We start from the raw sequence: 57,671 nt of genomic DNA, 5'->3' as shown, positions 1-57,671 counted from the left end.
TCGGCCCAAGAACTTTAAGTTCGTATTTCACTCTTACGGTCGGCTTGTTTATAGTCATTACTCTTCTTAGGTCAATCGGTGTGCCAATCACGACAACATCGCATGGAGTTTTGTCGATTGTTTCTTTGAGTTCTGCTATTTGCTTTCCACCGTAACCCAACGCTGGAAGGATTGCTCCTAAATGCGTGTATTTCTTGTAGGCTTCTTTTATCGAGCCCACCGCGTATGGTTTCGGGTCGACAATTTCAGCTGCTCCAAGTTTCTGTGCTATGATTGCGGCTGCTCCATAAGGCATGTTGCCATGAGTCAACGTGGGGCCATCTTCCACTGCCAAAGCCTTCTTTCCTTTGATTAGCTCAGGTTTGTCGGCTGTTATCGGCGAAGCCGCATCTAAAATGATAGCTTGCGGGTTAACCATTTTTATGTTTTCCTTAACCTGCCTAACATTTTCCGGATTCGCCGTGTCCACCTTGTTTATTATCACGACATCTGCCATTCGCAAGTTAGCCTCGCCGGGGTGATATGTAAGTTCGTGTCCTGCTCTGTGCGGGTCAGCCACGACTATGTGCAAGTCTGGTTTGTAGAATGGTAGGTCGTTGTTGCCGCCGTCCCAAACTATGACGTCTGCTTCTTGTTCCGCTTCATGCAGTATTTTTTCGTAGTCAACTCCAGCGTAAACGATTATGCCATTGTCTATGTGTGGCTCGTATTCTTCTCTTTCCTCAATTGTGCATTCATGTTTGTCCAAGTCTTCGTAGGAAGCGAAACGTTGGCAAACTTGTTTTCTCAAATCACCATAAGGCATTGGATGTCTGATCGCTACAACTCTTAAACCCATGCTCTTTAGAATTTTTGCAGCTTGCCGCGAAGTTTGGCTTTTTCCAGAGCCTGTTCTCACAGCGCCCACGGAAACCACGGGAACCTTTGACGCGACCATTGTGGTTTTGGGTCCCATCAGTCGGAAGTCTGCGCCGCTCGCCAGAGCAATCGACGCTTTATGCATTACATATTCGTGTGACACATCGCTGTAAGCAAAAACAACTTGGTCAACATCATATTTTCTTACCAGTTCGGGAAGCTTTTCTTCTGGATAAATGGGTATGCCGTTAGGATAGTTTGGTCCGGCAAGTTCTGCAGGGTATATTCTGCCTTCTATGCCTGGAATTTGCGTGGCTGTGAAAGCCACAACTTCGTAGGCGCTGTTGTTTCTGAAGTAGACGTTGAAGTTGTGGAAGTCTCTTCCAGCCGCGCCCATTATAATAACTTTGATTTTTTGCATAGACTATTCCTCGCAAAACCCCAGATGGAGGGGGTTCACTACTATCTTATCATTCCATATAAACCTTAACTTGACAAACTAACCTAACAAATGTAGAACTGTAGTGGCTATGAAGTCAATTTGCTCTTTAGTGACGCTTGGATGAACTGGTAACGAGAACACTTGGCTCGCGGCTTTTTCTGTTTCTGGAAGTCGGTATTTTCCGAGTCTGCGATAGTAGGGCATGAGGTGTATTGGGTTCACGTAACAAACTACTGCACCTATTCCTTTTCGCTTTAGTTCTTCAACAATCTTGTCTCTTTGCGTTCGTTTTGCGTTTTTCATTCTTACAGTGTAAAGATACCAGCTGTGCCTGTAACCTTCTGGTTCTTTCGGCAGCTGCAACTTCTTTGATTTTTTCAGTTTTTCTGTTAGCCGCCGTGCATTCATTCTTCTTTGCGCCACAAACTTCGGCAGTTTCTTGAGTTGCACGCAGCCTATGGCGGCTTCCATTTCAGGCATGTGATAATTGTGTCCAAGCATCAGCGATTGATACTTTTCTTTTTCTCCATGGCTTCGCATATACCGCAGCGTCTCCGCAATCTCGTCATCGTTAGTGGTTACCATGCCGCCTTCTCCAGTTGTCATGTTTTTGCTTGCGTAGAAACTCCAACATGCAGCGTCAGCGAATGCGCCTGGCGGTTTTCCCTTGTAGCTTGCGCCGTGGGCTTGGGCTGCGTCTTCAATAATCTTTAACCCGTGCTTGTCTGCGATTTCTCTTATTGGTTTCATGTCGGCGGGCAGACCGTAGAGGTCCACGGGCATTATTGCCTTTGTCTTTTTTGTTAGGGCTTTTTCAATTTTTTCTGGAGAAATATTGTAGGTTTCTGGGTCAATGTCGACGAAGACTGGTTTTGCTCCAGCGATTACTATGGCTTCTGCGGTGGCGACAAAAGTGAAGCTGGGCAGAATGACTTCGTCTCCACGTTTTATGCCTGTCGCAGCGAGTGTTGAATGTAAAGCGCCTGTGCCGGTGTTCATGGCTATTGCGTGTTTTGCTTTCATGAAATGCGCAAAGTTTTTTTCAAATTGTGTGACCATTGGACCCGCGCCGAGTCCATGTGTTAGTATGCCGCTTTTTAGAACTTTTACAACGGCTTTGATTTCTTCTTCTCCTATTTGTGGGGCATTGATTGGAATCATAAAGTTCGCCTTCTAAAGTAGTAAGTTTTCTATTCTAATAACTTCTGCGTTTTATTCGGAAATTGAACAAAAAGTAAGGGTTTTAAAAAGTTTGAAAATTGCCGTTTAGGTTTTTGACTCTGTTTAGGAATTCAGCCATTTCTTTTTCTACTTCTTCTTTTCTTTTTGTCAGAAACTCTAGCTCTTCCGCTATTTCTTTTAACCACTCTTTAATTGCGAAATTGCATTCTTGCTGGGTCATTTTCGCAAGGTATCCGGAAACATCTTTAGCGGCTTTTTTTCTTAATTGGTGTAGTGGATAGTTAATTTGTTGGAATTTTGAGAAGGGAAAGAAGTGTCTGGTTGACCGTGGTTTCATTAGGCGTCCGCTGAGTCCCGCTGAGATGACTTCTTTAATGGGGATTTCGCCGTCTGAATTGCATATGTAACGGTGGATGCGTCTTTTTCCAACGCGGATTTCTGGATTGTTACAAGCGTCAACAAGTATTACTGGTATAAGCGTGTAGCCTAAACTTTTAAGCGCAAGCCATCGATGCATCCCATCAAGAATAACATGTGTCTTTTCGTCAGCTATTATTGGATATTTTAGTACACCGTCTTTTAGAATTTCTTGTTTAAGCAGTTCAAAGTAAATTGGCGAACCTTCCTCGTGGGGTTTCAATTCATCAATGGGCAATAAAGCAATTTTCAAATTTGATTTTTCTGTTAAGACGGTGTATGTCACTTGCTTTTCCGTCCTTGTGGCAGCTGAATTTGCGGGACTTCAATTTTTTCTGGTTCATAATCCACGAGTTTTCCAGCGAGGAATTGTTCATACGCTGAAAGGTCCAGCAAGCCGTGTCCGCTGTAGTTCATTGCGATGATTTTCTTTTCGCCTGTTTGTTTGCATTTTAAGGCTTCGTCCACTACATATTTTAGGCTGTGAGCGGTTTCCGGAGCTATAATTAAGCCTTCAGTCTGGGCTAGTATTTTGGCGGCTTGGAAAATCTCTGTTTGGCTGTAAGCGTAAGAGCGCATATACCCCTTGTGGATTAAGTATGAGATTGACGGTGCCATTCCATGATACCTTAAACCACCCGCATGAATAGGCGGACAAGCATATCCGTGTCCTAACGTTAACATCTTGAGAAGTGGCGTCATTTCTGCAGTGTCGCCAAAATCATATGTGTACGTGCCTTTGGTTGTGTGTGGAACTGCTTTTGATTCACAAGCAACAAATTCCGTGTTTGTTTTGCCTTTGAGCTTGTCCATCATAAATGGAAAGCAGAAGCCCGCGAAGTTTGAGCCGCCGCCTATGCAGCCGCAAACCACGTCGGGATATACGCCTATTTTTTCGAATTGTTTCTTGGCTTCCAATCCTATTATGGTTTGATGCATGAGGACATGGTTCAGCACCGACCCCAGTGAATAGCGTGTGTCCTCGTGGGTTACCGTGTCTTCTATTGCTTCGCTGATGGCTATGCCAAGTGTTCCGGGATGGTTTGGGTTTTCTTTGAGGAGTTTTTTGCCGAAGTTTGTTTGGTCGCTTGGTGATGGAAACATTTCTGCTCCATAAAGTTGCGCAATTATTCTTCTTCCTGGTTTTTGCTGGTAACTTGCCCGTACCATGTATATGCGGCATTGTAAATCGAAAAGTGTGCAAGACAAAGCCAAGGCGGTTCCCCATTGTCCAGCGCCTGTTTCGGTTACTAATCGTTTGATTCCCTGTTTTTTGTTGTAGTATGCTTGCGCGAGAGCGGTGTTGGTTTTGTGACTGCCTGTGGGGCTGAAGTTTTCGCATTTAAAGTATATTTGTGCTGGCGTTTTCAAGTAGTTTTCAAGTCTTTTGGCTCTGTATAGAGGTGTTGGACGTGGTAGCCTAAGGTATGCTTCGCGCACTTCTTCCGGTATTTTTACGTATCGTTCGGTTGAGACTTCTTGGAGTATTAGTTCTTTTGCGAATATTCTTTCGAGTAGTTGTGGGCTTATGGGTTTCATTGTTGTTGGGTCTAGTGGTGGAGATAATGGTTCTGGGAGGTCGGCTTGTATGTTGTACCATGATGTTGGGATTTCGTCGGGGTTTAGTTGTGTGAAGTGTTCGTTTTTTTGCGTCATTTATTTTTCACCTATGCACATTTTAGTACTTTTATGTACATTAGTAAACATCTGATAATACGAACATATTTATACTTTATTCCGCAAAAATGTACATGAAGGCACAGCAACATGTGGAACAACATCAAAAAATACCTAGAAGACTATCCAGAACGGCTCCGAGTAGCACGCGTACTCGTAGAAAACGGATTAAGCGTAAAAAACAGAAAAATCTACCTAAACGAAATCCAAATTCCACCCGTACGCATAGCACGTGTTGCGGGCGTAGACAGACGCACAGTAGCCGAAACCTTGAATGCCATAAATGCAAACCGCGAACTTCGACTAATATTTGAAGGCTTAAGGTCTGCGGGACATTCGTTGAAGGAGATTGCTAAACACCTGAACCTTGGAGTTGTCGAAATAACACCCGTTGACGCGCGAATACCGGGAATACTTGCAAATTCAGCCATGACTCTAGCAAAAAGCGGATTAAGCATTAGACAAGCAATCGTGGATGACCCAGAACTGTCGCCCGAACCAAAACTAACTCTAATTGCTGAAAGGAAAATTCCCGGAGAGCTAATTCCAGAGCTTTTAAAGATACATGGCATAGCTAAAGTCTCTGTGTATTAGACGCTTAACTTTGCCATGAGTATCTAACAACTTTTATATTTGTTGAAGTTTGTAGTTAGGTTTCAAAGGTGAACGTTTATGGTAGATTTCGCTTTCACTGAGGAGCAAGAGCTCTTCCGCAAAGCCGTTCGTGAATGGTGCGAAAAAGAACTGTCTTTGGAAAAGGTTAGGGAAATGGACAATAAAGGTGAGATTCCAAGAGAACTTGTTAAGGGTTTGGGGGATTTGGGTCTTCTTTTAATGACGATTCCAGAAGAGCATGGTGGTGCTGGTTCTGACTGGCTTACGGCGTGTATTGCTGCGGAGGAGCTTGGCTATGCAGATATTAGCATTGCTTTGCCTGTGTTGTGGCTTGTGGGTTCCTCTTGGGGATATGTTGTTGACAAATACTGCAGTGAACAAGTGCGGGAAGCTGTGATTCGTAAAGCTGTTAAAGGTGACGCTTTTATTGGTATAGCTTCCACAGAGGCTGGCGGCGGTTCGGACGTTGCAGCTTTCAAGTCCTCGGCACGCAAAGAAGGTGACATGTGGGTTCTTAATGGCGAGAAACTGTATATCAGCGGCACAGAAGAAGCGAAAAAATGGGGCGGCGGCTACTTTGTCATTGCCAGAACTTCTCCAGCGCCTCCCGAAGCTTCACACCGCGGAATGACCGCTTTCTATTTACCAATTGACGCGCCAGGCGTAGAAGTTTACAAGCGATTTGAGGACATGGGTAGAATGGCAATCTCAACCGGCGGCTTCGCAATGGATAATGTGAAACTGCCTGATTCTCACCGCATAGGAGAGGTTGACAAAGGTTTCTATTTGACCATGGAAGGCTTTGACAATGCGAGAATATTAATCGCAGCTGTCTGCGTTGGTGCAGCTCAACGAGCACTGGAAATTGGCATGGACTACATTAAAGAGCGAAAAGCGTTCGGCAGACCCATCGGCAAGTTTGAAGGCATCCAATTTGAATTGGCTGATGACTGGGCACAACTTGAGGCTTTACGGTCACTTGTTTATCGCACTGCATGGATGAACGACAAACGATACAAAGAAAAGAAGTTTTCAGCTTTAGAAGTTAGCCGAATGATTGCAGCCTGCAAGCTTATCGCGCCGCATTTCGCTTTTGACGTTTTCAAGCATGTCATGCTTTGGCATGGCGCTTATGGCTACACGAAAGAATGCCCCTTAGAAATGGGGTTGCGGGGAATAATGAGCTACTGTGTAGGCGCAGAAGGAACAAGCAACATACAAAGAATAGTCATAGCAAGAGAACTCCTAGGCAAAGAATATATACCATACAAATAACCACCCTTTTCACCTTTCCAAACTCAAAAGCCAAATCACAATCAACCAAAAGTTCAACGTATTTATAAGGGGGGTATACTCTTTTCACACACCTACTCAAGCTGCTTCTTTAAAGCATCTTTCAACGCAGGCAAAACATCATAAAGATTACCAACCACACCATAATCCGCCACTTCAAAAATCGGCGCATTCTCATCTTTATTAACCGCCACAATAACCTTCGCATCCCTAATCCCAGCAACATGCTGAATCACACCAGAAATCCCACATGCAATATACAATTTCGGCTTAACCTTATGTCCAGACAAACCAACCCACTCCGTAAACCATTTCCTGTCCTCAGCCAAAGGACGCGTGTTCCCCACAACGCCGCCAAGAACACCCGCCAACTCCTCTAACAACACCTTATCCTCCTTCTTCTCTAAACCACGCCCACAACTCACTATCACATCAGCATCCTCAAGCCTAACACTACTCGTTTCCAAAGGCTTAACGTCAACCACCTTAGTCTTTGGTTCTTCAATTTTCACATCCAACCTAACCAATTGACCATTCCGCTCTTTTGGCTCTGGCTTCTCAAACACCCGCGAAGGAATCGTAACAATACATGGCTTAACTTTAAACGCAACTTTTGCAACAGCATTTCCTCCATAAGTTATCCTTTCGCCTACCAATCGTCCTTGCCCGTCAATGTCCAACCAGTTACAATCAGGAATAATTCCAGCATCAAGTCGAGTCGCCAATCTCGCAGCAAGCGATTTCCCATTCCGCGTCGAACCAATCAACACAATCTCCGGCTTATAACTGACAACCAAATCATGCAAAACTTTAAGATAACATTCTAAACGGAAACTCTCTAACATAGAATTCTCTGCAAGATAAACCTTGTCAGCCCCGCATTTTATCAGTTCCTCCACTCTGCCTTGTACATTAAAACCAAGAACAACCGCAATTACTTCTGATTGCCATTTGTCCGCAATTTCCCTTGCTTTACCAAGCATCTCCAACATCAAATCTTGCCTTTCAGAAAAAACCCAAACACCACCAAATTCACTCATACACACTTCACCTTCTTTTCACCACGCCTTCCTGAATCAACGCCTTCGTCAATTTATCTGCAATCTCTTGCACACTTTCACCAGCAATCCTAATCTTCTTACGCTCCGTCTTAGGCGCCAAAACATCAACCACATCAACCTTTGCAGCCAACTTCTCCTTCTGCAAACCCAAATCCTCAACCGACCACAGAACAATCTCCTTCTTAGACGCCTTCATAATCATCATCAACGAAGGAATCCTAGGCTGATTAATCCCACGCGTAACAGAAACAAGCAAAGGCAAACCCACCCTAACAGTTTCAACAACATCCTCAAGCAATCTCTCAGCAACAACCGCTTCACTCTCCACCAACAACTTCCTAACATAACCAACATGCGACAAACCAAGCAACTCCGCCAACCGCGCACCAACCACACCAGAAAAACCATCCAAACTAGTTTCTCCGCAAAGAATCAAATCAAACACGCCAATCTTCTTGATAGCTTCAGCCAAAACATAAGCAGTGCCCCACGTGTCAATATCCCTAAGGCTTGCATCATAAACCATGTACGCCTTATCCGCACCCATTGCAAGCGCTTCACGCAAAACCGCCTTAGCATCTTCTGCAGTTACGGTCACGGTGACAATCTCAACATCACCGCCTAACTTTTCTTTGATTCGTATGGCTTCTTCCAACGCATTCCTGTCAAAATCACTCATCTTCCTCGGCGCACTTTCCACCAGCAACCGCCTCGTTACTGAATCAGTCTTTAACTGAGAAACATCAACCGCTTGCTTCAAACAAACAATTATCCGCCTCAACTTCTCTTATCCCCTTAGCTCACACTTAGGAAAATGCATGCTTAACATTATAAATATTAAAAGTTTTGCCGCCAAACGCGAATCTTAAAGTTAAATACGCAAACTCTTCTCACTACACCAAAGAGAGTTAACCACATGCATTTCGAGATAAAATGCTCCGAATGCAATCACTCATCTCTTAACTTACTTAACTACAAATGTCCAAAATGTAGCCAACCCCTAAACATTCAACTCAAACTAAAATTTGAACCTAAAAAAATACACAAAGAAAACCGAAGCCTATGGCGATACGCGGAATTCTTCCCATACATAAAAAAAGAAGACATCATAACTCTAGGCGAAGGATGGACACCACTAACCAAACTGTCAGGCAACGGCTACGTAAAAACGGAAAGCCTAAACCCAACTGGCTCATTCAAAGACAGAGGTTCCACAATACTAATTTCCGCATTGCATAAACAGATAAAGAAAAAGAAAGGCTACATAGCCGAAGATTCCTCAGGCAACGCAGGCGCATCAATAGCAGCATACGCAGCGCGCGCAAACTTAAAAGCAAAAATCTATGTCCCAGAAAACGTCGCTGGACCAAAATTCAACCAAATCCAATTCTACAATGCAGAAGTCACCAAAGTAAAAGGAAACCGAAGCAAAGTAGCTGAAGAAGCCCAAAAACCCGAGAAAGGAAAATTCTATGTTGGACATATACTGCATCCCTTGTTTAGAGATGGCATAAGAAGTCTCGCCTACGAAATAGCTGAACAGTTAGATTGGCAAGCTCCAGAACGTGTTTACTTGCCAGTTTCCGCTGGAACATTACTTTTAGGCGTCATAAACGGATTCAAACACTTAACAGAATCCAACATAATAAAGAAAATACCAAAAATAATCGCTTGTCAAACCCAGCAAGTTTCACCATTATATCATCGTTTCAAGGATTTACGCTATGCTCCGCCAGAAAAAATAACATCAATCGCAGACGCGCTAGTAAGCACAAACCCTCCACTATTAGAACTCATGGTAAAAAGCTTGAAAGAAACAAACAGCGACGCAATAATAGTTAATGAAAAGGAAATTTTAGAAGCCTTCAAAGAACTAGCCCGATTAGGCTTCTTTGTAGAACCAAGCTCAGCCGTTGCCTACGCATCCTACAAAAAACAACTCAACAATAAAGAAACATCAAAAAATGAAAAAACAGTAATAATCCTAACAGGAACCGGACTAAAAACAACACTCAAACCAAACTAACCAGTTTTCCAAAAATGTGTCACCGCAAAATCCAAATTTCCGCTTAAACCTTAGAAAAACTTATATTGTAATGCTGTTACTCATTTGAGACGCACTAAAGGAGGTTTGAATTGATTTGTCATCACCCGCTCAAGCAGGCGGTGTGCCAGTTTTAGTATTAAGAGAAGGCTCAAGCAGAAGCAGAGGAAAAGAAGCACAGCACACAAACATTATGGCCGCAAAAATAGTGGCTGAAACAGTAAAAAGCGCCCTCGGACCGAAAGGCATGGACAAAATGCTTGTGGACAGTTTTGGCGACGTAACAATAACCAGCGATGGACGCACAATCCTTGACGAAATGGACATCCAACATCCAGCAGCAAAAATGATGGTAGAAGTTGCAAAAACACAAGACAACGAAGCAGGAGATGGCACAACAACCGCCGTAATACTTGCAGGCGAATTGCTTGGCAAGGCAGAAGAACTCATCGGAAAAAATATTCATCCAACAATAATAATTGACGGATACAAGAAAGCCTCAGAAAAAGCATTAGAAATTTTAGAAAAAATCGCCATACCCGCAGAATCCAACACGCAAGAATACTTGAAAAAAGCCGCAATGACATCGATGGCAAGCAAACTCGTAGCTGAACACAGAGAATACCTTGCTGATTTAGCAGTCAAAGCAATACTTGCAGTTGCAGAAAAAGAAAACGGAAAATACAAAGCAGACGTAGACGATGTCAAAGTAGAAAAGAAACCAGGCGAATCACTAAAAGACACCAAACTCATTCAAGGCATCGTCCTAGACAAGGAAGTCGTTCACTCCGGAATGCCTAAACGCGTTGAAAAAGCCAAAATAGCGTTACTTGATACGCCATTAGAAATTGAAAAAACAGAATTTGACGCCAAAATCAACATAGAAAGCCCCGAACAAATGGAAGCTTTCCTAAAACAAGAAGAAGAAATGCTACGTGACATGGTTGAGAAAATAGCCGCGATAGGCGCAAACGTAGTGCTATGCGAAAAAGGCATAGATGACATGGCACAACACTTCCTAGCCAGAAAAGGAATCCTAACAGTAAGACGAATCAAAAAATCAGACATGGAAAAACTCGCAAAAGCCACAGGCGGGAAAATAATCACCAACATGGACGACATGAGCGCAGAAGACCTAGGCTACGCAAACCTCGTCGAAGAACGCAAAATAGGCGACGACAAAATGACCTTTGTAGAAGGATGCAAACATCCACGTGCTGTCACCATACTCATAAGAGGCGGAACCGAACGCATAGTAGACGAAGCAGAACGTTCACTACATGACGCCCTATGCGTAGTCAGAGACGTAGTTGAAGAACCCAAAATAGTAGCTGGAGGTGGCGCACCAGAACTTGAAGTTTCACGCATGCTCAAAAAATACGCTGAAACTCTTCCAGGAAGAGAACAACTCGCCGTAAAAAGCTTCGCAGAGGCACTAGAAGCCATCCCAATAACGCTGACAGAAAACGCAGGACTGGACCCAATCGACATACTCTCTGAACTAAGAGCAAAACACGAAAAAGGCGAAAAATGGAACGGAATCGAAGTCCACTCAGGAAAAGTCCAAGACATGACCGAAGCTGGAGTATTTGAACCACTATCCGTCAAAAAACAAATAATCAAATCAGCCACAGAAGCAGCTTCAATGATACTAAAAATCGACGACGTCATTGCTGCAGGAAAAATGAAAACCCCACCAACACCACCTGGTGGTGGACCTCCAGGCGCTGGATATCCAGGTGCTGGAGAGTATTAGAAAACGTCGAGAAAAGAGAAGAAAATTTTGATAGGTCCTCCAAAGCTTACGCGTTTCGAGAAAGCAAGGATAGTTGGGGCTAGGGCTCTGCAAATTTCAATGGGTGCACCCATACTCATTGACGTGTCAGAAGGCTTTTCAAGTCTGATAGACATTGCGTTAAAGGAGCTTGAGGCTGGAATTTTGCCTATGACTATTAGGCGAACGTTGCCTGATGGAACTTACCAAGATATTCCGTTGAAGTGGCTTCTTGAGGAAAAATAAACAAATAATAGTAATTACTTTTTCTACTTTGACTTTTTCAAGTTTTCTTTTGCTGTATCCAGCGTGTTTCTAATTCTTGTCCAGTGTGCGCCTTGCCAGTAGATTTTTTCGCATTTGGGACATTCCCAGAACTCGTTGTAGTTGGAGAACGTGTTTTTTTCTACTTTATTGACTACTTTTTCTTTAGGAATTGGTTTTACTCGAGTGTTGCATTTTGGGCATCTAGATTTTTCCATGTTTATTTCCAGTTCTATTTTGAATCGCTTTGCAAGAAATGCTAGTCTTTCTGCCTCTGTTGTTCCTTCTAAGTAAAAGGCGTCAAGTCCTTTTGCTATGGCTTGTTGATAAAGCTCCAAATCTCTTGTAAGCAAAATTCTCCGTTCTTTTTTGGCTATTGTTATTAATTTGGCATCATCAAGTTTGTTTGAATATTTTACGTTATGCCCTAACATGCGAAGCCAACGCGTCAACTTTCCAAGCATGCCGTCAACAATAAATTTCACAGCTTATTCTCTCCGGATAATTTGCCCGCTTCCTGGCTTTGCTACAATTTTTTCGTCTTCCATTACTAATTGACCGTTAACGAATGTTTTAACGGGTTTTCCCTCTACTGTCCACTTGTCGAAGGGGGAATATTTTGCTTTAGAATGAAACTTTGACGCGTCAATTCCATACTTTTTATTTAAATCTATCACTGTTAAATCAGCACTATAACCCTCTTTTAAATAGCCTCTACTTGTTAACTTGAAGATTTCAGCAGGTTTTTCAGCCATCAAACTTACAACGTCGGCTATTGATAGTCTTCCGCGGTTGACTTCGGTAAGTATTAACGGAAGTGTTGTTTCTAATCCTGGCACACCAACCTTAACATCCCAAATGCTATTCGCTTTTTTCTCCTCCAGAGTATGTGGCGCGTGGTCTGATGCAATAATGTCAATCCAGCCGTTTTTAATTCCCTTCCAGAGAGCATCGCGATGGTGTTTTTCTCGTACAGGCGGCATTGTTAATGCTAAAGTTCCGATTCGTTTTAGTTCGTTTGAAGAGATAAGTAGATGATGCGGTGTTGCTTCGCAAGTTATTGGCATTCCTTTTTTCTTTTCATCAACAATTATGCTCAAACCATCTTTCGTGCTTACGTGACAGAAATGAATGTGTGCGCCAATTTGTTTGGATATGCTCAGTATGCGTTTTACTGCTTTTGCTTCAGCGTTTGTGGAATGTGCCTTGAGAAATGCGTCAATATCATTACGGTTAGCACGTTTGAATTTGTGTTCAGCTTCTTTCAAGCTTGACTTATCTTCTGCATGAACAGCTATTGGAACTTTCATTCTCGCAGCGATTCCAAAAGCCGTCAGAAGAGCGCCATCATCATCAATGTTTAACCCGCCGACTTGCTCAGCCATAAAAAGTTTGAAAGCCACAGTGCCCTCAGCAATAATTTTTTCTATCTCGCTATTCTTTTTCGGAAATTCAGAATAGAAGCCCACATTAACCAATATCTTCTTTTCAGCCTTTTTCATTCGATTCTTTAGAGCCTCAATACTCATTGTAACGGGATTGTTGTTGGGCATGTCCAAAACTGTCGTTATTCCACCTGCAGCTGCTGCAGCTGTTCCGCTGTAGAAATCTTCTTTGTAGGCTTTTTCTTCGTCTCGAAGATGCACATGAACATCTATTAAGCCAGGCAAAACAAGGAGGTTTTTTAGATCAATTTTTGTTTCCGCCTTGGGCATGGTAGCTTCTTTGCCTATTTTTAGAATTCTGCCTTCGTTTATTGCAAAACTGCAGTCCACTAGTTTTTTGTCTACATAAGCTTTTGCGTTGCGTAAGACTAAGTCAACGCCCAAGACGATTACTCTCTTCTATAAATTTGGCGGAATTATGTGATAAGAGTTTGCTTTACTCTATTATTTTGAAAAAGTCTCTTTCTGTTATTATGCCAACAATCTTATCATTAACAACAACTGGAACAGCGCCTATATCTTTGTCCTTCATTATTTTTGCTGCTTGACCAACATCAGCATTTGGGCTGATGGTAGCAACGTTTTTTGTTGCTATCTTAAGCGCTGGAGTGCTCAAAACTTGCACTATAGTTCCTGAACGTAAATATGCGAATACTTCGCCGGAACCGAAAAATCGTATAATATCCATGGTTGTTATAATACCTACTACTTTGCCGTCGGAAATTATGGGCAGTCTTCTGAAACCTTGCGCCGTCACGGTTTTTTCCACCTCAAAGATTGTCGTTGTTGGTAATGCCGTCACCACTTTTTCTGACATCAACTCAGAAACTTTTACGTCGCTTATTCTGTCGGCGAACATGTTGGCAATGTCCCGCTCCGTAATTATTGCTCTAACATGATTTTCTTCGTCAACAACTGGTAAACCACCAAGATTTTTCTCCGTCATTAGCGCTATAGCTTCACTTATTTTTGCAGAAGTTTTGATTGAAACAACATTTTTTGTCATAATAAGTCTTATTGGCTCGTTTATAGCTTTGAAAATGTTCCCGCCATATTTTTGCTGGATTATCTCAAATTTTTTTCCTCCACCCAAGTAATCTATTATATCTGTGGCTGTTGCTATTCCTTCAAGCGTTTTTGTTCCTGGATTAGCGATTGGTATTCGACGGAATCCTTCTTTAGCCATCATTCGCACTGCATCATAAATTGGAGTCGTCGGAGCCATTGTCACAACAGGGCTTTTTGCAATATGCAGTATTTCGCCTTCACGTTTTTTGGAAGGATGAGTTTTTAATGAAACAGGGCCTTTACCCCTTAACGTTCGCCTGAAACTTTCTCTACTCAATTGATTTTCCTCTCATTTCACAATTAATCTGGCAACATCTTCTCGGTCAACTATCCCAATCAACTTGCCCTCTTCATCTACAACTGGGACTCTGCCTATATCTTTTGAAACCATTATTTTAGCAACTCTGATGACTTTTATTGAAGGTTTAACAGCTATCACTTGTGTTTTCATTATGTTAGAAACTTTCGTAGAAGCAAGGAAACGTCCCTTTTTAGATTCAAAAGTTGGCAATAACGCACCACTTTGGAGAAGGTCTTTTTGTGTGACAATGCCTACAAGTTTATCTTTTTTGACAACTGGAATCCCAGCAAGAGATTTGGTTTGCATCAAGCGCCAGATGTTGTCCACTTCGTCTTCTGGTGTGCATGTTACAATTTTTTCTGACATTATTTCTGAAACTGCCTTAGAAAGCTTTTCTGGGCTTGTTTTGATTATGGCGTCGATGAAATTTTCTAATCCTAGAACTCCTTTGTAAGTTCTTTCTTGATGTGAATCTACTACTGGTATGTTCCATTCGTCTTGCTTAATAATTTCTTTGACTGCCGAGAAAGCGTCTTCTTCAATCGTTGCAGTATATTTGGGACTTGCCATTATACCTTTTACTCTTATAGGCGAAACGGAAGAGGAAATAACCATTACATTGCCACGTGAAACTACACCTAAAAGCTTTTTATGTCCATCAGTTACGGGAAGAATTCTTAACGCGAAATCACGTATTATTGCACGGGCTTTAGTTGCAAGTTCATCATCATAAATTGACGGATGCTTCTCGTTCACGATTTCTTTAACACGCAAGCAACCGCCTCTTATTCCTCACTTTCTACTTCAACTCTACAGTCCTCACATAGAAATTCGCCGTTAAATTCTTGCAAGTTATCCGACCAACCTCCACATCGGTCGCAGTATCCGCTGAGAGGCGCACTTTCTTCTTCTGCTTCTTGGGCTCTGTTTTCGCCTTCTATAAGCGCTCTTTCTTGGATTGTTTCTATGAGTTCTGGCATAACTGCTAAAACGTCTTTGCTTGAAACCAGCCCAATCAGTTGCCCTTTATACATGACCCCTAACCTTCTGATGTTCAGCCGATTCATTCTTTTTGCTGCTTCGCTTATTGTTTCGTCGGGTTCTATGGTTATCAGTGGTGTGGTCATGACGTCTTTAGCCTTTATCATTTCTGGCTTAACATTTTTGGCTACTACTCTTGTGACAAGGTCTCTTTCCGTGATTATGCCAAGTGGTTTTCCTTGTTTGCTTGTCACTATTATGCAGCCTAAACCGTGTTTGTCAATGAGCTCTGCAACCTTGTTGGTTGGTGCGTTTTCTTCTATGGTTACTACTGGGCTGCTCATGACATCTTTGACTAGCATTTTGGAGGACCTTAATCCTATGTCTGACATTGGCTTATCCACACTGTAACATTTGCTTTGACGGGCTTAACTTCAATCAAGTCAAGATGGGAATCCAGAATTTAAGATTTGTTATGTTTCAAGTTGTTACAGTGTTTGCTTGAGTGAAGTTTTATTAGCGACTGTTGGCTAATGCAGTTAGTCTTCAGATGGAGATGAATAAAAATTGTTAAGAATAAATACAGACAAGCTAGTGAAAATTTCAGTTGTAGGTGAAGTTGTTAGTCCAGTTTTTGGAAGAAGCATATATGACATTTCAGCAGAAGGCGTTCCAATGGTTCTTCCCGGCGTCGGCGGCATAACCTATAACGTACGAGTAGGCGATCCAGCATGTGGATGGGAAGCAGACCACGTTGAGCCAGGCGTAAGCATAGAGAACAAAGAGAATGATCCGCGTTTTGGGCAAGGTGCAAACGCGGCTTTAAATGTACTTTCTTGTGTTGGAAACGAGGCAGTGGTGGTTTCTGGGGATGCAAAAGGCGCAAAGGGAGTTGTAACCGGAAAGCATGGTGGTATTGAACATGTGTTAGTTGACTTTCCGCCTGAAATTCTTGAGAAACTAATGCTTGGAGACAAAGTGCTTGTGAAAGCTTTCGGTGTAGGCTTAAAACTTCTTGATTTTCCAGAGATCAAGGTTATGAACATGGATCCACGTTTTCTTGAATCTTTGAATTGTGAGTCTAAAGATGGTAAACTGGAGGTTCCAGTGGCGCATGTTGTTCCAGCTTCGATTATGGGGTCGGGTTTAGGTGCTAACCAGACGTACTCTGGAGATTATGATATTCAGCTTTTTGATGAAAGTACTAGGAAGGAATTTGGGCTTGATGATTTGAGGCTCGGTGATTTGGTGGCTATTTTAGATGCAGACCATTCATTCGGGCGGATTTATCGCAAAGGTGCTGTTTCTGTTGGCATAGTCGTGCACACGGATTGCGTGACGTCGGGTCATGGACCTGGAGTTACTACGCTTTTCACGTCTTCTACTGGAAGAATTGTTCCGAAGATTGATGCTAAGGCGAACATTGCTTTGCTTATGAAGTTGAGAACAGATATATAAAGCAGATTTGACATGTTTAATGCAGAGAAAAAACGCGAGGAGTTGTAAAGGTTGCCGTTCAAACGGAAAAGCCGTGGAAGGTCTAAAGGCGGTAAAGGCAGTAGCGGCACTGTTCAATGCGCCATGTGCGGGCAGCAGGTGCCTCGGGACAAAGCTAAGAAGGTTACTCGTAGGAGCTCGCTTGTTGATGCGCAATTGGCTCGGGAGCTTCGTCAGAAGGGTACTTATATGGGTTCTTGGATTGACACGAAGTATTATTGTGTCTCTTGTGCTGTGCATCGTGGTATTGTGAAGGTTAGGGCTCGAGACGAGAGACGGATGCGCCCGAGAAGACGGTTTTAGCGTTTGCGTTTAGTTTGTTTCTTTTTTCTTTAGTTTTTTGTAGGTGTAGACGCTTCTTTGTATGACTGTTAGGTTTGTGAGTATTGCGAGTAGGATTATGCTTGCGTTTATGATGGTTGTTGGTTGCCAGAAATAAGCGATTAATGTTGCAATGGCTATTATGAGTATGCGTTCTGCTCTTTCTGCTAAGCCTATTGTTTCCATTTTTATTCCTGCAGCTTCTGCTCTTGCGCGGGAATAACTTACGAGTAGTGAGCCAATTAAAGCTATTATTCCCCATAGGGCATTGCATAAGCCGCCTATAATTATGCCTACGTATACGGCAGCATCAGCATATCTATCTAGTAAGGAGTCTAGAAAACCTCCGAAAATCGTTGTTTGTTGATATAGTCTTGCTATTACGCCATCTAGTGCGTCGCAGAAGCCAGAAGACAGAAGCAACAGTGTTGCGAGCAATAGGTAAGTGGGGTTGTTTTGCCACATTGTGTATGTGGTAGCAGAGAGAAACGCTAGGATTATGCCGATGGCGCTCACGGTGTTGGGTGTCAAGCCTATCTTGTGGGCTGTTTCTGCTTCTGTGGTGAGTATTTGTTGAATTTTCTGCTTTAGTTTTGTCAGCATCTGCGGGGGTTTTCCTCAAACAATTTTTATTTATTAGTTGGTATTGTAATGTAGGGTTTAAAGGTGTTTATGTATGATTGATGTTTCGCCTTTGAAGGTTAATGGTAAAACGTGTTTGGGTTTGCGTGTGGATTTGCCGGGTTCGCCGCCTTTGCTTTTGATTATTGCTGAGAAGGGTTTTGTGATGTGTGGTTTTCTTAATGTGGAGGCTGCGGAAAGGTTGGGAGTGGTTGCTGCGATGGTTAGTGGAGTGAAAACGTTTGAGGAAGTGTTGAATGCGCAGGTTAAAGCAGCTACGTCGAAAGCGAAAAATCTTGGTGTAGAAGCTGGAATGAAGGGTTCTGATGCTCTGAAACGTATGTTCTGAAGAGGCTTGCTTGTGATGTTGACCCCCCCTTATAAATAGATTGGGCTTTTGGTTCAATTGTTCATGTTATAGTTAGGACACAATTACGCTGGTAATAGTTATGTAACACTAGCAAGCACCGTTTCCATCAAATTATTTTTTGGGTTATTAGGCGATAAAAAATTCTTCATTCACTTTGACTACAACCTAAAAACTAAAAAGTGCGGGGGGTTAGGTTTAGACTTCGGTTTAAATTCTCGGAATTTTCTACATGCTGGATTTCTTTCACTTATCATCATCAGAATCTTCGCGGACCCAAACCTCGTTCTTGGGGTTTGCTAAAGTCTAGCAACATCTGAGCCCCCTTAAAACGTGGAGAATGTTACTTTTCTTCATCTTCTCGAGATCACTCTCACTTGTAGTACTCCAGCAATTCCTTGACTTTAGGAGGTGCATTGGCAAAGTACAGAGGGAAAATCAGAAAGTCAACCAAGACTACTACAGCTACTCCGATAACTATGCCTATGAACAAAACTTTCCAAGCTCTCGCTTTATATGAAGTCCATAGGATGTAGATGGAAGTCAAGACCATAAGGATGTGATTCAGCTGTCCCTGAAGCATAAAGCCACTCCAACTAAAGATAAAGAGCCCAAGCCCTCCGAACCTTAGCAACAAGGGAATCGATATACTTGAGATTAATCTCTTCTTGGTTAATATACCGATTATCGCAACCATCTCAGAAGGACTGCAGATATTCATTATTAGCCAACCGAGCACATCTAAACCTAAAAAGCCCATGAAAACAAGGGCACCCCAGAAAACATTGATCCCCATCAACGTAGCGAGAAGCAGTTCGATTCTCCTTCCAAAAACATTCTTTACCTCTAGCATTCACTCATCCCTTACCTTTTGCTCCGAGGGCATTTGCCATTTTTGCGAGTATCGCCAGCTCGTTTCAAACGTGTCCAAGAGGCATTTGACACATTTGCTATATTCCATTGCGGAAATGTCAAATATCTGATCATCCATCCATACAATGTTGAAAGTCCTGTCTGAAAAGCTTACAGAACCTGTATTCGCTTCTTTACCCTTAAAGTCAACGTATATTCTCGCTTTTGTTGTCGCGATTTCGCCCAGATCTTGCAATTCGCGTGTAGGTTTTTCTCCAATTGGCAAGATTATTTTTAAGTCTTTGTCTGCTAGAAGAGGAATCAACTTGTAGAGCAGAGTCATTGGAATGTTGGTTATCCTTATTCTTCTTGATTTTTCGATTTTTCTCTTGATCTCCTCTATTCCTTCTTCAATAGTGTCAAAAGTTGTTGAAAGTTTAGCTTCGTATCTTCCTTCCACTATTGGCATGCGTCTTCACCTTGTGTTTTTTGTGCGGCATTCCAGCCTAGGTTGTACCATTCTCCGAAGCATTTTGAGCATTCATCATATAGCATTTCGTCCACAATATAGTAGTCATCTACTGGGTCTTTAAATACGGTAAACGTTCTGCTCTCATCAAGGATAACGGATATCGACGGCACTTCCTTTCCCTTTATTATACAGACTATCTTCATTTCCGCCTCCTTGAATTCAACGTTTTCGTCAGCGATTTTTCTTTCTCCAGGGAAAAGAAGAACTTTCACCGCAGCATCTTTGCTGAATGCTTTGCTTATCTTCTTTAGAAAGTCTGTAGTTGCGTTGCTTATCTGTATGGTTTTGGCTTTCTTTATTTCTTCCTTAAGGTTTTCCAATCCAAGATCAAACTTTTTGATTACAAACTTCTCTTTCATTTCAATCACCTCTTTTTCAAGCGTCGTCTTTACAGAGTTCAGAAAATCGGCATACTCACTTTTGACTTTCTCGAAAATATCTTTAGGGTCAATAGCCTTGAATAAGAGCGGAACGCCAGAATAAATCTTAATCCATCCTCTACGAGCCAATGTTTCCAGAACTGAGTAAATCTTCGTTCTTGGCACGCCGGACTTTTCCGACAACTTTGTAGCAGTCGTTATATGATCATTTAGTAAACTGAGATACACTTTCGCCTCATATTCCGTAAGCCCAATTCGCTGCAACCTCTTGACGACGCTCTCCATACTGTATCAACTGATTTAACAAAGGGCTTAAGAAAATAAATAGTTGCTGTAACTCCATCGAGTTACACAACCTCAAAGATGATAGTCTGAAAAATAGAGAAACAATTGCCAAAAACGTTTTCGTCTGAGACTGCAACTTTTGTAAAATGTCAAACCGAGAATTTAAACGCTGTTTGTAGCATTTAGTGCGGGGGGTGGGATTTGCACTCCCCACGGCGTGGAGATGTCACCCGCAAATCCCCTTTTTTCTCGTTTACTCAAAAGCTAAAATAGCGCGCAGGAAAGAAAAGCCGTGCAAAGTTTATATAGAATTCTTTCACTAAACATCAAATCATATGCATATAACGACTTTTAGTTAGGTGTCATGTTATGGCTGAAGAGTTGGAGAAGTATATTAGGCCAATAAGAAATGCATCCTCGCCGGGAACACTAGCCGCCCTAAGTTTAGCCGCACTGAAAATTGGGGGAATCGAGTTTCCAATAGTCTTAAAACTTGGCCTCGGACTGGGTGCCATATTATTCCTTTTGTCGGCGTTCTTCATATTCTTTTATAGCATCTATCCATCATCTAGAAAAATGTGGATTGGAACTGCGATAACATTTCTGTTGGGACTAGTCTGTCTGATTCTGTCATCTGTGGCTTTTTTGATTTTTATTCTTCAGCCGGGCCTTTGATCCAGCCTTTAATTCCTATTCCCTTTTTCTTTTCCTTTGGTATTGATGTTGCAGTTTTAGAATGAAAGGTGATTCCCCAACAGCTTAAGGCGTGGAAGTAAGGCTCTTGGATAAGATTAGTGAATGACAGCTCGCCATATGCCAAGAACCCTATTACTTGTGTTGATAAAAGCCCTTCTTTTAGTATCTCGGCCTCAGTTCCTAATCTGCATCCAGCCATCAGTTCAATCACTCTTCGGTTAATACAGGAAATGAGGATGGTGGCATCGTTTCTGCTGAAGCCTTGATCGGCTCTGAGCATATCATGCACGCGTCGAGCTCCTTTCTGAATCTTCTCAAAGTCACCTATTACGAAGTAACCAGGCATCTCAGGAGTGTAGCTTCTGACTGGAAGGATAAGCTCTATATCTTCTCCCACCACTCTCATAGGAGCGACACAAGCATAATTACCAAAAGGAAAAGCAAATGCGTATCTGCCCAAAATAGGGTTAAACACTAATATTCTTTGCTGTGTCCTAGCATTGGAAATGATTTCAGAAATGGCTTTTTTGTCAACTACAGGCAAGCCTTTCTCCCCAGATAGTCGAGCTTCATTTTCGTAAACCACGCTGGCGTACTTTGCACAAGGATCTTCTCTGCCAATGCGTTTAACGTATTTAAAGTGAGGTTTTTTGTCAGGGTCAAAACGAAACATGTGCTGTCTTCCAATTCTTGATATTCCGTCTGCAGCAAGACCCATAGAAACCTCGGATAAGTTAGGGATCAATGCACACACAGCTTCACCGTCAAGAATCTTTAACTGTTGATGTTCTTTCAACCTCCCATAAAATTGATGGAAAAGCCTTGCATTCAACCCGTCCCCGCTGCTTCCGCCTATCACATTCATTATTCTTGCCTCGCGAGTGCTGCCCATGAAATTGGCAATTCCCTCTGCCAAAAAGTGCTCGAAGCCGGGAGCGTCGACCTTCGATCCCTGTGTTAGCACAAGCAAAGTCTTTCTCATGCGAAGATATTCTTTGCTTGCGGTCTGTTGGCTGAAGTCAACCCATGCATCACGAGCCATTTCTCTCCCTTGCTCTCCTGCCTCTTCTTCTGTTCGAAGACCCCAGCTGCGTCCTACACCTATAGGCAAGTTTGTGACCAAAGCTAAGAGAGACAAGCCGTTATAGCCGATTCCTGAAATTTCTTTAAGCACAAGGTCTTCGTTTTCTAATTCTCCTGCGGTTGTGTGGCCAATAAGTCTGACCTGATTTGCAGCACTTCTTTTAAACCTGTTTTCAATCGATCTCAAAATTGAATCACATATCAGCTTGTCTTTCTCTGCGGGTTCTCCTCTGTAACTTAGATACAACATCAACAACTTCACATCTTCAAGATTGTAGCCGCTGTTAGAGAGATCTTTTTCAAGTTTGTCAAGAACCGTTCCGATTAGTTTCTGGGCTTCTTCTGGACTGTTCCTTCTCCTAAGCTCAAACTCCTCTTGCGGGTCAAGTAGTAACTCATTCAACGTGTGTGCATGGCTTGCAAAACCCAAAAAGAAATCATCAACCATAGTTTGTCCCAGGTTAAAATATTACTGTCAGATTATAAATGTTTGCGACAATGACAAACTCTTCAAGAATTCCGAGAATTTGAACCGAGGTCTAAACCTAACCCTCTCATGATCATTGAGCTGAGAGTTTGAACAATACTATGACTTGAGTTGATGGCAGCCCAGGATAGGTCAAATATCGGTTTAAAATGTCCGGGTTAAGGCTCAATTCTTCACTATTTTCGCAAAGCACCTAAAGACCAAACTTAAAATGCGGTTTTAGAGTGATATCGTGACTAAACAGAAAGGCAGTTATTAAAATCGACGAATGCCGAGCTTTCATAGGAAAACCTAAACTTGACAAAGCTGAAAAAGAGCTAAATTTTGCCCTTGATTACTGGCTAAATAAAAGAGAAGCACTACCAACCAAAAATGCGTCTAAATGCAAGTCATGTGCATACATTACCATTTGCGATTCTAAGCCTGTTCTCCATTAACCTTAGCCCCTTTCTGTTAACAGCGACTAATGGAACTCATGCGTTGGGTTTAAATCTCGGTTTAAATTCCCGGAATTTTGGTTTTAGGAACTGTTTATTTTTCTTAATGATTTGGTGGATGAGATGAGGATTCAAACTTATCCTGGGCTGCCCAATTTTTGTGGGTGTTTGAACATATCCTGTTTAATTGTAATATAGATTACAGTTTCGCAAATTAAATAGATATCTTGGGTTCTCTTTCTCTTAAACTATTCTTATAGGTTAGTTGAAAAGGATGAAAAGAAAAATGTTAGCAGATAATTTAATGTGTTCACGGAATGTTATCATCCCAATTTTGGCTATAGTAATGCTTATTGTTAGCGTGTTAGCTCTTAAAGCCCCTTATTTTTCCACTGAAGCTTCGAAAACCATGAATGAAGTAAACACGCAACTTGGCTTCTTTTCAGAAAGTCAATTGCTTGAGAACCCGTCCGATTGGTTCACAACGGGGCAAGCGGCAGACCTAATGTTGGGACCCGTTGGGCTTGAGGAAAGTGGGGGGCCATCGTTTCTAAACCATCCCATGGGCGTAGCTACAGATGGCGCGCGTCTATTTGTCGCGGACACTTGTAACAATCGAGTACTGATTTGGAATTCAATTCCCACAACAAATTATGCTCCGGCAGATATCGTGGTTGGTCAACCAGATTTCACGAGTTCTGTCTCTCGCGGTGGTCAGAACGGTTTAAACTGGCCAGTAAGCGTCGCAGTTGCCGGTTCAAAACTTTTTGTTGCTGACACTGGCAATAACCGAATTCTAATATGGAACAGTATTCCAACTACCAATTTTGCACCTGCAGATGTTGTTGTTGGGCGTCATGATTTTGAAACTTGCGAGGATCTTCCTCACACCGAATTTACTAGGGATTTGTTGCGCTGGCCTTGGGGAGTCTGCTCAGATGGCACGAGACTTTTTGTTGCAGACACACGAGTGGGTAGGGTGCTGGCTTGGAATGCTATTCCGACAGAGAATGGGGTGTCAGCAGATTTGGTGTTGGGCAAATTTGATTTTGACCATCCTTACAATCCAGACGATTATGATCCACTTATATACCCCGAGTTGATGGTAACTCCGCGAGGGATCCGTTCAGATGGAAATCGCCTCATAATTAATGATCACGACGGTTGGCTGCGCATATGGAATACTATACCAACCACGAATGGAACACCTTGCGATTACATTGCACAATATAGTAATTCTGAAACTGAACCGGGCTTTGACGGCAATCGCATACTTGTAGCCCAAGGGCACGGCATATTCATATGGAACTCTATCATAGATTTTATGGATAATAAGTCTCCAAACGTAATCTTGGGCAATCCCTCTTTTCCTGGTGTCAGCAGAGATAAAATGTTGTCTCCGCGTTCCATAGCTACAGACGGCCAGCACATCATCGTTGCCGAGCGGTATGGAAGTAGAGTTTTAATCTGGAACAGCATTCCAACCGAGAACTATACGTTACCTGATGTTGTGCTAGGACAGCCTGACTTTGACACAAACATGTTTCTATCTCAGGTAGGAGTGGATCAAATTGCAGGTATAAGCACTGACGGTGCCAACCTTCTTACAGCACACAGCGGCGAAGCTAGAATCATGATCTGGAAAAGCTTACCCGAAATAGAATGCCAACCAGCAGACCTCATATTAGGATGGAGTGACTTTGATCCTACTAGTAGGATAGGAGGCACAGGAATGGTGGATGGATGGGGAGTCTTCACGGATGGAACCAGAGTTTTTGCCACAGATACTGCTCGAAGTAAAGTGCTCATATGGAATACTTTTCCAACAGTGAACGGGCAGCCACCAGATGTCGAACTAGGACGCGCTGGAGAAGCAGGAAGATATGGCTTAAATCAACCTTTTAGACTCGCAAGTGATGGAAAAAGGCTTGTAGTCGCTGATTGGTTCAATAATCGAGTTTTAATATGGAACACCATTCCTCAAGAAAACGATGCGCCAGCCGATCTCGTAGTAGGTCAACCAGATTTCAACTCAACAGAACCTAGAACTGGCCTCGCGGGATTAAGCCAACCAATCTCGGTCTTTACAGATGGGAAACGACTTTACGTAGGAGAACGAGGACCACCATGCAGGATATTAATTTGGAATACGTTCCCCACTCAAAACGGGCAGCCCGCTGATATCGAGATAGTCACATTCCAGATCGATTCACTTTTGTGCGGGTTGTCTCCCTATGACATATTTTCAGACGGAGACCATCTTTTTGCAACAGACAACAGTGGGAATCGCGCGTTTATTTGGAACACCATTCCAACAAGCAGTAATCAAGCGCCCGACATAGTTCTAGGTCAGCCTAACTTCAATTCCACATGGGCGTCGATTAGTCGCTACGGTCTAAACACCCCCACTTGTGTCTCATTCGACGGAATTCACCTTTGGGTAGGCGAAACAACATGGAGCCATCGCGTCCTACGATTCTCAATCCCTAACCCAAGATCAGTAATACTAAAGCCACCATTCAATGTTAAAGCGAACTCGATGACACTGATATGGTCCCAAGCCACAAGGGACGATTTCACACGCTATGAAGTTCACATGTCAACAGAGCCAGGATTCACTCCCACCAATGAAACGCTTCTCGTCACCATAACAGATAGGGCAAACACCTCATATACTGTAAGCGGTTTATCTCTAAACACCATTTACTACTTCAAAATAAGATCTTATTACACCGACGGACTATACGGTGATTCAGTTCAAAGGTGGGCAACAACGCTTGCTGAACAAACCTCCTACAGTATTTGGAATTTCGAAATAAATGCTGAGGAAAAAAACTTTACAGTTCAGATAATGTCAAATGGAACAATTTCAGCATTCGAGTTTCTGCAAGCCGATAGGAAGATAGCCTTCAACATTACTGGATCTTTGAATAAAGTTGCCTTCTGCAATGTCACTATTCCAAGACAGCTGTTGGATGGTCCATTCAGCATAAGATTTGACGATGTACCTATAACAGATGTAATCGAAAACTGGAATGAAACCCACACGATGCTTCATTTCACCATAACGTTAAGCCAACACAAAATAGAAATAATAGGTACTAGCGTCATCCCTGAATTTTCATCACCTCTCATTTTGGCACCATTCATAACAGTAACAATACTAACAGTGATACTCCACAAAAAAGACAGCCACCGTAACCATAGGCAACACAAAGAAAACCAATAAAACTATTTTTAACTTCGACTTCTGGACTTTTTTCAAAGATGTCGCGAAAAAGACGGTTAAACTGAGCTTTTTAGACGAAGTGCGGGGGTTAGGTTTAGACCTCGGTCTAGATTCTCGGAATTTTGCTTTGAGCAATGGGTTCCAAAAACATTGTATTTTGTGGATTGTGAGTCCGTGATACTGAACATTAGAATAATAAACAAGCAAGGACAACAACATTGCTGAGAAAAGTTGGGGAAAACGACATTTAAGGAGAAAATTCGACTCTTATTAGAAGCCGTGTTTGCAACTCTACTATTCATGATGCAGAGTGTAGTTTATGGTGGTTGGGCTATAAGCGTAATGTCTATTCCATTATTGCCTTATCTAGTTATGCTCGCAACTGGTCATCTGAATTTGGAGAGAGATATCGATTTGTTATTTTTGCGAAGGAATTTATTGTTGGCAGGGTAATAGCTTTGATTGGATTTACATTGTTTTTGGTTGCAGGGATACAGTTCCTTAGAGACCGCGCTAGAGGTGCTAATGTTATTAAAACAGGCTTATATTCGGTTGTTAGGCATCCTCAATACTTAGGAACAATAATCACTACCATCGGGCTAACCGTAATGGTTCTAACGTTAGGGGGCAATCCACAGATCATACTCTCTTGGTTGATACAAGTTCTGGGATACGTTATTTTAGCCAGATATGAAGAATTGCGTCTTGAGAAACAACATGTAGAGGATTTTCGTCAATATAGACGAAATGTTCCCTTTATGTTCCCAGCAAAGTGTCCATCCAAAATTCCAGAAACAATATTCACGATTTTAATAGCCATTATCATTTCCCTTGTTTTCTTAATTTTTCCTTTTGAGTTAATTCGCATCCGTTGAGTTCTAAAATTTGTTCATTCAAAATATCAGAAAGTGCGGGGGGTGGGATTTGAACCCACGAACCCCTATGGGATAGGCGCCTCAGGCCTACGCCTTTGGCCATGCTTGGCAACCCCCGCGTGGAATCGTGTTCTCTTATTTTTCATGTTTGTTGTTTGAATTAAATCTTGCTTTAGAAAAGTCGGGTACTAATGAAGGAAAAGTGTGGAAAGTTTAGGTTAGGCGGAAGTCTTCCTTTATCGTCGTTAACACGACGTGCGTGTTTGTTCTTTCCACGTAAGGTATTGCCAGAAGCCTTTTCGTGAACTTGCTTAGTTCTTCTCTGTTTTTGAATTTCGCAATTATGACCGCGTCTATCAAGCCCGTCACGTCATACACGCAACAAACATTCGGCAAACGTGCAATCTCATTTTCCACTTCCAAAAGTCTACCCTTAGAAACGGTTATTTCGCTGACAACTGTTAATTCATACCCGAGTTTTTCATGGTCAAGCAGCGCCGAATAGCCCTTTATTATTCCTTCTTTTTCCATCCGCTTTATCCGAGACAAAACAGTGCCTATGGAAATGTCGCATTGGTTGGCTATCTGCCGCGACGAAAGCCGCGCATCAGAAGTTAACGCCTTCAATATTTTGACGTCTGTTTCATCCAAATCCATAGTCGCTCACCTTTTACTGTATATTTGTCTAATCTAATGCGTTGTATATTTAACATTTATGCATGTTTTTTCCAATAAATCTTTTATATGTAAAAAAATAATTCCATCTGTTGTAAACTTGATTAGGAATGAGCAGCATGGAATACGCACAGAACATTGACATGTGCCTAAAACTAATAAAAAGCGCAGATTACATTCTCTTACATTTCACAGACCTACTCGGCTATTTAAAAGGCAGAACCATCCCAGCAGAAGAAGCAGAAAACGCCCTAAAAGAAGGCGTCGGCTTCGACGGCTCTTCCATAATCGGCGGAGTCGGCATAGAAGAAAGCGACATGGTAATGAAACCCGACCCATCCACATTCACAGTTTGCCCATACTACTTCTACGACAAAGGTGTTGCAAGCTTCATCTGCCAAGTACACAAACCAAACGGCGAACACTTAGAAAGCGACCCAAGACACATCTGCAAACAAACTATACAAAAAACATTAAAAGAAGGATATACGCCAACAGCCGCAGCCGAACTAGAATTCTACCTAGTCCAAAAAAACACGGAAGGCGAAGTTTACCCAGTGGAGAATCACCTCATAGACAAACAAAGATACTTTGACATAGCGCCTGGACGAGACATAACAGAAGCTTACCGGATGGATTTATCCAACGCCCTATTCGCCATGGGAATCACTGTTGAAAGACAACACCACGAAGTAGGCTCAGCACAAAACGAAATAACATTCAGATACTCAGACCCCCAAACCACTTCAGACAACATCATGCGCTACAAGTTCGCAGCAAAAGCAGTAGCAGACAAAAAATACGGTTGGACAGCAACATTCATGCCAAAACCGTGGCACGGCAAACCCGGCAGCGGCATGCATGTTCACTTAGGACTGCGCAACCCAAAAAATGGAGAAAACCTATTCTACGACCCGAAAGGCTACGCGCACCTTTCGCAAAAATGCCGATATTTCATCGGCGGCTTACTAGAACATGCCCGAGCACTCTGCGCGATTGTTGCGCCAACAGTTAACAGTTACAAAAGACTTGTGCCTGGCTACGAAGCCCCAGTGTACGTGGCGTGGAGCAAGAGAAACCGCTCTGCATTGATTAGAGTGCCAGAATATTTCCCTGGAAAAGAAAGAGAAGCAAGAATAGAGTTCAGATGCCCAGACCCGCTTTGCAACCCGTACTTGGCTTATGCCGTGATTTTTGAAGCTGGATTAGACGGTATCAGAAAAAATATTGATGCTGGCGACCCCGTGGACGCCAATGTTTATCACTTAACAGAAGCAGAACGCAAGAAGTTAGGCATCCAGATTTTGCCAACATCACTTAAAGAAGCCTTAGAAGAATGGAACAGCGACGACATCTGCAAACAAGCTTTAGGCAAGGAAAACGCGGAAAAATACATGGAGCTTAAAATGCAAGAGTGGAAAGAATATGAACCACACCAGCCCAACGACAAAAGCCAAGTAACCAGTTGGGAACTGCAAAAATATCTCTATGCATAGAAGTAACATGCTTAAATACTCGCGTCCACACGGAGCAATAATTCCACAGTAAGAGAAAGATAAACAATGAAATACGACACAATACTCGTGCTTGACTTTGGCGGACAATACTGCCACCTCATAGGAAGACGAATAAGAGAGCATGGAGTTTACTCGGAAATCGTTGCTCACGACACAAAACCAGAAGAAATTGAGCTTCTAAAAGAAAAGTTCAACGTGAAAGGACTCATTTTTTCAGGCGGACCAGCAAGCGTTTACGAGCCAAACGCGCCAAAACCCAACCAGCACATCCTAGATGTGGGACTGCCAATTCTGGGATTGTGTTATGGACATCAACTTATTGCTCAAATGGTTGGAGGAAAAGTTGAAACAGCAAAAGAAAGAGAGTATGGAATAGCATACGTAACCATTAACAAGCCAGTAGGCGTTTTGAAGGGATTAAACGCAAAAGAAAAAGTGTGGATGAGCCACGGTGACACTGTCTTCTCAATTCCCGCTGACTATGAAGTGTTAGCGCATACAGAAAACTGCCCAGTCGCAGCGTTCAGACACAAGAAAAAACCAATTTATGGTTTGCAGTGGCATCCGGAAGTTGTGCACACAGAAAAAGGAAACAGAATGCTCCAAAACTTCATTTTCGAAGTCTGCAAATGCGAAGCAAACTGGAAAATGGAAGACATCATAGAAAAGATGACGGCAGAAATAAAAGCGCAAGTTGGCGAAGGAAAAGCCATAATAGCCCTAAGCGGAGGCATAGACTCCAGCGTCGCCACAGCCCTAGCAGCAAAGGCCATAGGCAACAGACTTACAGCAGTATTTGTCGACCATGGATTCATGCGCGAAAACGAACCAGAATTCGTAAAAAACGTCTTCCAAAAATTCAAACTAAACCTTATAATCGCAGATGCACAAGAACGATTCTTGAAGAAACTTAAAGGAGTTACAGACCCGGAGAAGAAACGCAAAATCATCGGCGAAGAGTTCATCCGCGTCTTCGAGGAAATTGCTGAAAAAGTAGGTGCTGACTACTTAATCCAGGGAACCATATATCCCGACAGAATTGAGTCTGGATTCAGAAAATTCTCAGACAAAATAAAAACCCACCACAACGTAGCGGGTTTACCAATTAAAATCAAATTCAAAAAAATCATTGAGCCACTACGCGACTTATACAAGGACGAGGTTCGAAGAGTCGCTAAAATGCTTGGATTGCCAAAAGAAATAGTTTTCAGACAACCTTTTCCTGGTCCGGGACTCGCAGTCAGAATAATTGGTGAATTAACTCCGGAGAAAGTTAGGATAGCCAAAAAAGCAGACAAGATTGTACGCGAAGAAATTGAGAAGAGTGGATTGGAAGAGAATTTGTGGCAGTACTTCGCCGTTTTGACAGACACCAAAGCTACGGGCGTGAAAGGCGACGCGCGAGCCTACGGGTATGTTGTCGCAGTCCGTTTTGTAGAAAGCCGCGAAGCAATGACGGCTAGTTTCGCAAAAATCCCGTATGAGGTGTTGGAGAGAATTTCTACAAGGATTACAAATGAAATATCAGAAGTTACGCGTGTTGTCTATGACATAACGCATAAGCCGCCGGCAACGATTGAATGGGAATGAAAGAAGAGTTTAACTTTAAGCCCTAGGTTTTTGCATTAAATCCTCAATTTTCGTGTTTTTAAGCAATTCCACATGCCTAACTAGTTCGCCAACCACAACCTCAAAAATCTTCTTTCCCTTCTTTGCAGAAGCCGTTCTTGAAACGCCAAAGACCCCAGAGCTTGTATAGTCTGCGGTATCCAAAGGAAGTGTCACGCCTTCTATTTGCATTTTATGCTTGCGCGTTTCCTCATCAACCGCCTTTTCCATGTTGACCAATTGCGGATGCAAAGCCAAATTTACCGACGTTTCTTCCGCGCCAGCGTGCCCTCTTTCTTCAGAATTGAAAATGTTTGGCAAAAGTTTGCTCGCCGCAGGCCACCACTGAAAGACTGAGATGAAGATTCCTTTTTCTCGCAGTTCTCGAGCCAGTTCAGTAAGAGCATGAAGATTGCCGCCGTGCCCATTTACTATTACAATTTTCTCTACGCCATAATAATTCAGTGCGAGACATGCTTCTTTCACGTAGTTTTTGAATGTTTTAGGCGAGATGAAAATGGTTCCCCAAAACTGTTTATGATGTGAACTGACGCCGAAGGGAACGACTTGCAAACATAAAACGCCAGTGCGTTTGGAGGTTTCTTCAGCTATCGCCTTAGCTATTAGATGGTCTGTTCCAAGCGGGTTCTGAAGACCGTGTTGCTCGTTGGAACCGACGGGCAAAATGGCGATGTCGTTCTTAGTGAAGTATTTTTTGGCTTCACTCCAGCTCATCTCATGCAACAAAACTTTCAACTGTTTCACCTTCACGAAATCGCTTATATTAAGAGGCGAATGATATAAAATTTGCATTTGAACGGTGAACAAGTTGAAGGCTTTGATTCTTGCTGGAGGCTTCGGCACGAGGTTGAGACCGCTGAGTTGCACAAGACCTAAGATTCTATTTCCAATAGTCAACAAGTCCTTGTTAGAATGGACTTTTGAAAGGCTAGCTAAAAATGGAATAGATGAGGTTGTGTTAGCTGTCAGCTACCAAACAGAAACTTTCATTAAACTTTCACGGGTTCCAAAACATGGAATACACATTACTTATTCTCGAGATCCGCTAAGAAAACCACTGGGCACAGGCGGACCAATAAAGAAGGCTCAGAAACTAATTGGTTATGACGCATCTTTTTTGGTTATAAACGGAGACATTTTTGCTGATGTAAACTATGCTGAATTATTGAAGAGACATAAAGAGAAGCATGCTTTAGCAACGATTGCCCTTCATAAGGTCGAAGACCCAAGCAGATTCGGAGTAGCAGAACTAGCAGAGAATGGACGCATAAAGAGGTTTGTGGAGAAGCCCGAACGTAAAAAGGCTCCGTCTGATTTGATAAATGCTGGAGTGTACGCCTTTAACCCTGAAATCTTCGAGTACATTCCAGAAGGAAGAAAAGTGTCTCTTGAACGTGAAGTTTTTCCAGAACTCGCTGAAAAAGGCATACTTCATGGGTATGTTTTTGATGGTTTATGGACGGATATAGGTAAGCCGGAAGACTATTTGGAAACTAACAAGACTTTGCTGTCTTCCGCTGCAAAGCACCAAAAGTTGAATACTAAAGGTAACGTTGAGATAAGAAGCCCTGTGGCTTTTGACAAGGGAGTTTCAGTAGGAGAAAAGTCAGTCATTGGTCCTTTTTCAGTTTTAGGACGAAACGTTAATGTCGGCAAAAGCGTTCAAATACGGGAATCCGTGATTTTCCCAGACACAGCAATATCTGATTTTTCAACAATAAACAACGCGATAATCGGCGAAAACGTGGCTATAGGAGCAAACGTTAAAATTGCAAAAGGATGCGTAATAGGAGACCACGCAAAAATAAAAGACGATGTGTCACTTGCAAGCGGAGTATGGGTGTGCCCTGCAAAGGAAGTTTCAGAAAGCGTATTAACGCCAAAATGCATCGCTTAAAAAGGAGAGCCCAAAAAAATTATGCAAAGCTCGAAACGCTTGTTTGGAACAAACGGAATCCGCGGATTAGCCAACAAAGAGTTAACTCCGGAAGTTGCGATTAAGATTGGATGCGCAATAGGCACATTTTTCAAGCGAGGAACGCTCATAGTTGGATATGACGCTAGAACAAGCGGTCCAATGCTTGCAAAGGCGGTTATTTCTGGGTTAAACGCAACCGGATGTGACGTGCTTTTTGCTGGTATGGCGCCTACACCCGCATTACAATATGCGGTCAAAACAGAAAGAACAGACGGCGCAGTAATAATAACCGCGTCGCATAATCCACCAGAATACAATGGAATAAAAGTTGTTTGGAATGATGGAATCGAACTTTCTCGCGAACAAGAAATAGAAATTGAGAAAATATTTTTCCAAGATAAAATACGCTACGCAGAATGGAACAAACTAGGCGAAACACACGAACTGCCGGGAATAATTGACGACTACGTAGAAGCCATAAAAACACATGTTGACGTTGCAAGAATAGCGAAAAAACATTACCACATCGTTGTTGACGCAGCAAACAGCGTCGGCAACCTAGCCGCGCCAAAACTACTTCGAGATTTAGGGTGCAAAATCACAACATTAAACGGAAACATTGACGGAACCTTCCCGGGAAGATTACCGGAACCTCGCCTAGAAAACCTCAATGATTTAGCTTTAACCGTGGACGCTGTGGGTGCAGATTTAGGCGTAGCCTATGATGGAGACGCTGACCGTTCAGTTTTTGTTGACGAAAAGGGGGAAATTTACTGGGGAGACAAAACCTTCGCGTTAATAGAAAAATATTTTTTGCAAGAAAATCCAGGCGAAAAGATTGTCACGCCCGTGAGTTCTTCAACTTTGATTAAGGACGTAGCTGACGCTTACGGTGGAGAACTTGTATGGACTAAGGTTGGAAGCGTCACAGTCGCACAGACCATGAAAAAACTGAAGGCAAAACTTGGCGGAGAAGAAAATGGCGGAGTCTTTTATGGACCGCACCAATCAGTCAGAGACGGCGCGATGACGACAGCCCTAATTTTAGACATTATGGCGAAAACAAGCCAAAAACTATCAAAGCTTCTTGGAGATTTGCCAAAATATTTTATTGAAAAAGGCAAAGTGGAATGCTCTGAAACGCTTAAAGAGGCTGTTCTGAAAAAGCTGACTGAGCAAGTAAAAGGATTGAGAATAAGCACTATTGACGGCGTCAAAATATGGTTTGAAGACAAAAGCTCTATTTTGATTCGCCCAAGCGGAACAGAACCCATTTATCGGTTGTATGCAGAAGCCAAAACAGAGAAGAAAGCACAAGAACTTGTCCGCGAGTACACCTTAAAACTAGAAAAAATAATTAAGAGTTTGAAGAGTTAAAACTGCCCTTCACATTAACAATTATGAGGACCGCTTGAAATGTCACCAACAATGCTAAACATAAAACCGGAAGAAATCGACACGCCAGAAAAATGTGGAAACTATACAATCAGTATAATAGGCTGCAGAGAAACCGGCATTCTCCACGCCTACCTTTTTGCTGAGGCGGGATTCAAAGTCACATGTGCAGATACAGACCAAACAGTAGTAAATGCAATAACAAAGGGAAAAATTCCTTTTTTAAAGCGTGAAAATGAGCTTAAATTGAAGAGCTACGTAAAAACAGAGTTATTAAGCGCAATAAGCGACATACGCACAGCTGCTTCCAAAAGCGATGTTGCGGTCATAACGACTTCTGTGAAAATCGATAAGAAGAAAAAACCTGATTATTCAGAAATTGAAAGCGTCTGCAAACAAGTTGGTTTAGGTCTTCATCGTGGCGCCTTAGTAATTATCGTAAGCACCACAGGGGTCGGCGTCATAGAAGGATTAATTAGAGAAACTTTGGAAAACACTTCTGGACTTAAGGTTGGAACTGATTTCGGTTTAGCTTACAGTCCAATTCAAATCTTTGAGGGACAAACATTAGAAAAATTGGCGAATCATAAACGAATTGTGGCAGCAACAGACAAAGACAGCTTAAATGCGGCATCGATGATTCTTGAGAAAGTTTCAAAGAATGGCGTTAGAAAAGTAGAAAACATAAAGGTAGCGGAAGCAACTGCACTCCTTGAAACAGTACACCACGACGTTAATGTAGCACTTGTTAATGAGTTGGCTGTTTTATGCGAAAAATTAGGTGTAGATACTCTCGAAGTCTGCAAGCTTGCGAACGCTAGTAATAACTCAGCAATTCCTTTCCCACAAATCACTCCAGAAGAAACACAGGAAAAACCATATCTGCTATTAGACGACGCTGAGAACCTCGATGCAAAACTCCGCTTACCCGCAATCGCTAGAGACATAAATGGCGAAATGATTAAACACGCAATTAACTTGACAAAGGACGCCTTGAAAACATGTGGAAAAACGTTAAGACGAGCGCGAATTTCTTTGTTCGGAATTTCACAACTACAAAACATGAGGGGCACTCCAAAAAAAATGGTAAAAGAACTCGCTGAAATGCTGGAAGCAAGAGGCGCCAGAGTCAACCTTTGCGACCCATACTTTTCAGGAGAAGAATTATCGGGCATACATCACGTGTTTAGCAGAAACTTGTTTGAAGCTGCAGAAGGTGCAGACTGCATATTAATACTCACGGGACACGAACAACTTAAACGTCTAAACTTAAAAAAACTGAAAGTCTTAATGAAAATGCCGGCGGCAATCATCGATTTTGAGGGAATCGTTGAACCGGACAAAATTGAAAAGGAAGGCTTCATATACCGTGGCTTAGGAAGAGGAGTGTGGACAAAATGAAAAAACTAGGCGTAGCAGTGATTGGAACAGGCTTCTGGGGACGAAACCACGCCAGAGTATTCAAGGAATTAGAAGAGACAGAACTTTTAGCCGTCTGCGACATTGACGCTGAAAAAGCAAAGAGCGTGGCTAAACAATTCGGAGTAAAACCTTACACAAACACAGGAAAACTGTTGAAAAGAGAAGATATAGAAGCAGTGAGCGTTTGCACATGGTCAACAAGCCTCGCAAAAGAAGCCCTAAAAGCACTGAAAGCCGGAAAACACGTTCTAGTTGAGAAGCCCATGGCTGCAAACACGAAACAAGCAGAAAAACTGTTAGAAACAGCCAAAAAAGAAAAATTGCACCTCACCGTCGGCTTTTTAATGCGATTTATTCCTGGACTACAGCACATTAGAAAAGCTGTTGAGAACAAGACACTTGGCGAAATTGTATGTGCAACATCAAAGAGAGTTTCTCAGTGGCCAGAAAGAATAGGCGACGTTGGCGTAGTTAAAGACACAGCCATACACGACATAGACGTAATGAGATACTTATTCGATGAGGAGCCAATAGCTGTTTACGCCAAAACCGGAAACATGAGACACAAAAAATTCGAAGACTACGCACAAATAATGCTTACCTTTGAAAGCGGAAAAAGCGCTTTAATTGAGTCCAACTGGCTGACACCATACAAAACACGAATACTAATAGTTACCGGAAGCGCGGCAATAATGAAACTGGATTATATCACACAAGAATTAACTGTGGAAGACGCAAAAGAAACCGTGCAGCCGCGATATCCATGGCAAGAACCACTGAAACTTGAGCTTAAACACTTCGCAAACTGCGTCATGAAAAAGGAAAAACCACTAATAACAGGGATGGATGGCTTAAAAGCCCTTCAAATCGCCGAGGCAGCGTTGAAATCCTCTGCAACAGGCAAAGTTGTAGAACTAAAATAAATTGTGATTGATGACTACGTTTTGCCCTAACCTTTCAAGTTGAAAGGCTTACCTTCACGCCGAACCTTCTCTGGAACCTTCTCCTTCCACTTTTCTAAGAACGGCAAATCTTCAGCTTCTTTCCGCAATTCGTCAGGCAGCATTTCTGGAATCTCGTCGCGTATTGGATACCATCTTAAACATTTAGGACAAACGATTAAGCCTTCAACTATTTCGGCTTTTTCTTCGAACACGTGCAATTCCAGTGGGTGATGCTTGTCAATTGGACAAGCCAATATTTCCATCAGTTTCTTTTTGATCTTCTGTCCCTCCAGACCACATTTTCGCATTCAAACCTATAAAACATTTTTAGGCTTCCTCAAAACTAAATCCTTTTTCAATGAGCTCCTTCCACATATTCAAAGCTTCAGCAGTATAGACTGCTTCTTTTCCATAGTGCAGTAGACACGGAAACTCCTTGCATAGAAAACAAGATTTCACGTTCTTTTCTTTCGCGCACTCCCAAAATGCGCATCCTCTATGAGAATCTCTAACTTTTCTCAACTGTTCATTAACCCAATCGCATCCGAAACATCGTTTTTCTTTGCGCTTGTAAACTGGGCAACATTCACAGTATATGCCACACATGCCCGCTTCAGTATTCAACCACCTCACCAATCATCAACACTAAAACGACACGCATAAATGCTTTCATATTCGCTGGACTATCTTGATGTCTAAAACTATTTGATACCAGTTTGGACCAGTTGTTCTGACAACTCGACCGAATGGGATTTCGAAGGCAGCACCAAGGTGTTCAAGTTTTTCTGCGACTTTCGCCTTAACTTTTTCGATTGGATTCTCATTTTTCTTGGCATGTTCAAAATAGTAAAAATGTATCCATCCACCGGTTTTCTTCAAAGTCGATAAGGCATAAGGCAGATACTCTAGCGCTTTTTCTGGCAGAGGCATCAAAACTCTATTTGCAATGTGGCGTAGCCTTGTTTCAATAACTTCTTTTGCATCACCTAATAAAGGGATAACTTTTCCATAAACTCTATTCAACCTGACATTGTCTTCCAAATACTGAACTGCTGCACGATTAACATCAATCGAATAGACTTTTTGAGCGTTCGAATGCTTGGCAATAATTATGGAGAAACAGCCGACCCCGCCGAACATGTTAACGACTACTTCGTTATTTTCAACCAGTCTCGCAATCCGCATTCTCTCGAAGAAAAGCCGGGGCGAAAAATAGCATTTCTCAACATCGACAGAAAACAAGCATTCCGATTCTCTGTGAACTGTAACAGTCTTGTTTTCACCAGCAACATGTTCCAGTTTTCGAAGTCTAAAATCTCCCGTAACTGGGCTTGTTTGTGCTAAAACAGTTTTGACATTTTTATGCACCGCTATAATAGCTTCGGCTACGGTTTTACAGAACATTTTTGCTTCTTCTGAGACACGTATAATCGCTATGTCTCCTACAATATCATAGGAGTTACAAACGGATTGCAATTCGTCGGGGGAAAGAACTTCTGCTAAAAGCATCTTTAATTTTTTCTTCAAGGACGATAGCTCCTATTAATAACGATACAGTAACTGGAAACATTTAAAAGCAGACGGGTTTCCTTTGTAAGAAGAGGACCTTGCCATGGAGAAAACGACGGCTGGAATAGTTTACGAATGTGTAAGATGTGGAGCGAAAGTTCCTTCCGAAGAGTTGGAACTCCGCGGTGGAGAAATTAAATGTATAGTCTGCGGTTATAGAATTTTGAAAAAAGTGAAACCGCCCGTTGTTAAACGTGTCCCTGCCAAATAGAAGTTGAAGAGGCAAGCTACTTAATCAATGAAAAAAGGGTTGTTTCAAGGACTCACTGAAACTTTCTGTTAGAAGATTTCTTTTTCTCCAATCTTGCGAAGAGCTCTTCCACGAAGCTTTATTGTTGGACCAACGACTTCTTCAGGTTGTTTTTCTACAGTTTTTCTTTTTACAGTCTCTCCGCAGACCCCTCTGGGCAGCAGTCGCCTTTTTATGCAAATGGCGTACGTGCAGTTTGCAACATTACACATTTCTTCGGTCCATCTGCACCATACACCATCTCGTCTATAGACTGTAGCGTTTTTGGCGCATTTAAAGGAATTACATGTTGGAGAACAAGCCTTCACTTGAGCCAACACATGCACGACCTTTAACCATTTATTTCAATAAAACTTTTGTATTGATACTGCTTCTTCCTTGATAAATAATCACTTGACTTTTGATATAAACCTTTTTCCCCCAGACTCCTTATTTTCACTCTGGCTTTTCGTTTTCTTGAGAAGTCTTACGGCGTTTTCTGCGGTAAACCTCTATTGCAAGAAGAAAAACCACAATTAATATGATTATTATCGCGGTTACTAAATGAATTGTTTCAATAAGCAACCCAGCTAACATGACGTATTTTCCTATTCTTATTTCAATGGTTGTAGAACCTTCAATAATGTAATTTCCTCCTGCGTAAGGTTGTGTTTGTTCGGCTAAGTAGACTGTTATTTGGATGTTTCCACCAATAACGTTGTTGAAAGTCACTGCGCCATTGGCTTGCGTACTATAGGAACTTTCAGACATGCCTTCCCGTTGCAGAACTACAAGTGCGTTAGGAATTGGTTGTCCAAAGTAATCTACGACTCTAACAGTAACATCCAAACCATATAGGTTGCAGCTAATGGACACATTTTTATTCTCAAAAAGAGCAACAACAGTTTCGTTCAGTTTTATACCGTTTTCTTCATAAACTTCTACAGAGTAATTGCCAAAAACAGCATTGAAGATAACTATTCCTTCAGCATTCGTTTTGTCCTCATAGAATATTCCACCCATAAACTCGAAAAGCCTCACTGTAGCGTTGCTGATTGGCTGGTTGTTTGCGTTTGGATTTGTGACGTTTACCTGTAAAGTTTGTGTGGGGCAAGTTACGTTTATATCAAACCAAGCCACCGCATTCGCATTTACAAACAGATTAGGTATGGCTGTCTCGTTAAATGATACACCATAGCGTGAAACATTGAAAGCATACGTAACATTAGGCAATAAAGAATGGAATACGGCTATTCCGGTAAGGTTGGTGGTCGCCGTCAAATTTTCAGGCGAAAGGAATAAACCAGCCTCTGAAACCCGCACTTCAACACTACCAACAAAGGCTTTCACTAAAATTCTGAGGTTAGTAAGGTTGCATGCAAAATCTAACGATGCAGCTTCGGTGATGTTTAACCAATGCTCGCCAACTTTTTGATCTCTGTAATATGCCTCGCCCGTATAGTTTCCAATCTCAAGCTCAACACGTACTAAACCATCAGAATTACTTGTTGCGTTTACTACAGATGTAGCGTTTTCGTAAACTCTAAGCGTTACATTTCGAACTGGTTCGCCCGCAAGATTTCTTGTAGTAACGTTAATTTCAAAACCGGGAACTGTGAAGCTTTGGGTGTCAGGTGGGTTCTTTGTTGTGTTCCCGAATGTTGAAGTTATATTAAGAATGTAAGTGCCTATTGTGGCGTTGTAAGGAACAGTCCAGTTCGCATAGATTATACCTTCGCTTGTGGCGTTTGTGCTGTCTGAGTGAAGCGTTGCGCCTCCGAAGCTTATTGTTATTGTAACATTTTCTTCTGCCTTGTAACCCAATGCCTTAATGTCAACAACGTCGAATCGGTGGTATTGGGTAGCGTTTGTTAAGCCTACAAAAAAGGTTGCCGATGCGAGTGTGCTGTTAAAGAAGACTTTGTAAGTGCCAGTGTAGTTGGTGTTAGCGTTTGGATTTTCGCTTATAAACTCGTCTGGAAAAGAAACTGTTGCGTTTCCATCTCCTTTATCGGAGGTTGCAATATTGAGCATTTTAGTGTAGGAAGCGTTTGTGGGTGTTTGAACCGTGATGTTCGCAACGTAAGATGCGCTTGCGTCTCCACCAATTATGGTCGCGTTGATTGCCGCGGAGTCTCCTTCTTGTCTCTGCAGTGGCTCTTCAACAGGCGCTATTTCCAGAAAGTATGACGTTAGCACTGTGAATGTTGATGTGTAATTCTCTCCGGCGCTATCATCAAGAAGCGTTACATTGTGGCTGCCTGCAAACGTGGTTGGAACGTTAAATGTCGCATTTACTAAGTATCCTTCTGCTTTTCCGCTTGCAATGGTGTCTCCGTCAAACTTGATAGTGAAAGTTCCGTTTGCGGTTGTTATGGTGCCGTTCAATTGAACAGAAGCTCCAACTTTTGCTGAAGAAGGAGTTAAAGAGGCAATTGCCGTTACAGCTTTCGCTGTTGGCATAAAATAGAAGAACGTTACTGTTAAAGAGAGAATGAGCATTAAAACTGTTAGAGATTTAGCCTTTCTAACCCAAGATTGCATCAAACATTTTTCCCTCGTACGTTTCCTTTGAATTTGTGAAGACTTCTAATACTGTGAACATTTTAAACTTTACCTTTTTATCGGCGAGGTTTAAACAGAAAACTAAATGTGTGCATAAGCAGTATTGACTTAATTCCGAGATGAACTAAAGTGATTGATGACCTATTGAGTTTAGTCCAAAAACATGAGGAATGGCGTGGAAAACAATGCCTCAACCTCATACCTTCAGAAAATGTTATGAGCCCCGCTGTACGTGAACTGCTTTCTTCAGAACTTGGACATCGATACACTGCAAGAGACCGCTTCTACATGGGTACACGCTACATAGATGAAATAGAACAGTATGGAGAAGAAATTGCAAAAAAAGTGTTTAGAGCGGACACTGCAGATTTACGCCCGCTTTCAGGACACATTGCCGACTTGATTTTTTTGGCTAATTTCACGAAACGCGGCGATACATTAATGTGTATTTCTCCAGAAAATGGCGGATACCCTGGCATGTGGAACGACGCTCTAGCGGGACTTTTAAACCTAAAAACTGTGCCTTTTCCTTTCTCCAAAGCTGACATGAACATACAAGTTGAAAGTGCAAAAGAAACCATAAAGCGCGTTAAGCCTAGAGTTGTGATTTTCGGTGCAAGCCTAATCACTTTTCCACATCCAGTAAAAGATTTGGCAAAAGTAGCCCAAGAAAATGACGCGTGCATAGGGTTTGACGGTTCCCACGTTTTAGGACTTATCGCTGGCGGTCAATTTCAAGACCCCCTAAGAGAAGGCGCCTACGCCCTTTTTGGTTCTACACACAAAAGCTTCTTTGGACCTCAAGGAGGAATAATCCTAGCAGACAAAGAACACGGTGAAATTCTAAAAGCGAAAGTGTATCCAGGTTTTGTAGACAATGCCCACTGGAACCGCATTGCAGCGTTAACTTTAGCGTTGATGGAGATGGAGAAATTTGGAAAGGCTTACGCAACGCAAGTGGTTCACAACTCGCAAGTTTTGGCAAAAGCCTTGCTCGATTATGGTTTTCCTGTCATCTGTAGTCATTTGGGATTCACTAAATCGCATCAAACAATATTGGATTATGGAAGTTACGAGCAAGGAAGAGCTATCGCAGAAAGACTTCAACTTGCAAACATTATCACTGACTGCGTTATACGAATTGGCACTTGCGAAGTCACGAGACGCGGGATGAAAGAGCAAGAGATGCTGCGAATTGCCGAATTGATTAAGAGAACAATTATGGACAAGGAACAGCCAGAACGAATTAGAAAAGATGTTGCAAAACTTTGTGCCGAATTTCAAAAGATTGAATACTGCCTTAAATGATGAACTGTTTTTATTTAACAATTCTAACTTCATATTTCTATGGCACAGAATAGCACAGAGAAGTGACATGCTTGGAAACTTTAGTTCCCTCAGCACTCATACAAGCTATGAAAAAACAGAAATACCACTTTGTCGGTCGCCACTCAGCCGTCAAAAGATGCAGATGGCTTTACGAAACACTAGTTCACGATAGGCCATGTTATAAACAGAAATTCTACGGCATAAAAACACATCAGTGCATACAAATGACGCCAGCAGCGTTTTTCTGCACTCAGCAATGTCTCTTTTGTTGGAGAGCCCAAACTGACGATTTGCAAATTACATGGAACGAAATGAAGCTACCGCCAGGGGATTTACCAGAAGAAATTGTTGACGGAAGCATCAAGGCGCAACTTAAAATTTTAAGCGGATACAAAGGCAATCCAAAAGCTAACAAACGCAAATTCAGGGAAGCCCTAACTCCAAGACACGCCGCGATAAGCTTGACTGGAGAGCCTACACTCTACAACAACATCGGAGAACTAATTAGGGCTTTTCACAGGAGAGGGTTCACTACTTTTCTCGTTTCTAATGGAACCGTGCCCTCAGCGTTGGCAAAATTAAGTGAAGAGCCAACACAGCTTTACATTTCTGTTTGCGCTCCGGATGAAGAATCATTCAAGAATGTTTGCCGTCCACAGATTCCCAAAGCATGGGAAAAAGTGAATGAGACATTAGCGCTTTTGCCTAGTTTTAAATGTCCCACTGTAATTCGGATAACGTCGGTGCGTGGTTTAAACATGAAAAACATTGAAGGTTACGCTAAACTTGTTGCGAAAGCTAATCCAACCTATATTGAACCGAAAGCTTACATGCATGTGGGATTTTCTAGGCTTCGGTTAGGCTATGAACATATGCCAAGTTTAGCGGAAATAATGGATTTTGGAAAACAATTAGCAGCAGAAACTGGGTATTTGATAATTGATAAATCAGCAGAGAGCAGAGTTGTATTATTGAGTAGGATTAAGAAGCCTATAAGATTTAGTGATGGTTAGAATTTGTTGCATATGATTCAGAATTTTTAAGGATTTTGCAAAGCAAACTGTTCTTTTGCGAATGACATGATAAAAAAGCTTAAATACCATTCCCTATACAATTGATTTCTTAAACCAAAAATTAAATCAAGGTGTGAACAAGAATGGTTAACGAAGGAAGAGGACGACTTTTCAGAAGAAAAGACGGAAAATTCCTAATCTACCTACCAAAAGATCTAGCAGAAGACAGCATGTTCCCATTCAAAGGCTCAGACTCCATATTCGTCAAAATAAGCTTCAAACTAGGAGACAACAAACTGCTAGTAGAGAAATGGAAAGAACCTCCACCACAACCACAATAGGAAAAAGCAAAAGTTACACGCTGGGCTCTCTCCCCATTTTTTTTCTTGTATCAACACATAATAAAACACTTATCTATTTACTTCGCTAACTAGAAATGGTGCTCATTGCGTGCCATCCTTAAGAAATACCTTGCGCGAAATAAGAAAGGAATTGAAAGAAAAAGAGAGCATGCGAGAAAACGCTCAAAAGAGCATGCGAAAGGTAACAAGCCTTTCCAAACAAGCGATACTTTTGATTCATCAGAAAAAATTAGAAGAAGCAAAGAGACGCATCCAAGAAGCAAAAGAAAACCTTGCGGACCTTAACACTTTGTCAACTAAGTACCCAGAGATAATTTATGGTGGTTTATTTGATTCTGCATTACAAGAGTTTTCTGAAGCGAACATATTTCTAAGCTTGGTAGAAAATGGAATATTTGTAACTCCAGAAGAAGTGAACGTGCCTTCAATTGATTATGTTCTTGGGTTAGCAGATGTTATAGGCGAGTACAGACGTTTAGCTTTGGATGCTCTACGCGAAGGCGACGTAGCGAAAGGAGAAAAATGCTTACAGATGATGGACCACATCTACGTTGAACTTATGTCCATGGATGAGGCGTACATGCTTGTTCCTGGTCTAAGAAGAAAATGCGATGTTGCAAGAAAAATTATTGAAACCACGCGTGGAGATATAACGCAGGAAATGCGAAGAAAATCTTTGGAAGAATATTTGAGGCGCTTTGAAAAATCGCAAAGAAAAAAGAAAGCCTAAAAGTTGCCTAAATGGGTGATACGGACATAAAATCTAAATTTTCGGTTGAAAAAGCTCATAAAGCACAGTTACTCTTGTCACAGCGAATCATATTTAAGGATAAACTTCCAAGAAAGATTCGTTTTGTTGCTGGTGTCGACGTTGCTTATGTTAATGGGGTGTCAATTGGTGCAGCGGCAGTGCTGGATTATGATTCTCTTCGGCTCATAGAATCAGAAGTGGTTTTTTGTAAAACGAGTTTTCCCTACGTGCCCACGCTTCTTTCCTTCAGAGAAATTCCGCCTGCCGTTTTATGTGCAAGACAGCTAAAAGTTCAGCCAGATGTTTATCTTGTTGACGGCCAAGGTTTTGCACATCCATACCGCTGCGGGTTTGCAAGCCATTTAGGCCTCGTGATAAGAAAGCCAACTGTTGGTGTTGCAAAGAGCAGACTTTTCGGCGAAGTTGACAGCGCAACGATTGAGAAGGATGTTGCTTTTTTAAGGCATGAAAATGAAGTTGTTGGCGCTGTTGTTACAACAAAGCATGGATGCAAGCCGGTCTATGTTAGTGTTGGACATATGGTTTCCTTAGAAACTGCCATAGAAATTGTTAAACACTGCACCCGTGACCATCGCGTTCCAGAACCAATCTTGAAAGCTCATGAAACTGCGACGAGGGAAAAACGAAAAATCAATATCGCATCAGCAACAACAAAGGAACAGTGAGATTAGAATTGCTTCACCCAAAACTTGCAGTTTTAACGAAAAAGATTCGTGACAAGAAACTTCGAAAAAAAGTCGTTGAATTGTTGGAAAATCCATCATTCGAAATAAACAAGAAGAAACATCCAAGCTTGCCTTTGGACGTGTCACCAGCTGGACTTTCACATCATCATTGCTATCCTGGCGGTTACATAGAACACGTAGTTTCTACAGCAAATCTTGCATTAGCAATGTGCGATTCTATTGAGAAAATTTATCATGGAAAGGTAAACCGCGATTTGGTTCTGGCTGGAGTTTTGTTGCATGACATTTTCAAGCCCGCCACATACGCTGTGAATGAGAATGGAAGCTATGGCTCTACACATTTAGCCGATTACATGGACCATTTGTCGCTTGTGATTTCTGAGCTTGTTCGAAGAGATTTTCCTTTAGAGCTAGTTCATGTGGTGTCTGCACATCATGGCGATTATGGCCCGATAAGACCGCACACTGTCGAAGCTTTGGTTTGTCATTTGGCGGATTTAATGGATTCACGATTGAACGGCGAAATTTTAAACGCAGCCGCTTATCTAATGAGGAAAAGCGTCGGCGAGGAATTGCGTGGATTGACTTCGAAGGAAGCTTTCGACATAATAAATTCGAAGGTTATCGAAGGTTGGGAAGGCGTAGCGAAGGCTGTGGAGAAGATAAAACGAAGGAGAAAATCTCGCAAAACTTAATAGTTGTTTCCACGTGAAGATTTGAAAAATGGTGAATGCTATAATGGAAATTTCATTTGAGGAATTTCAAAAACTGGATTTGCGTATTGGAAAAATTGTTGAGGCAAACCAGATTTCCGGCTCGCGCAACTTGATAAGGATGATTGTGGATTTTGGAACGGAAAAGCGACAAGCGGTTGCTGGGCTCCTGCAATGGTATAAACCCGAAGAGTTGGTCGGCAAAAAGTATGCATTTATACTGAATCTTCAAAGGCGAAAGTTCATGGGCATCGAATCTCAATGCATGATTTTAGCTGCAGAAGACAACAAAGGCAATGTTGTAGCGTTACAGCCTGAAAAAGACATTGCGGAAGGAAGCAAAATACACTAGAAAAGGCATTCAGCTTAACAGTTTTGTTATAGCCTCAGCTTTTTCCTTATTGCCGACGAGACTTTCAATCATTTCTTGGTCCAAATCAAACCACTTGGCAAGACCAGCAGCCATCTCCGCATTGTTTTTGAAGATTATTCGAAGATAGGGAATAACTTCTTTTGTGGCTCTAACGGCTGAAATGTGGCATTTACGCTTAATCTTATATCCAATGTTTAGTTGCGTAGCACGTTCAGCCTTAGACCGCGACAACATTTGTATGCGTTCAGGAAACTTAAACGGTATCCATCCGTGAACCTTGGTGTTCTGCCTAGCCATAGCCACACCCGCAGTCAAATAGTCAATCACGTAGCGCATGAAACTCCAGTCTTGTGTTAGCCGGATTCTGCCGCGATATACGTCCGCCATTGAAAGGGCATCCATCGCCTTTGCCAGGTCATGTGGGTCTGTTAAATGTGCTGGAGCGTTTTCGTATATCCACTCGAAAAGCATGTCCACGTCAATGTCAGCCATGTCCGCCGCTTGTTTAGCGCCAACGCAGGTTTTCCCGTAAAGTATCATTCTCAAAACATTAAAAATCGTGTCTTGCCTATCGCGGTAGCCAAGCCAAGAAACATCCTCGTAAGTTAGTCTTTTTTTGCCTTGCGCTAATGCTTGTAGGTCATTCACTGCGGAACGAACATCGCCTTCTGAACGTTGTGCAATGAATTTTAAAGCATTTTCGTCGGCTTGGATTCCCTCAAGGGAACATATGCGTTTCAAATGTTTTGCAACTTCGCCGGCTGGTGGCTTCTTGAACTCTATAAGGAGGCAGAAAACGCGAAGATTTGTGAATCGCGGGTCATAGACGTTGTTAGCGATGAGAACAACAGGGCACTGAGCGGTTTTCACAATGTCAGTTATAGCTTTCACTCCGCCTCTGTCTGCTGTGCCCGTTAACCCGTCTAACTCGTCAAGCAAAACGATTCTCTTTCCGCCAAACAATGACCCAAACTGGGAGGCTAAGCCAGCAAATCGTTTGACGGCGTCTTCTGTTCGATAATCACTTGCGTTTTTCTCCACCAGTTCCATTTTGAAGTCATTCGCAAAAGCCTCAACCGTAACGGTCTTTCCAACACCTGGTGGTCCATAAAGAAATGCTGCTCGCTTTTTGGGAACACCTTTTTCCCAAGATTTTACCCATTCAACAAATTTTTCAATTGACTCTTTGTTTCCAACAACTTCCGCTAAGGATTTCGGTTTATACTTAAGGGTCCAAGTTGTATACACGAGAAACTGCACCTGTTTAGTTCTTCTTACCTATCTCGGAGCCAGCTTCAACAAGCCTAGCCAACAAAGCACTCAACTGAACCTCCTCATCGGCACCTTCAACAAGTCTGTAATCTATTTCGCCGACGATGTCAGCCAACTTTATCTTCCAGGGTTCTGGAATTTCTGCTCTGAAAATTTCTGTATGAATCTGCCGAATTATGTCGCTCCCTGCTACGCCATACTTCTGAATCATATCACGTAACTGTTTTCTTGCTTCCAGAAAGTTGCCGTTGATGGCGGTTTCAATCATTTTTTGGACGTCAGCGGGGTTGGCTCTTCCCGCAATGGAGTACACAACTTTCTGGTCTACTGGCTTGTTTAGCGACGCCGCTGCTTGCAGAGTGTTTATCGCTCTTCTCAGGTCTCCGCCGCAAACCTCAAAAATCGCATCTAATCCTTCTTTTAGAAGTTTGACATTTTCTTTTTCTGCGATACACTTCAGATGCTTGTCCTGTTCTTCTCTGGGTAAGAAAGTGAAGCGAAAAGGTGCACAGCGGGATTGAATGGGCTCTATTATTTTTCCACTGTAATTTGCGCATAAAATGAAACGGCATGTTTCTGTATAACGCTCCATCGTCCGCCTTAACGCTTGCTGAGCATCTGCAGTCATATTGTCTGACTCATCTAAAATCATGATTTTGAAAGGAATTTCCCCAATAGAACGGGCTCTTGCAAACGTCTTTACAGTTTCTCGAACAACATTTATGCCTCTCTCGTCACTTGCGTTTAGCTCCATAATGTGCTCTCTATAAACGTCGCCGTAAAGGTCTCTTGCTAAACAAAGTGCGGCCGTTGTTTTCCCAGTGCCTGGAGGACCGGCAAAAATGCAGTGGGGCACATTTCTAGATTTAACAAAACTCTTCAGCCGCTCAACTATTTCTTTTTGGTCAACCATGTCGTCTAGTGTTTTTGGTCGGTATTTTTCAGCCCACATTTCAAAGCTCATGAATCACGCCTCTATCCATAACTATTAACTATGTTTAAATTAATATGCTGTTCTGGTAAAGACACTTCCGAAATTCGGACGCATGCTTGGTTTTTAATGTGTTTTCTCTTCTTTCTCGAGAAAGCCCGTTAGGAAAATGGCGTATTCGCATGGATGCTCATTTTGTAGCAGAGACTTTATGATTTTGATTTTGCCTTTTTTGCCGTGACTCACTCGCGAAATGACGTAATCCAGCGTTTTTTTGCGTACTGTACAAAGCCAAGTTTTCTGCTGGTTTTTAACTAGCTTATAATATGGGCATGTTTTATATTTGAGAGTAAAGCCGCCTTCGAAGTATTCTATTTCAACTTCTATACCTAACTCTCGGTACATGTCAATTAGCCTGTCGCCTACTTCTCGGATAGTCCACGGGTAATCTTCCGGAAACATCTCATCCAATTGTTCCTTCTCAAGTGCAAACGCTTCTTCCACCGTTTTGCATGAAGTCATCTCGTCAACAAGCGTCTGCATTATTCGCTTTCTCGGCACGGGCTCCAGAACTGGTTTTTCAAGCAGTTTTAGTTTGAAACTGAGAAGATTTTGAAACACGGTTGTGGAAATATCGTAGCCAAGTTCTCTAAACATCGACTCGATAAGCATCCGTTGACTGTTCATTATTAAAGGTTCAACCCTTTTGAATATCATGGTGAAATGTTCGTCGTCAACAAACCGCACTTCCGCGTCCGGTTGAGTCGCGTTGACGCTTTTAAGGATAAAATTCTGGGACAATCTTCTGATTTTTTCCGGGTCATTTCTTGCAAGCATGCGAATAGCATTTGCAATGCGGACACCAGTAGCGCGGTATATTTCGTCAAATTTCTGCCTATCAGTCTCGTAAACTTTGGACGCAAAAGAGTTAAAGAGTTCGCGAGGAACTGGAACAACGTCTAAGAATTGTTTGCCAATTGTTTGGAAGAGGCTTAGTTCAGCCAGTTGGTCGAGGAGGCTTTGGTCTTCGGCGCCTACATATTTTACCGTCATGTTCACGGTTGTGTGTTCAATTGAATAGTTTACAAGTTTCCATCCGCGCGTCGCGAGCATGACGGAAAAAGCTGCAACTGATATACGAGTTACTGGAATTGCTGTCACTTGGAAAACTAGTTCTAACGTGTTTTCTTCTTTTTCCGCTAATACCTTTGCTTGCCTAAACCAGTTCATTTTGACACATGCAGAAAGCAATCCTTTCACAAAATCTTTAGGTTCTTTAGGAAGTTCATCTGCACCTAAAGCAATCCGCACATCCTCTATGAAAGAACCCAAATCTGTGACTGGCTCTTCCAAGTGTTTTTCAGCCCAACTCATGAAGGCAGGTCCAACCAACATCAGGTTATTTTTGAACAATCCCGGCGTTACATTTGACAATCTTTTTTCAATTTGTTGGTCAAGAAACTCGCCGAACTCTCTTTTTCGCAGAGGATAAACTTCGGAGCGAATCATTTTAATGACGATGTCTTCTCCCATCATGCGAAGGTCGAAAGGAACTCCTATGCCCTCAAGAATAGTTGCGATTTGAAACGCTACTATTTCGGGCAGACGCTTGAACGCTTTTGGTCTCAGTATAGCGACACTGTCTATTTCGCTGTAGGAGGGAATGTCAAACATTCTTGTTAAATTCCTAATTTCTTCAAGAACCGAGATGAACTCTTTGAAGTTAGACGGAGTTTTCCATGCAACCGACCCCTTCAAAATTTCAATAATGTTTTTTGCTTCCGCTTTCTGTTCCTTTATGAGAGACTCAATGGTTTTGTCTCCAACAGCAACATCTAGCAAACTGTCTAAAGTTTTCCTACTAATAGATGTTAAGTCAAGCGCTTCTCTAAGGTTTGTCTGCTCACTCATCTTCGCCTTTATTACACAATCGTCGCACGAACCAACCTTATCAACTCTCAAAAGGGTTTCTACTGCCTTTTCAAGAACGCGACTTTTTGTGCCATACGTTTTTGCTAGTTCTTCGAGTGCTTCGTTGGTTTTTCTAGTTATGGTGGTGTGAAGATGTACGGACATGACTTATCACAAGATTACCGTTTTTTTGGTTGCTTTTAAACATGTTCACAAAAATCAATAAATGTACATGATAAACACAGAAAAAAAGAGGATAGTTTAGCTAGACACGATTGGTGAGACTGCTTTTCCCTTGCGCGCCATCATAGCATCAGCGACTCTTTTGACGGCTAACATGTAAGCTGCGGTTCGCATGTTCACGTTATGCTGCGTTGACATTTTGAGAACATCATTGAACGCCTTGGTTATAGTATCTTTAAGTTTGGCACGCACTTCTTCTTCTGTCCAGTAGTAATTCATTTGGTTTTGCACTTGCTCAAAATAGCTGACAATGACGCCTCCTGAATTTGCCAGAATGTCTGGAATTACGAAAATTCCTTTCTTATATAGGATTTCGTCTGCCTCGGGTGTTACTGGGCCGTTGGCGCCTTCCGCCACTATCTTCGCTTTAATGTTCGGCGCATTCTTTTCGGTTATTTGGTTCTCCAAAGCCGCGGGAACAAGTATGTCGCATTCCATTTCCAACAGTTGTTCGTTCGTTACGAGTTGGCTGCCAGGATAGTCAACTACAGAACCCGTCTTGTCCTTGTGCTCTAACACTTTCACTGGGTCTAAGCCTTGCGGATTGTATATGCCTCCTTTAGAGTCAGAAACTGCGATAATTTTGCATCCGATTTCATGAAGCAATCGTGCTGCATGATAGCCGACGTTTCCGTAGCCCTGCACTGCTACTGTTGCACCTTTCAGTTTTATGCCTAAATGTTTTGCTGCTTCCATAACTGTGTACATTACGCCTCTTGATGTAGCCTCGTTTCTTCCGAGTGAACCGCCGACATTAACGGGTTTGCCTGTTACTACGCCAAAGACTGGGTAGCCTACAATTTCGCTGTATTCGTCCATTATCCATGCCATCATTTCTGCGGTTGTGTAAACGTCTGGTGCAGGGACATCAGTGAAGGGTCCTATGAACTTGGAGATTGCGCGTGCGTATCCTCTTGTTAGGCGTTCCAGCTCTGCTTTCGACATTTCCTTAGGGTTGCATCTTATTCCGCCTTTTCCACCACCAAGCGGTAGTCCAGTAACAGCTGTTTTCCAAGTCATCCAAGCGGCTAAAGCTGTGACCTCGTCGAGCGTTAGGTCAGGGTGGTATCGTATGCCGCCCTTAGTTGGTCCCAATGCGTCGTTGTATTGTACACGGTAACCTGTGAAAACGCGGATGCTGCCGTCATCCATGACTACTGGAATGTTAACGATGAAAGCGCGCATTGGATGCTTCAGTATTTCGTGAATGCCAGGGTCTAGGTTCAGTTTTTGAGCAGCGATGTCTAATTGTTTAAGGGCGGCTTCGTAAGGGTTTGGCACGACAACTGGAGGCGCTAACGTCTCGATGTTAATGAATACAGCTGTTTGAAGTTTTTCTACCAAAGTTTTGAGAAGTTCACGTGCTACTTCACCATTACTGCCACCGTTGCTTCCGTAGAACCAATGATAAGCTTCAGCCAGAGCATCAGGACGGTTTGTCACGAAAGACCCAGCAGGTGCCATTTTGGGAGATTCAGAGAAGTAATCAATCAAAACGCGCAGCATGTTCAGTTCGTCTCTTGATAAAGGCAGTAGCTTCTTTAGTGGTTCAGGTGCTTTAACATGAACGTACTCAGCTTCGTTGATTTTTTTCTGGAGACCTTCAAAGACTTTCCAAGCGTCCTCTGGTGGAATGCCGAAGTTTTCAGAGTATGTAGTTACGAGAGCATAATGGGCTGTTGTATAACTTTCAATTTTAGCTGTAAGTTCTGGTTTTTCAGCGAAAAAGTCAGCCATAAGTTTTAGCATTCCTAATTCTCGCGCTGAAAGTTCTACTAAATTCAACATTTCACTTCATTCCTCCGGAAACACAATAAGACCAATGTTCAACTATAGAAATATTATGTCCATCATGTACACACGTGTACAACATCGTTAACACAAACCGAAACACAACATAACATTTTTAACCATGTCAGAGAATTCAAACCACGAGCGTGCAACCGATGCAAAATGAACAAACAAACTTCTATTCAACCGGCATAAAAAGCCTTGACAAACTCTTAGGCGGCGGCTTAATACTAGGCGAAAACGTTCTTTGGGAAATAGAGTCTGGAACATTCGCCAAAGAATTCCTTTACGCGTTCATAAAACAAGGCATAGTTGAAGGAAACCAAGTGATTTACTTAGACTTTATTTATCCTCCACAAGCGTTAATGTTACAGCTTGCTCAATTAACCAAAAAATTACCTGAAGGATGGGAAAAGAGATTATTGGTGCTCGACTGTTTCTCAGAAGCGGCAGGACAAGGCGAACTCATTTTCAGCGACTTTTACGACAAAGCACCCACATGGATGAGAAAAGTCCCAAGCTCAAAAGACCCAGACAGATTTCACCACTTTTTTGGAAGAATAGAAAGAGAATTTGTAACACCGGGCACGCGACTTGTTTTCAACAGTTTGTCTCTCATGGAACACAACTGGGGAAGAGATGCGGTAAAAACTTTTTTTGGACATGTCTGCCCAGCATTGTATGCATATCAAACTTTGGCTTATTGGACAATGGCGAAAAACGCGCATCCAAAAGAGTTTTGTGCGATGATTGAACACATGACGCAGGTTGTTATTGATTTGTCAAAAAATGGCGACAAAAACTTAATTAAAATAAGGAAGGCAGGCGGAAGATACGACTCTCAGACTTACCAGCAACGCGAATACACCGTTAAAGGTCTCCAAATAGATATTTTTTAATCAGCAGTACTGTAAGATTACAGTTTAATGTTCACGAATGTTCATTTTCGGCGACCGTTTAAAGCAACGCTTAAATTCTAACGCAAATATCCCTTCATACTCCAAAAAAGTTTGCATTTGTAAAGGTGAAAGAAAAATGAGTGAACGTGTACACAGAAACAGTTCGTACCTAAACGGAAAATCAACCACTGGAACAACAACCCGCGTCAAAGACACAAGCCCAACAAGTGGAATGTGCCCAATATGCATCCGTGACTGCCCAATAATGTGCGAAATCAGCCTATCAGGTTTCAGAGGAAGAGAAGCTCTCTACCCAGAACCCGTCCAATTTGGATACAGCACCGCAGGAGCACTCAAAGATTTCGGATTAGACTGGTCACACTTCAACATACAAGCAGGTTTGTTCGAAGCACTTGGTATAGAAGAAAACTCGGATGTTGCCCTTTTCCCCAACGTAAGTACAGAGACCAAAGTAGGAGGCATACCAATAAAAGTGCCAATATTGGCTGGTGCATTTGGCTCAACTGATGTCGCTAGGCTAAACTGGGAAGGCTTAGCAATAGGCACAGCACTTTCAGGCGCAATAATAATCGTTGGAGAAAACGTCTGCGGTATGGACCCCGAAGCACAGATTACGCAAGGCAAAGTAACCTATTCAAAAGAACTGAAACGCAGAGTCGACTTGTTCCGAAAGTTCTGGGACGGAAAATACGGCGATATCGCTGTACAGACAAACGTTGAAGACCAAAGACTAGGAGTTGACGTCTACGCAATATCAAAACTGGAAGTAAACGTTATCGAGAGAAAGTGGGGGCAAGGCGCCAAAGCCATAGGCGGCGAAGTCCGTGTCAGAGACTTGGACAGAGCAATAATGCTGAAGAAACGAGGCTACGTGGTAATTCCAGACCCAGAAGACCCAACAGTGCAGCAAGCATTCAAAGAAGGTGTATTCAAATCCTTCGAAAGACACAGCAGAGTAGGAATACCAAAAGAAAAGAACATGATAGAAGACATAGAATGGCTACGCAAGCAAGGCGCGAAACACGTAACACTAAAAACAGGCGCATACAGACCCTCAGCAGTTGCATACACAATGAAAATAGCCTCAGAAGCAAAAATCGACGCCGTATACTTCGACGGAGCAGGCGGCGGAACAGGCATGAGCCCAGTTCCAATGATGGATGAAATGAGCATACCAACAGTCTACTTGGAAGCAATAGTTCTCAAATGCGCACAATTGCTAAAGAAGAAAGGACGCTACGTTCCAGACATTATCATGGCTGGAGGCTTCATAAACGAAACACAAATTTTCAAGGCAATAGCAATGAGCAACTTCGGAGACGGCCCATTCGTGAAGGCAGTGTTAATGGGGCGCTCGCCCTTGACGGCTGTCATGAAAGCGAACTACTTCAAACAATTATCAGAAGAAGGCAAACTTCCGAAAGCCTTTGCGGACAGATTCGGCAACACGCCAGAGAAGTTCTTCATTGCAGCACCAGAATTGAAAGAAAAATATGGTGCCAGATTCAAAGAAATACCATGGGAAGCAGTGGCGCTTTACACGTACTTAACTGACCGCATAGGCGTAGGACTAAAGCAGCTTCTAGCAGGCAACAGAAAGTGGAAACTGGAACTTATCAACAGAAACGATTTGATGAGCTTGTCCGAACTTGCCGCGCAAGTTACAGGCATACCTTTGGCGCACGAAGCAGAAAAAGATGCAGTGGAAAGAATACTGGGCTAACAGCACCTTCTTCTCTTTTTTTAGTTTTCAGTTAAATCCTTAAATTTAAGAATAGACAAGCAGATAGACTACTGTGGAGGAAAATGGTCTATGGTAGAAACTCAATCAGCACTAAGCGTTGCATGCGAACAATTGAAAATAGCTGCGGAAAAATTAAAACTAGACCCCGACATTCACGAGATGCTTCGACACCCAAAAAGGTCGCTCATAGTCTCTATTAATGTAAAGATGGATAACGGTAACGTTTGCACTTTCTTAGGTTGTCGCGTGCAACATAACGATGCAAGAGGACCATTCAAAGGTGGAATACGCTACCACCCAAACGTCTCCTTAGATGAAGTTACGGCTTTGGCAATGTGGATGACATGGAAATGCGCAGTTGTGGACATCCCATATGGCGGCGCAAAAGGAGGAGTATGCTGCAACCCTAAGGAAATGTCGAAAGCAGAACTGGAACGCCTAACAAGACGATACACGACCCTAATTTTGGACATAATTGGACCGTACCGTGATGTGCCAGCACCAGACGTTTACACAGATGCACAGACAATGGCATGGATAATGGACACCTACAGTCAATTCAAAGGCTACAGTGTTCCAGAATGCGTCACCGGCAAGCCCATAAGTGTTGGCGGTTCAGAAGGAAGAGCTGAAGCCACATCGCTTGGTGTTGTGGTCTGCGCGAGGGAAGCTGCCAAAAATTTGGGACTAAAGCTAAAAGGGGCGACGGTGGCAGTGCAAGGCTACGGAAACGTTGGTTGGAACGCGGCAAAAATAGCCTACGACATGGGCTGCAAAATCGTGGCGGTAAGCGACTCAACTGGAGGAATTTACTGCGAGAAAGGTCTCAACCCCTACAAGATATACGAACACAAATCAAAAACGTGTTCGGTAACCAGTTATGAAAAATGCGAAAACATAACAAATGAGGAACTGCTCGAAACAAAATGTGACATACTAATACCAGCAGCATTGGAAAATCAGATAACCAAAAAGAACGCAAACAAAATAAAAGCAAAAATAATTGCGGAAGGCGCCAACGGACCAACAACCCCAGATGCAGACAAGGCACTTCATGAAAAAGGAATACTCCTAGTTCCAGACATCCTAGCTAACTCAGGCGGAGTAACCGCAAGCTATTACGAGTGGGTTCAAAACCTTACAAGAGAACATTGGACAGTAGAAGAAGTAAATCGGAAATTAGAAGATAAAATGGTCAAAGCCTTCAATGACGTTCATAAACTGGCGAAAAAAGAAAAAAGTGACATGCGAACTGCAGCGTTGATGCTTGGCGTAGGAAGAGTTGCAGATGCAATAAAGACGCTGGGCTTATGGCCGTAACAAAAAAGGACAAATTTCCACTTCCATCTCATTTATACATCACAATTGAAGCAGCGCTCTAGAATTTTCTTAAACTTCTAATCTAAGTTTTTAAACTACTGCTCTTATAACTACTTCGCACCAATAAACTCAGAAACGGAGAAAGGATAACGAATGCACAAAACGTTGTCTACGAAAATTGAAAGTTTAGACTTTCAATTTGAACATTCACCCGTAAAAGTCATTGCGAACAGAAACTGTCCAGAAATAAAGCTTGCAGGACTCGCTGTGGGACCTTTTGAGGAAGGAAATGAATATGAGATTCAACATTGGATAGCAAGCGAGCTTGAAAAAACTGGAATAGTGCGTTTTCGCGAAGAAGAACGTTTAGACGCAAATAAGCTTTACAAAATTCAATGGACAGAACGCGTTCAAACGGCAGGACAAATCTCAAAATTGCCTGAGAATTTCTATCCAGAACTGCGAAGATACTTAACACAGCTTAAGGCGGAAATTGCCAAAACCCCAGAGAAAACGCGGGAGTATGAAAAAACTAGACAGGTGACACAGGACATTGTAAATGCAAGGTTAAAGAAAATTGTTTCGTTGGCGTCGTCTCCGACCCGTACTGAGCACATGCTCAAAAATTTTACTGGAGAGGAACGGTTTCTTTATGAACAACTTTACATGCGTATCCAAGAATGGAGAACGCAAATATTAGAATGTAAGGTGATGGAACAATGACGGAAGAATTAGAAGCGATAGATCCGCAAGAGCGTTTTCAAGAATTTTTCAAGATCGAGAAATACCGCCAAGCAATATCGCAGCTTGCTGTGGCTGGTAAAACCTCTTTAATAGTTGATTTTGAAGACCTTGCAACTTTTGACCGGCGACTCAGCGAGGAACTATTGGAAAAGCCAGAAGAGTACATGAAACATGCGAATAACGCGGCTTTCTCTCAACTTCAAATAGAAGATGCGGAATATGCTGAAAAACTGGCAGACAAGATGGAAACAGTAACTGTCAGAATTGTGCGACTTTGGGAGTCGACACCGCTAAGAAAACTCGGCTCAAACCACATTGGAAAACTCGTCATGGTTGAAGGCATCGTTGTCCGTTCAACACCCGTCCGCCCAATGGTCATGAGAGCAGCCTTCAAATGCAGAAGATGCGGAAACATAACATACTTGGACCAGACTGGACAATTCCTCAGACCGCCGCTTAAATGTAGAGACCCAACATGCGAAGGAAAAGGCCCCTTCGACTTCATACAAGAAGAATCCACATTTATAGACTCACAAGACCTACGTCTCCAAGAAAGACCCGAAGACCTACCGCCAGGGCAGCTTCCGAGAACATTACATG

At 42.4% G+C, this 57,671-nt stretch carries 56 protein-coding genes, 1 tRNA gene and 1 pseudogene (2 of these 58 cut by a window edge); 30 read left to right on the top strand and 28 right to left on the bottom strand.

Annotated elements, in window-relative coordinates; genetic code table 11:
- From QXW63_06710 to QXW63_06695, 4 genes are all read right to left on the bottom strand, one after another.
- Window positions 1-1,279, bottom strand: partial view of a cyclic 2,3-diphosphoglycerate synthase gene (locus QXW63_06710; GenBank protein MEM3461579.1) — the 5' portion only. It extends 53 nt beyond the left edge of the window; 1,279 of the gene's 1,332 nt are visible here — the first part of the coding sequence; it begins with the start codon at window positions 1,277-1,279; its stop codon lies beyond the left edge, outside the window.
- A 78-nt stretch (window positions 1,280-1,357) separates the two neighbouring features.
- Window positions 1,358-2,461 (bottom strand): DegT/DnrJ/EryC1/StrS aminotransferase family protein, encoded by a 1,104-nt coding sequence (locus QXW63_06705; protein ID MEM3461578.1) that lies wholly within the window; start codon window positions 2,459-2,461, stop codon window positions 1,358-1,360.
- An 82-nt stretch (window positions 2,462-2,543) separates the two neighbouring features.
- Window positions 2,544-3,185: a ParB N-terminal domain-containing protein gene (locus QXW63_06700; protein ID MEM3461577.1), complete on the bottom strand. Its 642-nt coding sequence runs from the start codon at window positions 3,183-3,185 to the stop codon at window positions 2,544-2,546.
- A complete protein-coding gene (locus QXW63_06695) occupies window positions 3,182-4,555 on the bottom strand; it encodes a TrpB-like pyridoxal phosphate-dependent enzyme (protein ID MEM3461576.1) in 1,374 nt (457 codons plus the stop codon). Before QXW63_06695 ends, QXW63_06700 begins: the two co-directional genes overlap by 4 nt.
- A 111-nt stretch (window positions 4,556-4,666) precedes the next feature.
- Here QXW63_06695 and QXW63_06690 point away from each other — a divergent pair, with 111 nt between their 5' ends.
- The gene (locus QXW63_06690; GenBank protein ID MEM3461575.1) at window positions 4,667-5,170 is read left to right on the top strand and encodes an amino acid-binding protein; all 504 of its coding nucleotides are present in this window, start codon (window positions 4,667-4,669) and stop codon (window positions 5,168-5,170) included.
- 78 nt (window positions 5,171-5,248) lie between these two features.
- The gene (locus tag QXW63_06685; protein MEM3461574.1) at window positions 5,249-6,466 is read left to right on the top strand and encodes an acyl-CoA dehydrogenase family protein; all 1,218 of its coding nucleotides are present in this window, start codon (window positions 5,249-5,251) and stop codon (window positions 6,464-6,466) included.
- A 92-nt stretch (window positions 6,467-6,558) separates the two neighbouring features.
- Here the strand turns inward: QXW63_06685 and QXW63_06680 are convergent, their stop codons facing one another.
- The gene (locus tag QXW63_06680) at window positions 6,559-7,524 is read right to left on the bottom strand and encodes an electron transfer flavoprotein subunit alpha/FixB family protein (GenBank protein ID MEM3461573.1); all 966 of its coding nucleotides are present in this window, start codon (window positions 7,522-7,524) and stop codon (window positions 6,559-6,561) included.
- 7 nt (window positions 7,525-7,531) lie between these two features.
- Window positions 7,532-8,326 carry an electron transfer flavoprotein subunit beta/FixA family protein gene (locus tag QXW63_06675; GenBank protein ID MEM3461572.1) on the bottom strand — a complete coding sequence of 265 codons (795 nt, stop codon included), beginning with the start codon at window positions 8,324-8,326 and terminating at the stop codon, window positions 7,532-7,534.
- A gap of 135 nt (window positions 8,327-8,461) precedes the next feature.
- Between QXW63_06675 and QXW63_06670 the strand changes: the two genes are divergently transcribed.
- The 3 genes and pseudogenes from QXW63_06670 (at window position 8,462) to QXW63_06660 (ending at window position 11,609) form a co-directional block, all read left to right on the top strand.
- The gene (locus QXW63_06670) at window positions 8,462-9,571 is read left to right on the top strand and encodes a pyridoxal-phosphate dependent enzyme (GenBank protein MEM3461571.1); all 1,110 of its coding nucleotides are present in this window, start codon (window positions 8,462-8,464) and stop codon (window positions 9,569-9,571) included.
- A 115-nt stretch (window positions 9,572-9,686) separates the two neighbouring features.
- Window positions 9,687-11,345, top strand: coding sequence for a thermosome subunit beta (gene thsB, locus QXW63_06665; protein MEM3461570.1), 1,659 nt, complete (start codon window positions 9,687-9,689; stop codon window positions 11,343-11,345).
- Window positions 11,346-11,363: 18 nt separating this feature from the next.
- Window positions 11,364-11,609 (top strand): annotated as a pseudogene (locus QXW63_06660) (DNA-directed RNA polymerase subunit K).
- Window positions 11,610-11,632: 23 nt separating this feature from the next.
- Here the strand turns inward: QXW63_06660 and QXW63_06655 are convergent.
- Genes QXW63_06655 through QXW63_06635 form a run of 5 tightly spaced genes read right to left on the bottom strand, consistent with a single transcriptional unit; the run spans window position 11,633 to window position 15,814 of the window.
- Window positions 11,633-12,112: a Mut7-C RNAse domain-containing protein gene (locus tag QXW63_06655; GenBank protein ID MEM3461569.1), complete on the bottom strand. Its 480-nt coding sequence runs from the start codon at window positions 12,110-12,112 to the stop codon at window positions 11,633-11,635.
- 3 nt (window positions 12,113-12,115) lie between these two features.
- A complete protein-coding gene (locus tag QXW63_06650) occupies window positions 12,116-13,456 on the bottom strand; it encodes a dihydroorotase family protein (GenBank protein MEM3461568.1) in 1,341 nt (446 codons plus the stop codon).
- 52 nt (window positions 13,457-13,508) lie between these two features.
- Window positions 13,509-14,417, bottom strand: a complete 909-nt coding sequence (locus QXW63_06645; protein MEM3461567.1) for a CBS domain-containing protein — start codon at window positions 14,415-14,417, stop codon at window positions 13,509-13,511.
- 12 nt (window positions 14,418-14,429) lie between these two features.
- A complete protein-coding gene (locus QXW63_06640; protein MEM3461566.1) occupies window positions 14,430-15,215 on the bottom strand; it encodes a CBS domain-containing protein in 786 nt (261 codons plus the stop codon).
- 11 nt (window positions 15,216-15,226) lie between these two features.
- Entirely contained in the window at window positions 15,227-15,814 is a 588-nt protein-coding gene (locus QXW63_06635; protein ID MEM3461565.1) for a CBS domain-containing protein, read from the bottom strand.
- A gap of 175 nt (window positions 15,815-15,989) precedes the next feature.
- On the opposite strand from QXW63_06635, the gene QXW63_06630 reads away from it, so the two are divergent.
- Window positions 15,990-16,880: a DUF4438 domain-containing protein gene (locus QXW63_06630; GenBank protein ID MEM3461564.1), complete on the top strand. Its 891-nt coding sequence runs from the start codon at window positions 15,990-15,992 to the stop codon at window positions 16,878-16,880.
- A 51-nt stretch (window positions 16,881-16,931) separates the two neighbouring features.
- Complete coding sequence (locus tag QXW63_06625; protein MEM3461563.1) at window positions 16,932-17,222, top strand: 30S ribosomal protein S26e; 291 nt, start codon at window positions 16,932-16,934, stop codon at window positions 17,220-17,222.
- Between the two features lie 9 nt (window positions 17,223-17,231).
- Here the strand turns inward: QXW63_06625 and pgsA are convergent, their stop codons facing one another.
- Complete coding sequence (gene pgsA, locus QXW63_06620) at window positions 17,232-17,843, bottom strand: archaetidylinositol phosphate synthase (protein MEM3461562.1); 612 nt, start codon at window positions 17,841-17,843, stop codon at window positions 17,232-17,234.
- 73 nt (window positions 17,844-17,916) lie between these two features.
- Here pgsA and QXW63_06615 point away from each other — a divergent pair, with 73 nt between their 5' ends.
- Entirely contained in the window at window positions 17,917-18,210 is a 294-nt protein-coding gene (locus QXW63_06615; GenBank protein ID MEM3461561.1) for a DUF1805 domain-containing protein, read from the top strand.
- A gap of 391 nt (window positions 18,211-18,601) precedes the next feature.
- Here the strand turns inward: QXW63_06615 and QXW63_06610 are convergent, their stop codons facing one another.
- Genes QXW63_06610 through QXW63_06600 form a run of 3 tightly spaced genes read right to left on the bottom strand, consistent with a single transcriptional unit; the run spans window position 18,602 to window position 20,277 of the window.
- Window positions 18,602-19,081, bottom strand: coding sequence for a hypothetical protein (locus tag QXW63_06610; GenBank protein ID MEM3461560.1), 480 nt, complete (start codon window positions 19,079-19,081; stop codon window positions 18,602-18,604).
- A complete protein-coding gene (locus QXW63_06605) occupies window positions 19,082-19,549 on the bottom strand; it encodes a hypothetical protein (protein ID MEM3461559.1) in 468 nt (155 codons plus the stop codon). It abuts the gene before it with no gap.
- Window positions 19,540-20,277: a helix-turn-helix domain-containing protein gene (locus QXW63_06600; protein ID MEM3461558.1), complete on the bottom strand. Its 738-nt coding sequence runs from the start codon at window positions 20,275-20,277 to the stop codon at window positions 19,540-19,542. Before QXW63_06600 ends, QXW63_06605 begins: the two co-directional genes overlap by 10 nt.
- A gap of 369 nt (window positions 20,278-20,646) precedes the next feature.
- Here QXW63_06600 and QXW63_06595 point away from each other — a divergent pair, with 369 nt between their 5' ends.
- Window positions 20,647-20,952 (top strand): hypothetical protein, encoded by a 306-nt coding sequence (locus QXW63_06595; protein MEM3461557.1) that lies wholly within the window; start codon window positions 20,647-20,649, stop codon window positions 20,950-20,952.
- Here QXW63_06595 and QXW63_06590 read toward each other — a convergent pair.
- The gene (locus QXW63_06590) at window positions 20,930-22,504 is read right to left on the bottom strand and encodes a hypothetical protein (GenBank protein ID MEM3461556.1); all 1,575 of its coding nucleotides are present in this window, start codon (window positions 22,502-22,504) and stop codon (window positions 20,930-20,932) included. The genes QXW63_06595 and QXW63_06590 overlap by 23 nt on opposite strands.
- Before the next feature lie 885 nt (window positions 22,505-23,389).
- Here QXW63_06590 and QXW63_06585 point away from each other — a divergent pair.
- Both QXW63_06585 and QXW63_06580 read left to right on the top strand, forming a co-directional pair.
- Window positions 23,390-26,209 carry a fibronectin type III domain-containing protein gene (locus QXW63_06585; GenBank protein MEM3461555.1) on the top strand — a complete coding sequence of 940 codons (2,820 nt, stop codon included), beginning with the start codon at window positions 23,390-23,392 and terminating at the stop codon, window positions 26,207-26,209.
- Between the two features lie 326 nt (window positions 26,210-26,535).
- Window positions 26,536-27,084, top strand: coding sequence for an NnrU family protein (locus QXW63_06580; GenBank protein MEM3461554.1), 549 nt, complete (start codon window positions 26,536-26,538; stop codon window positions 27,082-27,084).
- 34 nt (window positions 27,085-27,118) lie between these two features.
- On the opposite strand, the gene QXW63_06575 is transcribed toward QXW63_06580, so the two are convergent.
- Both QXW63_06575 and QXW63_06570 read right to left on the bottom strand, forming a co-directional pair.
- A tRNA-Leu gene (locus QXW63_06575) sits at window positions 27,119-27,203 on the bottom strand.
- Window positions 27,204-27,297: 94 nt separating this feature from the next.
- Window positions 27,298-27,741 carry an Lrp/AsnC family transcriptional regulator gene (locus QXW63_06570; protein MEM3461553.1) on the bottom strand — a complete coding sequence of 148 codons (444 nt, stop codon included), beginning with the start codon at window positions 27,739-27,741 and terminating at the stop codon, window positions 27,298-27,300.
- Window positions 27,742-27,878: 137 nt separating this feature from the next.
- On the opposite strand from QXW63_06570, the gene glnA reads away from it, so the two are divergent.
- Together glnA and guaA are read left to right on the top strand one after the other, a co-directional pair.
- Window positions 27,879-29,255 (top strand): type I glutamate--ammonia ligase, encoded by a 1,377-nt coding sequence (gene glnA, locus QXW63_06565; protein MEM3461552.1) that lies wholly within the window; start codon window positions 27,879-27,881, stop codon window positions 29,253-29,255.
- 66 nt (window positions 29,256-29,321) lie between these two features.
- Window positions 29,322-30,866, top strand: coding sequence for a glutamine-hydrolyzing GMP synthase (guaA, locus tag QXW63_06560; protein ID MEM3461551.1), 1,545 nt, complete (start codon window positions 29,322-29,324; stop codon window positions 30,864-30,866).
- 15 nt (window positions 30,867-30,881) lie between these two features.
- Here the strand turns inward: guaA and QXW63_06555 are convergent, their stop codons facing one another.
- Window positions 30,882-31,748 carry a creatininase family protein gene (locus QXW63_06555; GenBank protein ID MEM3461550.1) on the bottom strand — a complete coding sequence of 289 codons (867 nt, stop codon included), beginning with the start codon at window positions 31,746-31,748 and terminating at the stop codon, window positions 30,882-30,884.
- Between QXW63_06555 and QXW63_06550 the strand changes: the two genes are divergently transcribed.
- Genes QXW63_06550 through QXW63_06535 form a run of 4 tightly spaced genes read left to right on the top strand, consistent with a single transcriptional unit; the run spans window position 31,714 to window position 36,563 of the window.
- The gene (locus QXW63_06550) at window positions 31,714-32,802 is read left to right on the top strand and encodes an NDP-sugar synthase (protein ID MEM3461549.1); all 1,089 of its coding nucleotides are present in this window, start codon (window positions 31,714-31,716) and stop codon (window positions 32,800-32,802) included. The two genes, QXW63_06555 and QXW63_06550, sit on opposite strands and share 35 nt — an antisense overlap.
- A gap of 21 nt (window positions 32,803-32,823) precedes the next feature.
- Complete coding sequence (gene glmM, locus QXW63_06545) at window positions 32,824-34,200, top strand: phosphoglucosamine mutase (protein MEM3461548.1); 1,377 nt, start codon at window positions 32,824-32,826, stop codon at window positions 34,198-34,200.
- A 39-nt stretch (window positions 34,201-34,239) separates the two neighbouring features.
- The gene (locus tag QXW63_06540; protein ID MEM3461547.1) at window positions 34,240-35,619 is read left to right on the top strand and encodes a nucleotide sugar dehydrogenase; all 1,380 of its coding nucleotides are present in this window, start codon (window positions 34,240-34,242) and stop codon (window positions 35,617-35,619) included.
- Entirely contained in the window at window positions 35,616-36,563 is a 948-nt protein-coding gene (locus tag QXW63_06535) for a Gfo/Idh/MocA family oxidoreductase (GenBank protein MEM3461546.1), read from the top strand. Before QXW63_06540 ends, QXW63_06535 begins: the two co-directional genes overlap by 4 nt.
- A gap of 26 nt (window positions 36,564-36,589) precedes the next feature.
- Here QXW63_06535 and QXW63_06530 read toward each other — a convergent pair whose 3' ends face one another.
- Genes QXW63_06530 through QXW63_06520 form a run of 3 tightly spaced genes read right to left on the bottom strand, consistent with a single transcriptional unit; the run spans window position 36,590 to window position 38,111 of the window.
- Window positions 36,590-36,862: a Trm112 family protein gene (locus QXW63_06530; GenBank protein ID MEM3461545.1), complete on the bottom strand. Its 273-nt coding sequence runs from the start codon at window positions 36,860-36,862 to the stop codon at window positions 36,590-36,592.
- Between the two features lie 49 nt (window positions 36,863-36,911).
- Window positions 36,912-37,208 (bottom strand): DUF3795 domain-containing protein, encoded by a 297-nt coding sequence (locus QXW63_06525; GenBank protein ID MEM3461544.1) that lies wholly within the window; start codon window positions 37,206-37,208, stop codon window positions 36,912-36,914.
- A 45-nt stretch (window positions 37,209-37,253) separates the two neighbouring features.
- On the bottom strand, window positions 37,254-38,111 hold the full coding sequence (locus QXW63_06520) for a class I SAM-dependent methyltransferase family protein (GenBank protein ID MEM3461543.1): 858 nt from the start codon (window positions 38,109-38,111) through the stop codon (window positions 37,254-37,256).
- A gap of 85 nt (window positions 38,112-38,196) precedes the next feature.
- Between QXW63_06520 and QXW63_06515 the strand changes: the two genes are divergently transcribed.
- Complete coding sequence (locus tag QXW63_06515) at window positions 38,197-38,364, top strand: hypothetical protein (GenBank protein MEM3461542.1); 168 nt, start codon at window positions 38,197-38,199, stop codon at window positions 38,362-38,364.
- 68 nt (window positions 38,365-38,432) lie between these two features.
- On the opposite strand, the gene QXW63_06510 is transcribed toward QXW63_06515, so the two are convergent.
- Window positions 38,433-38,720 (bottom strand): hypothetical protein, encoded by a 288-nt coding sequence (locus QXW63_06510; protein MEM3461541.1) that lies wholly within the window; start codon window positions 38,718-38,720, stop codon window positions 38,433-38,435.
- A gap of 118 nt (window positions 38,721-38,838) precedes the next feature.
- Entirely contained in the window at window positions 38,839-40,926 is a 2,088-nt protein-coding gene (locus QXW63_06505; protein MEM3461540.1) for a hypothetical protein, read from the bottom strand.
- A gap of 150 nt (window positions 40,927-41,076) precedes the next feature.
- Between QXW63_06505 and QXW63_06500 the strand changes: the two genes are divergently transcribed.
- The 7 genes from QXW63_06500 (at window position 41,077) to metG (ending at window position 46,174) form a co-directional block, all read left to right on the top strand.
- Entirely contained in the window at window positions 41,077-42,255 is a 1,179-nt protein-coding gene (locus tag QXW63_06500) for a hypothetical protein (GenBank protein MEM3461539.1), read from the top strand.
- A 71-nt stretch (window positions 42,256-42,326) separates the two neighbouring features.
- Entirely contained in the window at window positions 42,327-43,289 is a 963-nt protein-coding gene (gene twy1, locus QXW63_06495) for a 4-demethylwyosine synthase TYW1 (GenBank protein MEM3461538.1), read from the top strand.
- A 143-nt stretch (window positions 43,290-43,432) separates the two neighbouring features.
- Window positions 43,433-43,630 carry a hypothetical protein gene (locus QXW63_06490; protein MEM3461537.1) on the top strand — a complete coding sequence of 66 codons (198 nt, stop codon included), beginning with the start codon at window positions 43,433-43,435 and terminating at the stop codon, window positions 43,628-43,630.
- 130 nt (window positions 43,631-43,760) lie between these two features.
- A complete protein-coding gene (locus tag QXW63_06485) occupies window positions 43,761-44,381 on the top strand; it encodes a translin family protein (protein ID MEM3461536.1) in 621 nt (206 codons plus the stop codon).
- An 11-nt stretch (window positions 44,382-44,392) separates the two neighbouring features.
- Complete coding sequence (locus QXW63_06480; GenBank protein ID MEM3461535.1) at window positions 44,393-45,088, top strand: endonuclease V; 696 nt, start codon at window positions 44,393-44,395, stop codon at window positions 45,086-45,088.
- Between the two features lie 8 nt (window positions 45,089-45,096).
- A complete protein-coding gene (locus tag QXW63_06475) occupies window positions 45,097-45,804 on the top strand; it encodes an HDIG domain-containing protein (protein ID MEM3461534.1) in 708 nt (235 codons plus the stop codon).
- Between the two features lie 43 nt (window positions 45,805-45,847).
- The gene (metG, locus tag QXW63_06470) at window positions 45,848-46,174 is read left to right on the top strand and encodes a methionine--tRNA ligase subunit beta (protein ID MEM3461533.1); all 327 of its coding nucleotides are present in this window, start codon (window positions 45,848-45,850) and stop codon (window positions 46,172-46,174) included.
- A gap of 9 nt (window positions 46,175-46,183) precedes the next feature.
- Here the strand turns inward: metG and QXW63_06465 are convergent, their stop codons facing one another.
- The 4 genes from QXW63_06465 to QXW63_06450 form a co-directional block, all read right to left on the bottom strand.
- Complete coding sequence (locus QXW63_06465; protein ID MEM3461532.1) at window positions 46,184-47,443, bottom strand: replication factor C large subunit; 1,260 nt, start codon at window positions 47,441-47,443, stop codon at window positions 46,184-46,186.
- 16 nt (window positions 47,444-47,459) lie between these two features.
- A complete protein-coding gene (locus QXW63_06460; GenBank protein MEM3461531.1) occupies window positions 47,460-48,431 on the bottom strand; it encodes a replication factor C small subunit in 972 nt (323 codons plus the stop codon).
- A gap of 93 nt (window positions 48,432-48,524) precedes the next feature.
- The gene (locus QXW63_06455; protein MEM3461530.1) at window positions 48,525-50,474 is read right to left on the bottom strand and encodes a hypothetical protein; all 1,950 of its coding nucleotides are present in this window, start codon (window positions 50,472-50,474) and stop codon (window positions 48,525-48,527) included.
- 96 nt (window positions 50,475-50,570) lie between these two features.
- Window positions 50,571-51,860, bottom strand: coding sequence for a Glu/Leu/Phe/Val dehydrogenase (locus QXW63_06450; protein ID MEM3461529.1), 1,290 nt, complete (start codon window positions 51,858-51,860; stop codon window positions 50,571-50,573).
- Between the two features lie 638 nt (window positions 51,861-52,498).
- Here QXW63_06450 and QXW63_06445 point away from each other — a divergent pair.
- From QXW63_06445 to QXW63_06425, 5 genes are all read left to right on the top strand, one after another.
- Window positions 52,499-53,242: a hypothetical protein gene (locus tag QXW63_06445; protein MEM3461528.1), complete on the top strand. Its 744-nt coding sequence runs from the start codon at window positions 52,499-52,501 to the stop codon at window positions 53,240-53,242.
- 136 nt (window positions 53,243-53,378) lie between these two features.
- Complete coding sequence (locus QXW63_06440) at window positions 53,379-54,986, top strand: glutamate synthase-related protein (protein ID MEM3461527.1); 1,608 nt, start codon at window positions 53,379-53,381, stop codon at window positions 54,984-54,986.
- A gap of 90 nt (window positions 54,987-55,076) precedes the next feature.
- Window positions 55,077-56,327 (top strand): Glu/Leu/Phe/Val dehydrogenase, encoded by a 1,251-nt coding sequence (locus QXW63_06435; GenBank protein ID MEM3461526.1) that lies wholly within the window; start codon window positions 55,077-55,079, stop codon window positions 56,325-56,327.
- A gap of 153 nt (window positions 56,328-56,480) precedes the next feature.
- Window positions 56,481-57,050 carry a hypothetical protein gene (locus QXW63_06430; protein MEM3461525.1) on the top strand — a complete coding sequence of 190 codons (570 nt, stop codon included), beginning with the start codon at window positions 56,481-56,483 and terminating at the stop codon, window positions 57,048-57,050.
- Window positions 57,047-57,671: the start of a minichromosome maintenance protein MCM gene (locus QXW63_06425; GenBank protein MEM3461524.1), read on the top strand. 1,424 nt of this gene lie beyond the right edge of the window; only the first 625 of its 2,049 coding nucleotides appear in the window; its start codon is at window positions 57,047-57,049; the stop codon falls past the right edge of the window. The genes QXW63_06430 and QXW63_06425 overlap by 4 nt, the downstream gene beginning before the upstream one ends.

It is taken from the genome of Candidatus Bathyarchaeia archaeon, from assembly GCA_038873195.1.
Classification (GTDB): Archaea; Thermoproteota; Bathyarchaeia; order Bathyarchaeales; family Bathycorpusculaceae; genus DSLH01.
Note: the sequence above shows the minus strand (reverse complement) of the source record. Positions and strands in the feature narration are given on the sequence as shown.

Coding starts and splice junctions, on each gene's coding strand:
- QXW63_06595 (MEM3461557.1), top strand. CDS start 20,647: ATGGCTGAAGAGTTGGAGAAGTATATTAGGCCAATAAGAAATGCATCC.
- QXW63_06535 (MEM3461546.1), top strand. CDS start 35,616: ATGAAAAAACTAGGCGTAGCAGTGATTGGAACAGGCTTCTGGGGACGA.
- QXW63_06705 (MEM3461578.1), bottom strand. CDS start 2,461: ATGATTCCAATCAATGCCCCACAAATAGGAGAAGAAGAAATCAAAGCC.
- metG (MEM3461533.1), top strand. CDS start 45,848: ATGGAAATTTCATTTGAGGAATTTCAAAAACTGGATTTGCGTATTGGA.
- QXW63_06600 (MEM3461558.1), bottom strand. CDS start 20,277: ATGGAGAGCGTCGTCAAGAGGTTGCAGCGAATTGGGCTTACGGAATAT.
- glnA (MEM3461552.1), top strand. CDS start 27,879: ATGGAATACGCACAGAACATTGACATGTGCCTAAAACTAATAAAAAGC.
- QXW63_06570 (MEM3461553.1), bottom strand. CDS start 27,741: ATGGATTTGGATGAAACAGACGTCAAAATATTGAAGGCGTTAACTTCT.
- QXW63_06540 (MEM3461547.1), top strand. CDS start 34,240: ATGTCACCAACAATGCTAAACATAAAACCGGAAGAAATCGACACGCCA.
- QXW63_06690 (MEM3461575.1), top strand. CDS start 4,667: ATGTGGAACAACATCAAAAAATACCTAGAAGACTATCCAGAACGGCTC.
- QXW63_06435 (MEM3461526.1), top strand. CDS start 55,077: ATGGTAGAAACTCAATCAGCACTAAGCGTTGCATGCGAACAATTGAAA.
- QXW63_06590 (MEM3461556.1), bottom strand. CDS start 22,504: ATGGTTGATGATTTCTTTTTGGGTTTTGCAAGCCATGCACACACGTTG.
- QXW63_06635 (MEM3461565.1), bottom strand. CDS start 15,814: ATGTCAGACATAGGATTAAGGTCCTCCAAAATGCTAGTCAAAGATGTC.
- QXW63_06610 (MEM3461560.1), bottom strand. CDS start 19,081: ATGCTAGAGGTAAAGAATGTTTTTGGAAGGAGAATCGAACTGCTTCTC.
- QXW63_06455 (MEM3461530.1), bottom strand. CDS start 50,474: ATGTCCGTACATCTTCACACCACCATAACTAGAAAAACCAACGAAGCA.
- glmM (MEM3461548.1), top strand. CDS start 32,824: ATGCAAAGCTCGAAACGCTTGTTTGGAACAAACGGAATCCGCGGATTA.
- QXW63_06615 (MEM3461561.1), top strand. CDS start 17,917: ATGATTGATGTTTCGCCTTTGAAGGTTAATGGTAAAACGTGTTTGGGT.
- QXW63_06515 (MEM3461542.1), top strand. CDS start 38,197: ATGGAGAAAACGACGGCTGGAATAGTTTACGAATGTGTAAGATGTGGA.
- QXW63_06460 (MEM3461531.1), bottom strand. CDS start 48,431: ATGAGCTTTGAAATGTGGGCTGAAAAATACCGACCAAAAACACTAGAC.
- QXW63_06685 (MEM3461574.1), top strand. CDS start 5,249: ATGGTAGATTTCGCTTTCACTGAGGAGCAAGAGCTCTTCCGCAAAGCC.
- QXW63_06445 (MEM3461528.1), top strand. CDS start 52,499: ATGCAAAATGAACAAACAAACTTCTATTCAACCGGCATAAAAAGCCTT.
- QXW63_06670 (MEM3461571.1), top strand. CDS start 8,462: ATGCATTTCGAGATAAAATGCTCCGAATGCAATCACTCATCTCTTAAC.
- QXW63_06430 (MEM3461525.1), top strand. CDS start 56,481: ATGCACAAAACGTTGTCTACGAAAATTGAAAGTTTAGACTTTCAATTT.
- QXW63_06480 (MEM3461535.1), top strand. CDS start 44,393: ATGGGTGATACGGACATAAAATCTAAATTTTCGGTTGAAAAAGCTCAT.
- QXW63_06605 (MEM3461559.1), bottom strand. CDS start 19,549: ATGCCAATAGTGGAAGGAAGATACGAAGCTAAACTTTCAACAACTTTT.
- QXW63_06490 (MEM3461537.1), top strand. CDS start 43,433: ATGGTTAACGAAGGAAGAGGACGACTTTTCAGAAGAAAAGACGGAAAA.
- guaA (MEM3461551.1), top strand. CDS start 29,322: ATGAAATACGACACAATACTCGTGCTTGACTTTGGCGGACAATACTGC.
- QXW63_06505 (MEM3461540.1), bottom strand. CDS start 40,926: ATGCAATCTTGGGTTAGAAAGGCTAAATCTCTAACAGTTTTAATGCTC.
- QXW63_06695 (MEM3461576.1), bottom strand. CDS start 4,555: ATGACGCAAAAAAACGAACACTTCACACAACTAAACCCCGACGAAATC.
- QXW63_06585 (MEM3461555.1), top strand. CDS start 23,390: ATGAATGAAGTAAACACGCAACTTGGCTTCTTTTCAGAAAGTCAATTG.
- QXW63_06440 (MEM3461527.1), top strand. CDS start 53,379: ATGAGTGAACGTGTACACAGAAACAGTTCGTACCTAAACGGAAAATCA.
- pgsA (MEM3461562.1), bottom strand. CDS start 17,843: ATGCTGACAAAACTAAAGCAGAAAATTCAACAAATACTCACCACAGAA.
- QXW63_06680 (MEM3461573.1), bottom strand. CDS start 7,524: ATGAGTGAATTTGGTGGTGTTTGGGTTTTTTCTGAAAGGCAAGATTTG.